The sequence below is a fragment of the Micromonospora olivasterospora genome (assembly GCF_007830265.1).
Taxonomy (GTDB): Bacteria; Actinomycetota; Actinomycetes; order Mycobacteriales; family Micromonosporaceae; genus Micromonospora; species Micromonospora olivasterospora.
Map to the genome: position 1 here is coordinate 57,672 of NZ_VLKE01000002.1, position 57,535 is coordinate 115,206.

A 57,535-nucleotide genomic window follows, 5' to 3' on the forward strand; every position below is an offset into this window, starting at 1 on the left:
AACAGCGAAAAATCAACGACAACGCTGGTCAGAGCAGGTGGCAGGAGGACAGCAGTGCTGCTCGTGTCGAGAGCCGGTTGACCAGCGTTGCCGTTGATTTCGGGCTGGAAGCTACGGCCAGGCCTCCAGGCGATCTGTGTGGCCGGGACACCCTGGTGTCCCGGCCACACTCGTCGCCGTTGCTACTCGGTTAGTAGGAGGTTCGCCAGGGTTCGAAGATCCTCAGGCGTCATCTCCGCTCGTAGTGATTCCGCGACCTTGTCAGGGGTGCCGCCGAGGCGCCTGATGGCAGATGCTGCTGCAGATTTGCGCGGGCGCCGCTCGCTCGTCGCGCCACTGCTCGGCAGCGTTTCAGAGGTGACGGGAGCTCGGTTAACCGCGGTTAATGGCGGCTCGGCTGGGGGCTGCTGTCGCTGTCGCAGTTCCTCAAGCTGCTCTGCGAGGGGGAGTTGGTGGAGGTCTCGGACGTCTCGGAGTGGCACCTCGCCGGATCTCAGCAGAGCCTGTAGCTCCGGCGCAAGCTTGAGCAGGTTGAGCCGTTGAGTCACCCAGGCCGGGGTGCGGGACAGCCGCTCGGCTGCGGCCTTGCCCGTCCCGCACTCCTGCACCAAGAGCTGAATCGCCCGGGCCTCCTCGATCGGATCCAAGTTCTCTCGGTCGAGATTCTCGGCTGCGGTGGCGCTGACCCAAGCCTCCCGGCTCTCCGCCAGACTGTTCTTGACGATGATGTCCAACGTCGGCTGGTTCGCCAGCAGCGCGGCGGCGCGACGCCTGCCGCCGGTGACCTGAACCCAGGTTGCCCTGCCGATGGCAGCCTCGTGCTCCGGGTAGATACGCAGGAAGGCTTCCCGGGATACCACCGCGCACGGCTGGAGCTGGCCGTGCGTGCGCATCGAGTCCGCAATGCTCCCGATTTTCGCGTGATCGGCGTCAAGGTCTCGGGTGTTCAGTGGGTTGGCCGCGACCTGCTGCACGCGAGCCGTCCGTGGCGCCGACTCGGCAAAGGCCGGAACCCGTGCCTCAGGAAGCGCCGGCTCGGTGGCGAGGTCCGACAGGTTGACTCGCTTCCCTGCCACGTCAGACCTCCTGGAGGTTTGGCACGCCGGCCTGTGACGGGATTGGCGCTGCCCCGCCGTAGCCCATCTCCAGCGCCAAGCGGAAGAAGTCCTCGCGCGCTTCCATCGCCACGCGGTTCCGCGGGTACTGCGTCACCACCATGCCCTCGGCGGACGCTCGGGAGTGCAGCTTGTACCGGCGGATGACCGTGTTGCACATGGGCCAGCCCTTGCGCTGAATAAACTGCGCGGTCTGCTGCAGGTCGGGAAGCCCGTCCCGCGGGTCCCAGCTGTTGACGACCACCCGGTACGGAATCCCGCGCGGCGCGATAACCGCTTCGATAGTTCTGGTGGTCGGGTCGTAGCAGAGCGGCTCCGGCACCATTGGCACGAGAACGTCATCGCACTCATCGAGCGCGACCTGGAGGATGCGCTCATCCTCGAGCGAGCCCGGCGTGTCAACGAAGATGTGCTCGTAGTGCAGGTTCCGCAGCTTGCGCAGGTCGCGCGGGTCGTCGACCTGGGCGAAGTCGAACGGCAGCCCTCCCTGCTGCTCCACACGCCGTGACCACCAAACTGACGAGGCTTGGGGGTCCGTGGATGCAACCATGACCGGGCTCTCCGGATCACCGATTGCCTCGGCGGTCGATTGGAGGATCGGCTCGGGGTTGACCAAGACGTCGTAGGTTACCGCTGCCAAGTTGACGGCGAGGGTGGTTTTACCAACGCCGCCCTTCTGGTTGGCGATGACATGTACCTGAGTCATGACGGGCTCCGTTCCGTTTGCTTCCCCTGGCCGTTGCGGCCGGGGTACTTCGGATGTCCCGCCATGCTAGGGCGAACTCCGGCCTGCTCAGAAGCCTGGTCCCGTCGGGAGTGTCTTGGTTAACCGCGGTTAATCACGTGTACCTAGCCTCAGTCCTGAGCGGCCTTAGTCGGACTTGGGGCTTGATCGCACTCGCGTTGTAGTCAGTTCGCGACGCAGGACTCCGCTAGCCGATGGCAAGCCGCGTAGCGGCGCGGGAGCGCGGATCCGCGAGGTCAAGGCCAGGGCGAGGGAGGTGCGCATCGGGCATCTTTCGGCCTCGCTCGCGACCTGGTCGCGTTGCCACAGGGGTCGCGGAGGGCATCCAGAATTTGGTGATCCGTGTTGGCTTCCCGAGTCTGGGTTCTTTCCGGATCTTGCCGAAACCCGCACCAGCCCCCGGCGGCCCGGGTGCGCTCTCACCAGTGGGGATGCTGCTTACCGCAACGGCGGGCTTGCATGAAAGTGCAGTGCTGTCTCGACGGTTAGTCAGGGTGGCTGCTCTACTGGGAGCCTCACACGGGCGCGCCGACGGGCGTGAAGCCTCAGGACGCCGGCGTGTAGAGCCGCCAGGATCGGCGGCTTGCCCGAGGCCGTCTGGATAGCGCTGGACCGGACCGGGGACAGTAACACCTGGTAGAGGCGTTGTGGCGACGTCGCGCCAGGCACGTGCAGGGGCCTGCCGTCGGTGGGCCCCTTCGTCGTGTCCGAACCGTGGCCGGCACTGCCATCGGCGAGCCGGCCGGTACATCGTCAACCCTGCGCGGAACTTTCACACGCCCCCTTGTCGGCCGTCCTGTCGATATGGCGGGACGTGGTGCTGATCCGCAACCATGGTCCGCGCGGGAAGACAGCTCACGCCACCCGGTCCTGTTGGGGCCGGAGAGCCCTCCCCGCACTGTCCACACAGTCCAGCGCTGTCCAGTAACGGAAGGGCACACGGCAATGAACGCTGTTGTGGGGTGCACCGCACCCGAGAAGTGGTGGGCCGACCAGCGGGCCAAGCGCCGCACGGTCGTGCTCGTGATCGTCCTGGTCTTCTTCACCTGGCTGACCGGCGTCGAGCAACTGAATGTGCTCGAGGCTGCCGGCCTTGTTGCGGTGATCGGGATTGCCGCCGGCATGGTGATCGATCGGGTAATCGACGGAAATCGCTCTAGCGGCGAGGACCTCGCCACGCTGTTGCGGCTGGTTGACGGCCCGGGACGATCCTGATGAAGGCGGCCATGCCCGGCCCGCGGCGCAGTGTCGGCCATGCCTCTAAACGGCGCGGGTGGGAGTACGGCGCTGACGGCGTCGCCAGCCGTGACTCCACCGTCTACGTCTTCAATGGCGGCGTGGAAAAGGTTCAGCTCATGGCGGCTGCGGCCGCCGAGGAGGTACTGGACCCGGAAACTGCCCGCCAGCAGTTGAGCGAGGTGCTCACCGCGGCTCGCGTCACCGCCGGTAAGCCGAAGCTGGCCAGGCTGGCGCGCGACGTCGGCTACTCCGAGTCGATGCTTTCTCGGGTGCTCAACGGCCACCTAGCGCCCAGTCGTGAGCTGCTCGATCGGCTCGCCGAGCACATGGACGTGGACACTCGTACCTTTACGTCCGTCTGGGTGCCGTTGTGGGAGGCCGCCAGCCGCAAGACCGAGCAGAAGTCCGACAACACCGGCCTGCAGGCCGGCCCGCCCGGCGCCCCGAACGGCTTCGAGTGCCCCGCGTGCGGCTCCTGGGTGACCAACCCGAAGCGTCACATCGAGTGGCACATGGCGCCCGACACAGGTTGGCAGGGCGGCTCGGTTACGCCGCTGCGTCCGGTGCAATAGCCGGCCGGATCAGCCGCCGCATGGCTGCCGGCCCCCCGCTCGTCGAGGGGCCGGCTTGCCGCTGCGAGTTGGACGCGATCGGATGGAGGGCCGTGCGCTCGAAGCCGGCTAGCTTGGTCTTGTGGTTGACGACCTCCTGCCCACCGCCTACTGCTCAAACTTCCCGGCGGCGGTCAGTCGAAGATCTGGGCCACCTCGACCGTGATACGCCGTGGGGATTGCTGTCAACGACGAGGGCAGCGGTGCGGCACCGGATGATCTCGCGCTTTAGTTCGGGAATCGCTGAAGGTGGAGCTTGATTCCAGCGTCCTTGGCCAGCTGGGAGGGCTGGCCGGTGAATGCCTGGACGGCGTTGAACAGCTCGCGTTCGTTCCGGCCGGTGAGCTTGTGCCCGATGATCTGAAGGAGCTGGCCCCACTTCTGCTGGGAGAGCGGTCGGTGCAGCTTGGCGACGACGTCGGAGTCGGTGAACGACCTCAGCGCCAGTGATGCCTGTTCAGGGGTGAACTTCTCGATCAGCTCCTGATAGATCGGGTCGGCGCTGATCGCGACGCCGTTGCCGTTGGTCAGGAAGACCTCGACGAGGTCGAGGACGTATTTCCGGTTCAGACTGGCCGGGATGTCGCTGTTCTGGCCGACGACCTCACGGAGCCTGCGGGCAATCGGCGGCTCGTTGTAGAAGTTGTTCCAGCCGTAGTGCGCGTCGCGAAGCTCGTCGAGGGTGCTGTCGATTTCCCAGGACCGCTCCTCAACCGTCAGGTAGGCGGCGCCGTCGACGAGGTCGATCAACTGCCGAGCGAGTGTTGCCTCGTTCTGGTCACCGTTGGCGCGGAACCGGCCGAGCCGAAACCCGAAGTTGTAGCGGATCTCGTCGGAGGTCCGGTTCCAGAGCGCGGGCCAGAGCCGGAGGATGTTGTCCAGAGTGTCCTGTGCGGTGGTCAGATCGGTGTATCGGCCGAAGAGACCGGAGGCGAGCGGGTCGGCCTGGGCGGGCGGGAGGTTCACGAAGAAGGCGGTGATCTCCCTGATCGTGCTGTCGTCGAGTCGCTGCTCTCGGACCTTTGCCAGGAGCCGCTTCACCTGGGCGGTGACCTGGTCGTAGGGCAGCGTGATGACGTTCTTGATGCAGACGCTCAGCCAGTTGGCCAGCTGCAGGCCGTTCAGCTCGGCCTGGTTGGGGTGTGCCGCGCTGGCCCAGTTCCGCATGTAGCGGATGAGTTCCAGCTCCTGAAAGCCGATTTCGCTGATCAGACCGATCTCGCGGCAGCCGGTGAGGAGTTTCTGGTCGTCGAGCTTGGGCAGATCGTCCTCGGTCTTGAGCTCCTGGCGCCTCTTGTCGGACTTCTCGGCTACCTCGTAGAAGTACTGCAAGTCGAAGTTTACGACGCGTTTGCGCAGTTCCAGGACGGTCTCGTCCCAGAGGTAGTTCAGGGCCGCGTCAAACAGGCCGACGGAGCCAGCGATGATCATCTTGGAGATGTAGCTGGACTGGCTCAGCTTCTCGGCCGGCAGCCCGGTAAGCGCGAACTGGGTGGTCTGCATCAGCACGTGCCGTTGGCTGAGATCGACCAGGATGCCCTCGGTTGGAAGACCGGCCTCGGCGAGACGGCCAAGGATCATGACCTCGAAGGACTTCAGCCCTTGAAGGGCAGCCTCGGGCGATCCGGTCGCGACAGCGCCGGCCGGACGGGGCACCAGTGATCCACTCATGACAGCGAGCGTAGTCCCCTCAATCGGGCATGGCGGAGGCGATTATCGCGTGCTGTGGAGGAGCAGTGCTGGGAGCGATGTGACCTTCCCGTCGGCGGCCGGCACCCCGGGCTTCCCAAGCTGTCCCCAGTGCCCGTATCGGGTCACCGGTTACGCCGCCATCTGCTGCAATGCGCGCCGGCCACCGTCCCGCCGCTGCTGGGTGCCCGATCTGCGCCCAGCAAACCGAGCAGGGGTCGTGCCGCATGCGATCTGCCGGCGTCCGCCGAACGAACGCGGCTTCGGCACCGTGCCGGCGATCTCTGTGCGCTCCTCGCCGCTGGCCGACGTGCTGTCCCGATTCAGTACGAGGGCATGTACGCCTGGAGCTGGATCTTCGGGCGGCTGGTCCTGTCGGCTGGCTGGACCGGCACGCCTGGACCGCGCGCGGCTACACCCTGGCCAACCCCTCCTTCACCGGCAGGTAGCCCCTACCAGCACGCCGAGATGATCCTGGACGCCGCCGTCACCGAAGACGTCCACCGCCGGTGGCCGATATTCTCCCGCGGCGGCCCGGGCAACAAGCTCGCGGTGCAGCGCCGCCACGTTGCCGCGCCAGTACGCCAACCGGCGCCGCAACTGCTCGTCAACCACGAATCGCGGCCGCGGCGCCGCGGTGCTGCCCGCTCGAGCGCGCCCGCTCCAGCCACCGCCACACCGTGCGTTCGGCCACCCCAACGCTCGATGCCGTCAGCTGCACCTGCACAGAACTTGAAATGGTGTGCCGTGACACCTCTACAGCGGACCTACGCCCGCGCCCCGAAGATGAGCCATAGCTGACCTGGCCTCAATCCCTTGACACGTTCCGCCGCCGGAGAGAATCGCAAGCGATGAGCAGCCTTGAGGAACTGGAACAGCGGATCGCGGCGAGGGAGGCCGAGTTGGCGATTGTGTGGCAGGATGCAGCGGCCGCCGGCGTCGACCGCGACGTCGCGGAGTACCGCGCCGAACTCCGCGGCCACACCCGCGTGCTCGGTGCGCTCCGCGAGACCCAGGTACAGCAGGGCCAGAGCCTCGACGGGAAGGTTGACGACCTCACTACCAGCCCGCCAGGGGTTCATGTGGGTCTTCAACGCCCGCCGCGCCGCCAACGGCGCTGGCCCGGTCGGCACCTGCTTTCGCCGGGACGGTGACCGATGACCACCTACGGCGATTACCAGGACCGGAAGCGGCTGACCGCCCGATACCGACGAGAGATCCGCAGCTACGGCACCCTCGGCGACCCGGAAGAAGCCATGGTCGAAGCCAACCTGACCGTCTTCGGCTGCTTCGGCGACCCCGGCCTGCCGCACCACTACGCCGGCGTGTACTTCATCGCCAGCGGCTCCTTCATCAAGATTGGTGAGGCCGCCGACCCGTACGAGCGGATGCGCCCCTTCCACACCGGCAACCCCCACGGCCTGGAGTTGCTGCACGTCATCGCCGAAGACAGCAGGTACGCCCGCAAGCGACGGGAGGGCGAGCTCCACCGGCGCTTCGACCGCCTGCTTCTGCCCGGTTATCGCGAATGGTTCCAGAACCACCCTGAGCTGACGGAGTTTATCGGCTCCATCTGCTCAGAGGAGTGCTACTCGTGACCGGCGACCACGGCGCCACCGCGCTGCTGACCGACCGGCTCGGCGGCATCCCGCTCGACGCCGACCGGCCCTGAGCAGGCCCCGCAGGAAGCCGCAGCCGCCTGCGCCCTGGGCGTGCAATGAGTGTGCGGTGGATCGCTCGGTTGCACCGTCAGCGCCTGCGCCGGCACCTCCGCTGTGTAGGGAAGGAGCCGTGGCCGCGACACGGACGGTCAGCCCCCACGACACTATGGAGGTCAGCCCATGTCTACTGAGGTACGCGCCAGTTCACCTCCGGGCAGCGATGCTCGTGCCGTCCAGCCCGTAGGGCCGGTCCCGACGAGGTGGGCGGGGCCCCCGGGACCCGGCCCCCGCCGGCCGCACCGGAACGTTCCCGGCCTCGCTGCCTGTACGGGTTCGGAAACTTTGGGGCCGAGATTTCCGGAGGGCGGGCTGGGTTTCGAGAGTTTCGAGAGCCGCCTACGCGCGGGCGCGCGAAGCCCCGATCCCATGAGTGGCCGCCAGCCCAAGAGCGCCGGCCACACAAGCGGACGCGTGAAGGTTCACAAATTCCGGGAAGAGGCCCACAAGCCGGGTGGCGAACCCCTGAAGTAGGCCCGCGGAAACGCCGCACCCCGCTCGCCGCTGGCGTGGCGGCCGGGGGTGTGCGGTGAAGCGTCGTACGGTGCGGGCGTGACGAAGTCTCGTGCCCGGCGGCAGGCCGCCGCCGACGCCACGTACCGGCGGGCGCTGAACCTGCCGACGAACGGCGAGCTGCCCAAGCAACTCGGCGCCACCGGGGCCGGCAGCACCTCCGGGGCCGGTAAGCCGTCGCGCAAGCCTCGCCCGAAGAAGACCACGGGCAAGACGGCCGCGACCGCCGGGAAGCGCCGCAGCGCGGGCGCCCAGCCGCGCGCGAAGCAGACCACCGGCGTCGCGGCCAGTTTCGCCGGCACCTGCGTGACGTGCGGACGCGGCTACCGTGCCGGAGCCCGGCTCGGGAAGGTGACCGAGGGATGGGCGCATGTGGCCTGCGCCGAGGCGGTCCGCGAGCGGGACCGGATCCTGCATGGGGAGACCTTCGCCGCGCGTAAGCCGTCGGACTGGCGGCTCGGCAAAGGCCCCTCATCGAGCCGGCTCACCCGCTGACCGAACCGGCGACGACGAGAACGGAGGCCACCCGATGGCGCGGCGCAAGATGCTCTGCGAGCGGTACGAGAGAGGCGAATCGGCGTTCGGCAACGGCCTGGACGCCGGCTGGTACCTCGCCGCCGTCGCGTGCGAGGAGCTGCCCGGGGAGGTACTGCGCGACGATCGCAGCGTCACCCGCGGGTACGCCGTCGGGTTCGGCCAGTGGTTCTTCTTCCCCGCGATCGAGCCGGCGCTGGCGTTCGGCCGGGCCGCCCGCATGTCGCTGGACTGCTCCGGCTACGGGGTATACGAAGCGGCCCGGGAACTGCAGTTCTGCCACCGCCACGAGGTCGACGAGTGGGTCCTGCTCCTGGCCGGGGAAAGCCTCGACCGGCGCCCCGACGAGGTCGAACACCTCAAGCGGTTCGTCCAGGGTGTGAAGGAGAACAACTGGTCCGCGCACTGGCATCCGCCCACCGGCTACATCACCGACCACGTCAACGGCCGGCCGGTCAAGACCCGCCAGCGGTCCCTGCCTCTCTAACCGAGCGCTACGCACCAGCCGCTGGAGTCCTTCGCGTTAGGCGGCGCAATCTCATGCTTGACCAGCGGGATCAGATGCCGGACCAACGCGGAAATGTCTCGGTGACGGGTAGCGACCGAATGAATGCGGAAAGTAGAGTGCCGCAGTACGAGTGGATGTCGGTCCCAAGTGGGGGTGATGTCCTCGTCCTCGTCCGCCGTTGGCGGCAGGGCGGTTGGTGCCCCACCGCCAAGCGGCGGACTTCGGGGGGTCTCCCGTGACAGCGGGAGACCCCCACCCCGCTCGCCTGAACCCTTGCGGACCGAGTCGGGGACATCTACACCCTGCCAGGTAACGCTAAGTAGCCTCTTGGTTGCCCTGGCTGAGCAATATGACAAGTACAACGCGTCAGGGCCCATGACCGCCACACCAGCAGCCTGATTTTGACAAATCTTGCGCTGATCTTGCGCCGATCGGCTGCCTCGGAGGCGTCGAACGAACGACCATCTCGATCAATAACAAGATCAATTGAAAAATATTTGACCATTCTGGACACGGCAACTTGCAGGAAGGTGACAGGGCGTGTGCTTAGGCTTCATGCACGCGTGCGGCTGACCGTGAGCTGATGACAGTCGGCTTCGGTTTTGCTGGATGGCCGCCGCGAGCCTGAACCCGATCGGGCGCCCCGTGGGCTCATGAGAGCCCCCGGGGCGTCCTCCCGTGAGAGGACCGTGTCTGTGCGTGACGTAACCTGTCTACCTCATCTCGACGTTCCCGTCCGGCAGAACCGCTGGCTGGTCCAGGTGTTCCTGGTCGTCGGCGTCTACGGGCTCGTGCTGACGATGCTGGCGTGGGGCTTCCCGGTCGAGGTGTGCGTCCTGGCATCGGCGGCGGTCACCGCCACGGCCGTGCAGGCGACGCGATCGGCGGCGGCGCCCGCCCGCTCGCTCCTGTCCTACCTGGCGGCTCTGCCGCCCCGCGCGTGACCGGAAGTAGTCGCAATGGGGCGACACCTGAAGCCGATCAGCGACCGGAAGCCGGCCAAGCAGCTGGCGTTAAAGCTGCGCGAGCTCAAGGGGGACATCCCCTTCGCTCGCCTGGCCAAGCAAGTCCACGTCAAGCCGAACACGCTGTCCACCATGGCGGACGGCACCTACCGCGGCTGGCAGTGCGTGGAGCAGTTCCTCGAGGCGGTCCGGCTGTGCGGGGTCATTGTCACCGAGGAGGACCTCAGCCAGTGCCGCACTTACCACAAGATCGCCGAAAAGCTGCACCGAGAAAGGGGAAACCCCAGCTTGGCGGCGTCGAGCGAGGTCCCGGTGCTGCCGTCGAAGACCGAGACGGTGGTACTCGCGCCGCGGGTCGACGAGGACGACGACAGCAGCGTCGTCACCTTCACTCGGACCGATCCGATGCTCGCGTGCCCGAGCAGCCTCGCCCAGGCACGCACCGTGCACGACGTGGTCGCGACGCTGCTGGACCTGATCACCGACAAGAACATGGACATCCGAAGCTGGCGCCAGAGCACGACCGCCTCCTGGTCGACGGGCCGGTCTGGCACGCCGGAGTGGGAACTCCTCACCGCCCGCACCGAGCCGACCCTGCCGGTGGTGCTCTCCATCGTGAGGCAGTGCGGAGGCGGCCCAGCGGACCTCGCCCGGTGGGAACAGCAGTGGAAACGCATCGTCACGCCCGGCACCCGGTTCGTCGGCACGGCCAAGCCACCCGAGGAATCCCGGTCCTCGGAGGCCACCATTGCGCTCACGACCGCCGAACCGGTCAGCGACGACGACTTGCAGCGAATCCGTGACCACTTCGGCGACCCCCCGGTCAAATCGGGGAAGAGCCGCCCGCCTCTGTGGCGCCGGCTGGCCCCGTCCCGGGTCACCCGGGTCCTGACCAGGCGATGCCCCGGGGAAACGCTGCCACCACCTGATTGACCAACCGGGCTGGCCGGGGTTGCCGTTTGCTTCAGGCACGAACGGCAACCCCGACCCCGCTCACAGCGCAGGCCAGGCCGCCTGTGACAGATTCCGGTCGGCAGGCGACTGACACTGTCTGTGTCAAGGAAGGTGGCCATAGAGGCGGACTTGGGGAGGGGTGCTCTGTCTGACCGGGCGTTCGTGCAGCGGCTGCGGACCGCTGGCGGTCCGTCGCACGAGCTGCTGGTGCTGCTCGACCAGCACCGCGTGCTGACCACCAACCAGTTGGCCCGGGTCACCGGTGCGCCGGTCGGCACGGTGTCCCGTGACAGGCATATCGGCCCGGCGCTGTGTCCCTGACCTGGGCGGGCTTTCTTCGATGGCAAATGATCAAGCGGCTGATTGTCATCGAAGTCGGCCCGCAGTCGCGTTGGACGGGGACGGTGTCGGTCATTCCAGCAGCGACGGCGGGACTGAGCCCCGGCACCCTCTACAACCACATCCCCGACCTGCGCGAGCTGCGCGCCGCCGGCCGAGCGCTAGTGCTGGCCAACGAGGCCAGAGGCCGTCGACGGTGGCGGGAGTTGACGCTGCGCGTCGCGGCGGAGCCGGATCAGTCGGTGGCGGCGGATCACGCGGACGAGGTGATCAGCCAGCGTGACGTTGCGGTGGCGTTTGATCAGGTTCTGGAGGCCGATCGGGAGGTCCTTCGGCTGGTCGCCTGGGAGCGTCTGACCGTCGCCGAGGCGGCGGTCGTTCTCGGGTGCTCGCGGGCGACGTTCGCGATGCGGCTGATGCGCGCCCGCCGCCGGCTTCGGACGCGACTGGGTGTGGTCGGTGTCGAGGCGGGGCAGGCGCCGCAGACGGCGCCGTCGATGTCGAATGGGGGGCGATGAGATGAACTCTGCCGATGAGGTACGTCAACTGTTGGGCGGCTTGGATCCCGCACGGGACAGCCGGCCCGAGGACGAGGAGCGTCGTACGCGCGACCTGGCGCGAATCCTCGCCACCGACCGCGCGGATCGTCCGGCCAGACGGGCGGTGCCACGACGCCGTCTCGTGCTGACGGCTGGCGCGGTGGTCCTGGCGCTGTTCGCTGGTGCGGTAGTGCTGGAGACGACTCGGGATCCGCAGCCGGCGTACGCGGCCACCCCCGCGATCCTCACCTACGGCCCGCCGGCGAGCACGGAACCGGCCAGAGCCCGGCTGCGGCGCCTGGCGGAGGTGGCGGCGGGACAGCCGGCACCGCAGCGGCCAGCCGGTACAGTCGAGTACCTGGAGTCGGCGAACTGGTTCCTGAACTCCTCGATCACCGGCGGGCGAACGACGTCCGCTGTCGTACCGGAGCAGTGGCGATCCTGGCGGACCGACGACAACGCCGGCCGGCAGATCTGGAAGGCACTGCCCCCGACGTTCCGTTCTGACGAGGACCGCCGGGAGTGGAAGAAGCGCGGCGGCCGGACCAACTCGTCGGAGAAGACACGCGACTACGCGGCCGGCGAGTTCCACCGCTGGCGGGGCCCGGTGCCCACGGACGCCACCACGTTGCGCGCGTGGCTCACTGCTGGCGCGCCCGCGCCGGAGGCCCCAGTGCAGTACCTGGAGGCTATCGCCGAACTCGCCGGCGTGCGGCTGCTGAACCCGGCGCAGCGCGCGGCGGCACTCAGGCTTCTCGCTGACCTGCCAGGTATCACGGTGACCGGCACTGTCACCGACCGCGCCGGGCGGTCCGGGGAGGCGTTCTCGATCACCTCTGACGCCCATGGTCTACCCGCCCAGTACACCGTGATCGTTGACCCGACCTCCGGCGCGTTGCTTGGATACGAGGCGGTGCTGACCGAGACGGCGGGCATGTTGAACGTGACGATCCCCGCAGTGATCACCTACCGGTCGTACCTGGTCGCCGAGTACGCCACCATGCCCCGCTGACGAGTCTGGGTGGGTGGCGTCCCGGAGACGCCACCCACCCAGACGAGGGTGCGATTGCTGAACCGCTCAGGGCATCAGCCGTGGATGTCCTCGGTCCGGTCGTTGTAGGTGCCCAGGTTCGCCGACGCCGTGCAGTCGGTCATCGTGAGGTTGTCACCGGCGCCGTCGCCGAGAATGCCGCTGTCGCTGCCCGAACACCCGAAGAGCCCGCCACCCTGGTTGTTCGTGAACGACGTCGTCATGTCCACGAACGCCCAAGTCGCGAGGTCGTGCCAGAACTCGTCGTTGAAACTGAGCTTGCGACCTCCGAAGTTCTGGTGCTCGTAGATGCACACCCAGCCCTCGTCGCACCCGTTCCAGTCGAGTGTGCCAATGGGCCCGGCAGTACCCCGGGACACGCCGATCGACGTGGCGCGAGAAGCCAGATCGGCCTTCTCCTCCTCGCGGGAGGCGTAACAACGCACCTCGGTGCGCGACAGGACGGCGCAGGCCTGCGCGCCCTCCCAACTCTTGGACAGGTCGATGGTGCGGCCCTGGAACGAGGCGAGCGATGTGTCGCGCGGCACGACCCGGTCGACGACGCCTGGCTGCTCCTGGGCCGCGGCCCTCGAGTTGGTCTTCACGGGTTTTGTCGCCGGTCAGGGGTAACCCCCGATCCTCCCACCCTAGGCACCCTCCCGTCTGTCACTTTCCGAACATGCATAGATACACACAGTTAACATGTGGGCCGGTCGTCGATGGCAGCCTAACCCTCAACCCACTCGCATCCCTCTATGGAGGTTTTGCTCATGCGGATGCTACGCATCGCCCTCGGGCTGGCCGCAGTCCTCGCCCTGTCCGGACTCGTCGGCGCAGGAGTCGCCACTGCGGCACCGGCGGACACGACCCGCCAGGGCGTGCCGGGGTCTTGAGCCCTGAACTGCTCAGGACCCGGCCGCATGCCACCGCGACACAGGTGGCGTGATCAATCCAGCGCTTCTGGCAGGACGAGACTGCCGGCGCTGCAGCCGCTATGAAATCAAGCCAGAAGGCTCGGAGGACAGTATGACGCTCGAACAGGGAATGGTCATCGCTGTTGCGGAATGGCTACCCAACGGCAACGAGTGGTGGGCCACCTTTAAGGTCACGTTGACCAACTACACCGATGAAGACACCATCGACCCGAAGATCGCTTTCTCCTTCACCGACGCCCACCATATTGTCAACAACTACGGACTCGTCTTCACGCCATCCGAGTCACCAGTGCGCACCATCGAAGGTGTCCTCGTCGCGGAGAAGAAGATCATCCCGGCGCACGGGTCGCAGTCGTTCACCCTCGCCATGCAGAACGGTGGCGTCGGGGCCGGCGAGGACCCCAAGCTGCTACCGCAGACCTTCACCGTTGATGGCCACAGCGCCGACCCGCCCGCCGACAACGAGCCACCCACCACACCCTGCCAGGTCCGCGCCCTCGCCGCCGCCGCGCACAGTCTGAGCCTGGAGTGGGCCCCCTCCACCGACAACATCGCCGTGGCGGGTTACGAGATCACCTTCCATCCGGCCGACGGCCCAATCGCCACGATCACGACGCCCCGGCCCAACGCCACCGTGTCCGGCCTGGCACCCTCCACCACGTACACGTTCCAGGTCCGGGCCTACGACATCTCCCGCAACTACTCCGGTTACTCCGAGGACTTCACCGCCTCCACCACGCAGCCGCTACCCGACCCCGGCGACTGGGACGCCCCCCGGGCACCCTTCGTCGACTACACGGCCTGGCCCAACCCGCAACTGACCGAGTACGCCAACGAGTCCGGCATCGACGGATTCTTCACCGGATTCCTGGTCGCTAAACCCGGCGGCGACAAGAAGGTCTACTGGGGCGGCTACGACAGCCTCGGCGACGCCACCACCAGCACCCACGGCAAGGATGACATAGCCGCGTTCGCGGCCAGGCGCGGCAAGACCATCCTGTCCTTCGGCGGGGCGTCCAACGTGCCCCTGGAAGAAGAGGAAACCGACGTCGTCAAGATCGCCGCGACCTATGAAGCGATCCTGGCCAATTACAACGTCAACCACCTCGACTTCGACTTCGAAGGCGGATTCATCCACAACGACGCCGGCCAAGACCGCCACGTCGCGGCCATCGCCCAAGTCCTGCAGGCCCACCCCAGCCTCAAGGTCTCCTACACCCTGCCCGTCGACGGGGCACCCGGAAGCCTCGTCGGCTTCAACGACGGCGGGGTACGACTCCTGCACCGCCTCGCCAATGCCGGAATCCAACCCTCCCTGATCAACGGCATGCTCATGGAATTCGGCCAGACCTCACCACCGGACGCCTACGAGTGCTGCGTCATCGCCCTCAACGGCATGTTCACCCAGATCTCCGCCGCCTGGCCGGACTGGGTCCCCGCCAAGGTATGGCGTCGCATCGGCGCCTGCCCCATGTTCGGCCGCCACATCAACGGGAAGATCTTCACCCTGCACAACATGCGTCAACTCGTCGAATTCGCCCGGGAACGCCAACTCGGCTGCCTCTCCGGCTGGGACGCCACCCGCGACCGTAACCAGGGCACCCTGCCCGAGTGCGCGGACCTCAGCGGCAACGACCTCGCCAAATGCACATACGTCGAACAACAGGCGTTCGAATTCTCCAAGATCATCGCCACGTATCGGCCCGACGACCCCGCATGACAAGCCCCAGAGAGGATCTCCAGGGCCGTGCCCCGAGCGCCCAGCTCGTCCTCGACGATCCTGCCAGGCGCACCGCTGCGGTCGCCCCTACATAGAGATGTCTCTGGTCCGGTGGCGGCTATCGACAGCCGTTCAGTCTAGGAGCGCCGAGGGCTTGATCGCTTGTGGTGAGGCTGCGCGCGGACACCGGCACGATGCAGGCCCTTGTAGCGCCGGTCAGCCCAGCGCCAAGGTGTGGCAGCCCGGCGGCGACCTGTGTACCTCGACGCCGAACTGCCCTGCACGACGACGGGGCGGGGACAATCGTTTCCAGGGAGCCCGGGGTTGACGGGAGTCAACCCCGGGCTCGGTAGGGCTACCTCTGGCCGCGATGGTTGCGAGCCACAATGGCGACCAGGTGTAGCAGGTGAGCGATGGTCCTGGCCGTCGTGGCCAGGCATCGCGACCCGGTGCGTGCAGGATCTCTGCCGCCATATCGGCCGCGGTGGCCATGGCGATGACCCTCGTGGTCCTTTCCTTCTCATCGCTGGCTGCGACGGCGCGGTGGACGGACGCTTGCCGTCTGGGGTGCATGACCGCCTCCTGCGCCGGGCCGGTGCCCCCCCCCCACGTGCCCGCACTGCGACGCGCTGGCCCACCAGGTGCGCGTGAGCCGGTCGGGGCAGCGCCAGTTCGTCGCGCTCGCTCCGGCCTCACTGTGAGGGGGCCGGAACGGCATCCGTTGACTGCGGGGCAGGTGGCCGTGGGGTGGGTTCCCATGCCCGTGCCCACCGCCGAACACGGGGGTCGGAAGGAAGAACGGGACGGAATTTGGCGCTAAAGCCGTCCTGCCGGTGGGTGTCGTGTCCGGCACGGCTAGCGCAATTGAGGTCACGGGGTGGCCCGGTCAGGCCGCCTGGTGCCGCGTAGCGCTGATGCGGAACGGGTGGGGGTACTCGGCGTTGCAGCCAGCGCACCAGGCTCGGAACAGCAGGCTGGTCGCGGTGTCGCCGAGACTTGGTTCCACCTCGTAGCGAGTGTCTTCGATATTGGCGTAGAGGCGCTGCCAGCGGATTGGGCAGAGGCAGGCCGCCGTGCTCATGCCGTTGCCTGCCCGTCCTCGGGATCGGAGGCTCGCCACTCTCGGGGCTTGGCGCCGGTGGCGTCGGCGACCTGGGCGACATCGCGGTGGCTGTAGGCGGTGCGGGTGCCGGAGATGGACATGCCGGCGGCTGCGGCCAGGTCGCCCAGCGTGTAGGGGCGGGGTTGGACGAACTCGCGGCCGTAGGCGATCAGCTCGCGGATCCGCTGCTCGGCTTCCTCCTTCGCGCGGCGGGCACCGGCCAGCGCGCCGATCAGCGGGTCCTGGTCGCCTCCGTCCCACGCGGCCCGCAGGTTCTCGACAGCACGTTCTTGGTCCTCGGCAGCTTCGTCTCGCGCCGCGAGAAAGCCGTCGTCGTGCTCCTCGCCGGGGTCGGGTTGCGGGATCGGGTAGAGGATCGCGGCCACGTCGGTGAAGATGTCTCGTCGAGTCACGCCTACATTCTGCGCACTTGTTTGCGATGATCACAAGTTATTGCGCGCGCCGCATTTGATGCCTCGTCCTTCGGGTTTCTGATCTTGTTTGAGAAACGATCGTTTTCCGGACAAGATCAAGATGCGTCGTCGGGGTGGGCAGATCGCGTCCGAAAAACCCGTCCGAGAAGTCGGCGTGTCCAACAATGCAACGACGGGTTTATTGGGCACTGTCCTGACCCGGCGAAGGTGACATGTTCCAGTCAAGTTGACCTGCTGGCCCGGCAGTCAGGCCAGCCGACCCACTGAAGCTGCTCTGCGTGTCGGAGTTGCCCAAGGCTGCAACCGCCGGAGCCGGGTCCTACGGTCCTCGGCTTCTTCCGTACGTATCAGTTCGAGTGGGTCTCCGTAGCTCCCGGCGGGTCCAGTGAAGTTGACATCTCGCTGGTCACAAGCGTGCCCACTGATCAGTTGTGTTGGGTCAGGACAGGCACGCTGGACAGCGTGACCCTCACTCCCATGCCCGCCGAGGGTGACCTGCTCGCCCCGACTCCGCTCGCGGGCGTGCTCGTCGGCTACGGGCGAGTCTCCACCCGTGAGCAGAATCTCGCCCGGCAGCAAGCCGCACTGACTGAGGCCGGCTGCGCCAAGTGCTTCTTCGACAAGGCCTCCGGTAAGAACACGGACCGGCCCGAGCTGGCCAAGGTGTTCGAGTACATCCGGCCCGGCGACGTGCTCACCGTCCTCTCGCTCGACCGGCTCGGCCGATCGCTGGAGGATCTGATTGGCATCGTCGGTCGGCTCAAGCGCCATGGCGTCGGTTTCCAGTCCCTGCACGAGAAGCTAGACACCACCACCGCAGGCGGGATGTTCGTCTTCCATGTCTTCGCTGCGTTGGCCGAGTTCCTACGAACCATCATCGTGGCCAACACCAACGAGGGCCTGGCCGCCGCTCGCGCCCGCGGGCAACGTCTCGGCCGGCCGCCGGCGATGACACCGGAGAAGGCCGCGTACGCCCTGCAGTTGCTCGCCGAGCCGAACCGCACGATGACCTCGATCGCCAAGCTTCTCGGCGTTTCGCGCAGCACCCTGTACAGCGCGCTGCCTGGCCTCATCCCGGCCCAACGCGAACAGGTCGCTCTGGGAGGCCGGTGAGCCAGCCGAATCATTCAGGATCTGTAGTGAGGTACGCCTCTACGACGTTGGTGAGGAGTCTTCGTGGCTGGTGTGAGTTCTCTGTGGGCGCACAGCCCTGCTCCTGGCCGTACCCGGTGGCATTCTCTTGCCGAGCATCTTCGTAGCACCGCGGAGTTGGCGCGACGGTTCGCCGTCCCGTTCGGTGGGGGTGACGTTGCGTACTGGCTTGGTGCGCTGCATGACGTGGGCAAGGCGGCCTGCGCCTGGCAGGACAAGCTTGCTGCTGTCGCGTCCACTGGCGGTCCAGTCGGCATCGACCATAAGTCACTCGGTACCCGGGTCGCGTACGATCGTGGACTCGGCGGGTTCGCCGGTGCGGTCTTCGGCCACCATGGCGGACTGATCGATACGCCTAGCCTGCGCGACGCGTTCCGGAAGAGACTTGCTGACGCACCCGGCAACGTGGCGTCGGCTGAGCGGGAACTGCCTGGGCTGTTGCCGGACCTGCCAGGGCGGCTCGACCATATGGTGCCGGCGCACTGGCGGGCAGATCCGCTGGTGGGGGAGATGGCACTGCGTCTGTGCTACAGCGCTCTGGTCGATGCGGACAGCCTGGACACCAGCGCACATTTTCAGGGACTGGCCAATCCACGAGTGGGTCCGGACGTCGACTTCGGCCACCTGTACAAGCTGTTCGAGCAGCGGCGGTCTGACGCACTCGCCGGGCGCGGCGGTACTCCGGTAGGCCGTCTGCGGGAGCAGGTCTACGCGGACTGCCTATCGGCGGCTGAGCGGGATCGTGGAGTGTTTCGCCTCGGTGCGCCGACCGGGGCCGGGAAGACCCTCGCGAGCGGTGGCTTCGCGCTGCGGCACGCAGAGACGCATGGCCTGCGGCGGGTGATCGTCGCGGTCCCGTTCCTCACCATCACCGAGCAGAACGCCGCCGTCTACCGCCGGTTGCTCAACGAGGACGGGGCCGAGCCGGTCGTCCTCGAACACCACAGCCAGGCTGACTTCGACGACCCGGAAGCCGGCCGGTGGGCGCGGCTGGCGGCCGAGAATTGGGACGCTCCGTTCGTCGTCACCACCTTCGTCCGGCTCTTCGAGTCGCTGTATGCCCGCAAACCGTCGGCGATGCGCCGAGTGCACCGGCTGGCCAACTCGGTGATTGTGCTGGACGAGGTGCAGGCGTTGCCGCACGCGATGCTCGCGCCGATACTCGACGGACTCCGGCTGCTCGTGCGGCACTTCGGCGCGTCCGTGCTGCTCTCCTCGGCAACACAGCCGAGCTTTTGGGCGCTCGACGAGTTCAAGGGCATGCCCTGCACCGACCTGATCCACGACACGCCGAAGCTGGTCAGTGATCTGCGACGAGTGCGGTACGAGTGGCAGCTCGACCCGAAGCCAACGCTGGCTGGCATCGCCGACCAGGCCGCGTCGGAGCCTGCGGCGCTGGTTGTGGTCAACACGACCGCGGACGCCAAGGCGGTGTTTGACCACTGGCGGGCTGCCGCGCCGGATGGTGTGGCTTGGCACCTGTCCACCCGGATGTGTCCGGACCACCGGCGGAGGGTGCTCGAGACGGTACGGGCACGCCTTGGCCGGGGCGAGCCCGTTCTGCTTGTGGCCACTCAACTGATCGAGGCTGGGGTGGATGTCGACTTCCCAGTGGTGTTCCGGGCGATGGCGCCGGCCGACTCGCTGCTTCAGGCAGCCGGGCGAGCCAACCGCGAGGGGCGGATGGCGGAGGGCGGCCGAGTGGTCGTGTTCGCGTCGGAGGACGGCGGGCAGCCGCCCACGTACAAGACACTGGTCGGCTGCACCGGGCGCCAGTTCGGACCGGACAAGGCCGACCCGGACGACCTGACGGCGCTAGGACGCTACTACCGCAACGTGTACGACCTGCTCAACATCGCCGACAGTCAACACGTTGGGCAGCGCATCCAGCAGGCCCGCCGGCGGTGGGAGTTCGAGACCGTGGCCGAGGGGCCCATGGACGCGAGCACCAAACGGCGGGATAGGAAGCTGGCGTTCCGGATGATCAACGATGACGGGATCAGCGTGGTCACGCCCCAGGGCGCTGAGACGCCTCAGCTGCGGCGTGAACTGGAGCAACTGGTTGAGGACCTGCGCCAGGCGCCGGTTCCGGATTTGGCGAAGCTGCGACGATTGCAGGCGTTCACCACGAACCTTCATCCCAGCGCGCTGCGCCGACCTGGCGTGATGGCGCTGATGCGGCCGATCCTCGGTGGCAACGAGGTGCGGCGGGGCGTGCTGGTCGAGTGGGTTGGCGAGTATGACGACGCCACCGGCATCAATATTGACCCGAATCTGGAGCAGTTTCTTCTCTGACGACTGGCCCGGGGACGCCAGGAAAGCGCAAACGCGAAGCGCGCTCCACTGGTACTTCGATCCGCCTTCGACCTGACGGGTGGGCGGGTCCTGGGCGGAACGCTTGTTGACGCAGCGGTAGTCACCTATTGCGAGAGACAGCGCCACCACTCGGAGCCGGGGGCTTGGCGAGATATACCCCGCCATGGACATACTGTCAATGACAAAATGCTGACTGGTGTTTTAACCGGCCAACACCCAAGGAAGTTAGATACATTGAGCGGCACCAAGTGAGCTTGAGTGTCTGCAGTGCCTTGTGGTGCTGAGGATCGCAACCTTGGATGGTGGCCGGAAGGCTTTCGTCGCTGCCCCGGGCATGAGCTGGGCGAGTTCCAGCGTATGCCCGGGCACTGGTTGGCGACGAGCATCATCTGGTTGATCAATCAGCCATTTTTGTCGTACCGATCGTGAATGCTCGCGCCTGTTGGTGAGGGATCTGTCGATCCCATGGTTCAGTAAATCTTCGATCGTATGTTCGATTGCCTCTGGTCTTTGAGGTGGAGGGATTTGTGCTGTGACGACGGATGTGGTCAACGGGTTAACTCTGCGGCGGAGCGCGGAGGGTGATCTGCCGGTGGTTGTGCAGGTCAGTGGTGAGGCGGCGCTGTTCTCGCGGCCGGAGCTGAAGGTGGAGCGGGTTAGCTATCCGGTGATGACTCCGTCGGCTGCCGTGGGCGTACTTGAATCGATCTTCTGGAAGCCGGAGATGCGGTACCAGGTTGTCGCGATCGAGGTCCTCAAGCCGGTGAAGCAGTTCTCGCTCCGGCGCAACGAGACCTCCGATGTTGCGCCGCTGGCCGAGGCGATCAAGGGCGTCCGCCGGGTGGACACCACCGCTCACCGCGATCAACGCAACGCCGTCTGCTTGCGGGATGTGGCGTACAGGATCCACGCCCACATCGAGTTGGCCGCGCACGCGGACAAGCCGGTCGCGGCGTACCGGGATCAGCTTCGTCGTCGGGTCCGCAAGGGAGCCTGCTTCCAGCAGCCATACCTCGGCACTCGCGAGTTCAGTGCTGCGTTCGGTTGGCCGGATGACACCCGACGTGCGGAGGTCAACGAGGAGATCGGCATCATGCTGCACTCCATCCATAGGGACGGAACGTCTGCCCAGCCGAGGATGGAGTGGTTCGCAGCTCGGGTCGTCGACGGTGTGCTCTACGTGCCCGAGCGTGGAATCGAGCTGGCGCTTCCGATGGAAGGCCAGGTGGCCTAGTGCTGCTGCAACGGCTGGTGGAGTACGCCGACACCGTCACGGACGCCGACCCCGCCCGCGCCGTTCCGGCGTTCTACGCTCGCAAACCCGTGCGGTGGAGCCTGGAGATCGACGCGAACGGCGTACCCCGGGGAGACCTTGTCGACACCGCCGACAAGGACGACCCGCAGCACCGGTTCGGCGCGCAGCGGCTGGTGCCGGCGGTGACCCGTACCGTTGGGATCTCGCCCGTGCTCGCTGTCGACAACGGTGAGTACGTCTTCGGCTGGCTGTCGGAGGGTGCCAAGCCGGAGCGGGTTGCGAAGCAATACGACGCCTTCCGCGCCCTGATCGCCGACTGGGCTGCTGCCGAACCGGACGGCCCGGGCCCGGCCGTTGCCGCCTTCTACCGGGACGGGCACGCCGGCGTGCTCCAACCGCCAGCCGACTGGAGCAGGGGTGACCTGATCGGCTTCTGGGTCGACGGGGTCTACGCGGCGGATACCGGTTCGGCGCGTCGGTTCTGGGCCGGGGTGGCTGGCGACCGGAAGGGTTCGGGGCGCTCGGGCCTGTGTCTGGTCTGCGGGCAGGTGCAGCCGTTGCTCAAGACCGTGCCGCAGCAGATTCCTCGGCGGTGGCTGCCCGGCGCTACTCAAAGCGCGTCGCTGGTGAGCATGAACGAGGCGGCGCACGGCTACGAGCTGCAGAAGCAACTCACCAACACCCCAATCTGCGCCGACTGTGGCCTGAAGTTTATGACCGCGCTGACCGGTCTGCTTTCCGATCCGCTGCACAGCACCGCCTTGTCCGGGCAGAACGCTCGGCTCGCCTGGTGGGTTCTGGGCGGTTCGACGTTCGACCCGTGGGCGACCGTGGAGCAGTTGGACCCGACCCAGATTCATAGCCTGATCGCGGGTCCTGCGGGTGGCAAGGAGGCGGCGGTCGATGATCTGTCTCGGTATTGCTCGGTGACGGTGGGCGGCAACGTCGCCCGGGTGGTTGTGCGGGACTGGGTCGAGCAGCCGGTCCGCCAGGTGAAGGACAACGTCCGGGCCTGGTTCGGCGACCACAGGATCGTCGACGCCTGGACCGGTGAGGTGGTGGAGGTCAAGGTCTCGCAGCTGGCCCGGGCGGCGGGACGGTTCGAGGCGGGACGCAACGGTGGCCCCGGGACCTGGACCAAGTTCGGAGCGTCCGGTGAGCACCGTCCGCCTGACCTGTTCCACCGGCTGCTCGGCGCCGCGCTGCTCAAGCGGCCGCTGCCGCCGAAACTGCTCAACCACGTGATCAACCGGATCCGCATCGACGGCCGGCTCGACGCTGCCCGAGCCGCACTGATCCGGCTTGCCCTGCGCCGCTACCCGAACCTGCCCCCGCATGAACGAGAGAGGCTGACACCGACCTTGAGTGTGGAACACAAGCAGCCGGCTTACGTGTCCGGTCGCATCTTCGCCGTCATGGACGATCTGCAACGGACCGTGTTCCGGGTCGCCGACCAGAAGCTGAACACCACCTTCGCCGAACGCTACTTCGGCCGGGCCATCGACAACCCGCAGGTCGTCATCGTTTCCGGCCGCCGCAACGTGCAGGCGTGGCTCAAACGACTGCGCGGGCCCCTGCGCCGACCGAACTGGTCCGACGCGTACGAACGGCGACTCGACGACCTGTTTGTCCAGCTTGGCGTCGCGATTCCCCGCGGTGCGGTGCTGACCGACAAGGCCCAGTTCATCCTCGGCTACCACCAGCAGCGGGCCGAGATGCGGGCGGAACGACTCGCGGCGGCTGCGAACAAGAAGAAGACCGACCTTCCCCCCGAGCCCGACGACGTCAAGCCAACCACCAACGACGAAGGAGACGACGCATGACCGCCGCGCACCTCGACCCCACCCGTCGCCACGACGCCGTCCTGCTGTTCGACGTCAGCGACGGAAACCCCAACGGCGACCCGGACGCCGGCAACCAGCCGCGTACCGACGACGAAACCGGACAGGGCCTGATCACCGACGTGGCGATCAAGCGCAAGATCCGCGACACGGTGTCGCTGCTGCGCGGCGACAACCCGCACTACGGCATCTTCGTCGAGGCCGGCTTCGCCCTGAACACCCGGATCGAGCAGGCGCTGAAGGCCAACCCGGGCAAGGCCGACGAGGCGCAACGGTGGATGTGCGAGCACTACTTCGACATCCGCATGTTCGGCGGCGTCCTCAGTACCGGCAAGGACGGCGGCGCCGGCCAGGTCCGCGGCCCGCTCCAGCTCACTTTCGCCCGCAGCATCGATCCGATCCTGCCCACCGACCACACCATCACTCGGGTAACGCAGACCCGACAGGAGGACATCGACAAGGGAGAACGCACGGAGATTGGCTCGAAGTGGACCGTCCCGTACGGCCTGTACCGGGCGCACGCGTTCTACTCCGCGCCCCGCGCCACGAAGACCGGCGTGACCAGCGACGACCTAGCCGCGCTATGGCAGGCCATCACGGTCATGTTCGACCACGACCGAGCCGCGACCCGGGGCGAGATGAAGCTGTGCGGCCTCTACGTGTTCAGCCACCCCGACGCCTTCGGGGTCGCCCCGTCGGCCGCCCTCACCCAACGCATCACGCTCAAGCGCAAAAACGACGACAAGGCAGCACGCGCCCACACCGACTACACCCGCACCATCGACGAGTCAGGGCTACCGGACGGTGTAGAGCTGACCAAGCTGGTCGACCTCTGGCCGTGACCGACGACCACCCGACGGACAGCGGCACCGCCCTGCGGGAGGTGCCGCTGTCCGCGCTGGAGCACTACGCCTACTGCCACCGACAGACCGCGCTGATTCACGTCGAAGGCGTCTGGTCGGAAAGCGCCGAGACGGTACGCGGTGACCTCAGCCACACCACCGTCGATCTGCCCGGCATCCAACGCCGCCGGGGCCTCACCGTGATCCGGTCACTACCGGTGTGGAGCCACACCCACGGCCTGCGCGGCATCTGCGACATCGTCGAGTTTGAGAGGGGTACGGCCACACCTGTCGAATACAAGGTCGGACGGTACAAAGCCGGCGGGCCCGCCGAGCTGCAACTCGGCGGGCAGGCGCTCTGCCTCCTCGAAGCCGGCTTCGACGTGCCAACCGGCTACATCTACTCGGTGGCCGAACGGCGCCGACACGCCGTATCCATCGACGCCGACCTGCTCGACCGGGTCGTGGCCGCGACCGCGGCCGTACGCCGGCTGCTGGACACCCCGGCATTGCCTGCGGCACGCAACGACGCCCGCTGCCGGCAATGCTCGCTGCGCGAGGACTGCCTGCCCGAGCTGACCGACGGCCGGTGGCAGGCCATACCCGATCTGTTGACCCCACGACCATTGGGACAGTGGCGTGACTGAGCTGCTCAACACCCTCTACGTGCAAACCCCCGGCACCAGCCTGCACCTCGATGGCGACACCGTCCGGGTGTACCACCCCGACCAGCCCGGACGCAGGCTGCTGCCGCTAGTCCGGCTCGACCACCTGGTCCTGTTCAGCGGTGTGACACCCAGCGACGACCTGCTGCTGCGATGCGCCGACGATGGCCGCTCGGTCAGCTGGCTCACCGGTAGCGGACGGTTCCGGGCCGGCCTGGTCGGCCCCACCCACGGCAATCCGCTGCTTCGCCAAGCCCAGCACCGGACCGCCGACTCCCCAGGCCGACAACTGCCGATCGCGGTCGCCGTCGTCGCCGGCAAGATTCACAACGCGCGACAAGTGCTGCTACGCGCGGCCCGAGACACCAGCGGACACCGACAGACCACGCTGCGGGCGAGCGCCGAACTGCTGGCCGGGCGGCTCGAACTTCTCGCCACCGCAGCCAGCACCAACGAAGTACTCGGCGTCGAGGGCATCGCCGCACGCGACTACTTCGCCGCCATGCCGTACCTGCTCAGCGAAAGCAAAGACTGGAAAGCCTCCGGACGGAACAAACGACCACCCACCGACCCGCTGAACTGCCTGCTCTCCTTCCTGTACGGCATGCTCCGCGTCGCCGTCCAAGGCGCACTCAACCAGGTCGGACTCGATCCGTACATCGGCTTCCTACACGCCGTCCGGCCAGGCAAGCCCGCCCTCGCCCTAGACATGATGGAAGAATTCCGGCCACTACTGGCCGACCGGCTCGCACTCACCATGCTCAACCGGCGCGAGCTAACCCCCACCGACTTCGAGGAACTGCCAAACAAGGCATACCGACTCACAGACAGCGGACGCAAGACCGTGTTGGCCGCCTGGCAGCAGAGCAGACAGCGAAACTGGCCCCACGCGCAGCTCGGCCGGGAGGTACCCGCCGCACTGCTGCCGCTAGTACAGGCCCGGCTGCTCGCCCGTCACCTCCGCGGAGACCTCGTTGCGTACCAGCCATGGACGGTAAACTGATCCATGGACCTGCTCGTCACGTACGACGTCGAGACCGTCACCCCGCAGGGGCAACGCCGACTACGCAAGGTCGCCAAGATCTGTGAGGCGTACGGCCACCGTGTGCAGAAATCGGTGTTCGAGGTCGTCTGCCGCGAAACCGACAAGGTACGCATGGTCGCCGCGCTCCAGGAGGCCATCGACCCGACCCAGGACAGCATCCGGATCTACCGGCTGCCAACCCACGCGCTCGACGACGTCGAACACCTCGGCAAGCCACGGCTGATCGACCCACGGGGAGCATTGGTGATCTAGGAACCCCAAGTGAACGCGGAAACCCCAGGGGGTTCGGAGTCAAGAAATCTGGAACAGATGAACAAAACGGACCGCAGATCAAGCAAATATGCATCGTCAGATCGCTATCTTTGCTGCTCGCGAGCCGCTGCGCCCGGCCTCCGCGCCGGGCGAGGATCGCAACTCGACGCGCAAGGCATCGACCCTGCGGCGGAGGGCCGGCGCTGCGCCCGGCCTCCGCGCCGGGCGAGGATCGCAACGTCGCCCTGGCGCTCATGCTCTTCAGCCAGATCGCCGGCTGCGCCCGGCCTCCGCGCCGGGCGAGGATCGCAACCGGCCGATCAGGCCGGAGTACGGCCCGGCCGGGTTGCGGCTGCGCCCGGCCTCCGCGCCGGGCGAGGATCGCAACGCCGGCGCGCTCGATCGGCGCGGCCGGCAGGTCGAACAGCTGCGCCCGGCCTCCGCGCCGGGCGAGGATCGCAACGCGTTCGCCCCCGCGACCAAGGCCCAGGCCAAGGCTCGCTGCGCCCGGCCTCCGCGCCGGGCGAGGATCGCAACCTCGGGAACTGCTCGCTTCGGGACGCGACCGCGCCAAGCTGCGCCCGGCCTCCGCGCCGGGCGAGGATCGCAACTCGACGACGATCGCCCGGTACCGGTGGTGCTCGGCGAGCTGCGCCCGGCCTCCGCGCCGGGCGAGGATCGCAACGAGGGCGTGGCGATCGGCAACGTCCTCCGCGCTCACCGCTGCGCCCGGCCTCCGCGCCGGGCGAGGATCGCAACTTCATCCTCGCTGCGGGCGTGTGGCGCCCCGACAGCTGGCTGCGCCCGGCCTCCGCGCCGGGCGAGGATCGCAACGCTGTGTGATGTTCGCGTAGGTGACGCTGCTGCCAGGGAGCTGCGCCCGGCCTCCGCGCCGGGCGAGGATCGCAACCTCTGAAGGGAGAGCCACCCCCATGGCCAAGGGAAAGCTGCGCCCGGCCTCCGCGCCGGGCGAGGATCGCAACTGGTCGCTTTCGCACCTCACTCGCTATTCGGGTATGCCGCTGCGCCCGGCCTCCGCGCCGGGCGAGGATCGCAACCCGCTCGTCGAGAGTGGTCGCGTCGCGGGCTGCGGCGGGCTGCGCCCGGCCTCCGCGCCGGGCGAGGATCGCAACTCCTGCTTTCCACTCATGGCCTGCTTCACCTGCGACAGGCTGCGCCCGGCCTCCGCGCCGGGCGAGGATCGCAACCTCGTGCACTGCGCCCCCGCCCGGCCCACCCGGCCGGGGCTGCGCCCGGCCTCCGCGCCGGGCGAGGATCGCAACGCCGACAGCGACCCGGAGGACTCCGACAGTCGGTGCATCGAGCTGCGCCCGGCCTCCGCGCCGGGCGAGGATCGCAACCCCTGGGCAGCAGGAGTGATCGTGATCTACCGCAAGGCTGCTGCGCCCGGCCTCCGCGCCGGGCGAGGATCGCAACCTCGGCGGTGTTGCCGTGGGTGCGTGGTGGCGGGCCGGGCGCTGCGCCCGGCCTCCGCGCCGGGCGAGGATCGCAACCTCCGATCCAGCCCGTATCTCGTCCACCTGGTGCCGCAGCTGCGCCCGGCCTCCGCGCCGGGCGAGGATCGCAACAACTCCGCCACCGACGCCCGGCGCGGCTCGATGTCGTGCTGCGCCCGGCCTCCGCGCCGGGCGAGGATCGCAACGGGTGTGGTCGCCGCGGGCGTCGCCGACCTTCGACGCGCTGCGCCCGGCCTCCGCGCCGGGCGAGGATCGCAACGGATCGGCGAGGGTTCGCAGGATGCGCCGGATCTCGGGGCTGCGCCCGGCCTCCGCGCCGGGCGAGGATCGCAACATGGCGTAGGTGAGCGCGGCGGCGGGGTCCATCTCGAGCTGCGCCCGGCCTCCGCGCCGGGCGAGGATCGCAACCTTCGTACCGACGCGGAGCTGCCGTTCGGTGTGCCCGTGCTGCGCCCGGCCTCCGCGCCGGGCGAGGATCGCAACAAAGACATGGCCCACGTCTAACCACCCCTTGAGGAGATGCTGCGCCCGGCCTCCGCGCCGGGCGAGGATCGCAACGTCTGGTCGATGCGGCGCAGCGCCTCGGACTCGTCGCTGCGCCCGGCCTCCGCGCCGGGCGAGGATCGCAACCTACGGCGCTGTGGTGTCGGCGCTGGTGCTCGACGTGCTGCGCCCGGCCTCCGCGCCGGGCGAGGATCGCAACCTGCTGACCACTGGTCAGACCGTCGCGCGGATGATGTCGCTGCGCCCGGCCTCCGCGCCGGGCGAGGATCGCAACGTCGGCAGGAACCGGCCCTCGGGGTCCTCGGTGAGCGGCTGCGCCCGGCCTCCGCGCCGGGCGAGGATCGCAACGCGGGCAGGCGGAGGCCGACGTGGCCGGCGGCGACGAGCTGCGCCCGGCCTCCGCGCCGGGCGAGGATCGCAACCGCGGCGTCCACGCCAGCACGGGTACGCCGTTCTCCGTGCTGCGCCCGGCCTCCGCGCCGGGCGAGGATCGCAACACCGACGCTGACCAGCTCAACCTCGTAGGCGACGACCTGCTGCGCCCGGCCTCCGCGCCGGGCGAGGATCGCAACCGTGTATTCGACGGCCACCCTGTCAACCCGCGTGGGCGCGCTGCGCCCGGCCTCCGCGCCGGGCGAGGATCGCAACTACGTCGACGGCAAGGAAGTCATCCAGTCGATCGACAGCTGCGCCCGGCCTCCGCGCCGGGCGAGGATCGCAACTGATTGCTTGCCCAGCCTTGCTGAGGCACCTTCAAGGGGGCTGCGCCCGGCCTCCGCGCCGGGCGAGGATCGCAACTTCACCGAGCCGCCCTCGGTGGTAAGCAGCGCCGACAGGCTGCGCCCGGCCTCCGCGCCGGGCGAGGATCGCAACACGGTGGGAACACCCATGCCGAACCGGCGCGACGACGGCTGCGCCCGGCCTCCGCGCCGGGCGAGGATCGCAACGCGAACTGATCGAAGACCTCACCGACCCCGACCCGTGGCTGCGCCCGGCCTCCGCGCCGGGCGAGGATCGCAACGTGCCGGAGGACCGTGTCGAGGACCTGGAGCGGCGCCGCTGCGCCCGGCCTCCGCGCCGGGCGAGGATCGCAACGGCGTTCGCCAGCGTTTGCGGGTCAGCCCGCGCAGCCGGTTGCTGCGCCCGGCCTCCGCGCCGGGCGAGGATCGCAACGATCTCGGCGAGCTGCGCGAGATGCGCGCGGCCGCCGAGGCTGCGCCCGGCCTCCGCGCCGGGCGAGGATCGCAACGATCTCGGTGGCGCGTAGTTGGGCGCTTTTCTCCACCAGCTGCGCCCGGCCTCCGCGCCGGGCGAGGATCGCAACAATGTCGCGGCGTCGTTGGGCGCGGTGGCGCAGAGCAGCTGCGCCCGGCCTCCGCGCCGGGCGAGGATCGCAACGACGTCATCGGCAAGGACGCGGGGGGCAGCGCCGCGTTGCTGCGCCCGGCCTCCGCGCCGGGCGAGGATCGCAACTCCGCCGCCGACCTGGCGAACTTCGACACCATCGTCAGCCGCTGCGCCCGGCCTCCGCGCCGGGCGAGGATCGCAACTGACTTGCTCGGGACAGCCGGGCGTCCACGATCGCCAGGCTGCGCCCGGCCTCCGCGCCGGGCGAGGATCGCAACTGCGGTGATGTCTATCTGCACGCTGTCTCCTACGCGGGGCTGCGCCCGGCCTCCGCGCCGGGCGAGGATCGCAACGTGGCGTTCGTGGCGCCGAACTTCACTGCGGTCGCGCCGCTGCGCCCGGCCTCCGCGCCGGGCGAGGATCGCAACACCACCCCCGGCGCCACCGCGATGGCCACCGGGAAACGCTGCGCCCGGCCTCCGCGCCGGGCGAGGATCGCAACACCGACCGGGTGCTCGTCGTCTGGCCGCTATAGGGCGGCTGCGCCCGGCCTCCGCGCCGGGCGAGGATCGCAACCCGTAGTCGTGGGCCTCGGACCAGACGGTCTCCTCGGTGCTGCGCCCGGCCTCCGCGCCGGGCGAGGATCGCAACGCCTACCCGGGTGGCCGGTACGAGTCGACAGTTGACGGGCTGCGCCCGGCCTCCGCGCCGGGCGAGGATCGCAACCGCCAGTCTCCGTCGGTCGTGACGTGGAACGCCGCCAGCTGCGCCCGGCCTCCGCGCCGGGCGAGGATCGCAACACCTCTTTCGCGGCGAGCTTCGCCGCTTTCATCCGGGCGCTGCGCCCGGCCTCCGCGCCGGGCGAGGATCGCAACACTGTCGCCCGGCCAGGCCAACCCGACGACGTTGGCCGCTGCGCCCGGCCTCCGCGCCGGGCGAGGATCGCAACCGGGGCCAGGTCGGCGCGCGGGGCCGGCTCGCCGCGCTGCGCCCGGCCTCCGCGCCGGGCGAGGATCGCAACCAGACGACCAGCAGGGACCTGGACCCGCAGTTGCACGTGCTGCGCCCGGCCTCCGCGCCGGGCGAGGATCGCAACGAGTCACCGTTGCCGCGCATCGCCAGGTAGCCGGCCCCGCTGCGCCCGGCCTCCGCGCCGGGCGAGGATCGCAACGCCCGCCCCGGCGACACCATCGTCGTCTACACCCTCGAGCTGCGCCCGGCCTCCGCGCCGGGCGAGGATCGCAACTCCTCGTGGAGGTCGACGGCCGCGTGGTCCGCGTCGGGCTGCGCCCGGCCTCCGCGCCGGGCGAGGATCGCAACCGCCCGGCACGCGGCTGCCTCTTCCGCCACCTTCCGGTGCTGCGCCCGGCCTCCGCGCCGGGCGAGGATCGCAACGAGATCGACGCCTACCTGGTCGACGACGAGAATCCGGGCTGCGCCCGGCCTCCGCGCCGGGCGAGGATCGCAACGACATGTGGGACGAGGACCGGCACATCGTGCGGGGGGCGCTGCGCCCGGCCTCCGCGCCGGGCGAGGATCGCAACCACGAAAACCGAGGGAATCCATCTTCGGCTGGATCAGGCTGCGCCCGGCCTCCGCGCCGGGCGAGGATCGCAACTTGAGCGTCAGCGACAGCGTGGACGTCTCCGCCTGCTCGCTGCGCCCGGCCTCCGCGCCGGGCGAGGATCGCAACTCCCCGTACGAGCGCACGTTTGCCCGCTGGTAGGAGCTGCGCCCGGCCTCCGCGCCGGGCGAGGATCGCAACTTCACCGGCGTGGCCGTGTTCGCGGGCAAGGCCGCCGGCTGCGCCCGGCCTCCGCGCCGGGCGAGGATCGCAACTCGCACCACTCGCGGCCGTCGTCGGTCAGGCCGCACAGGCTGCGCCCGGCCTCCGCGCCGGGCGAGGATCGCAACGGCCAGGCCGTGGCGGACGAGGCCAACAAGTGGCTGTGCTGCGCCCGGCCTCCGCGCCGGGCGAGGATCGCAACGTGGGTGATCCAGCGGCGGAACGTTTTCGCGCCGGGCTGCGCCCGGCCTCCGCGCCGGGCGAGGATCGCAACTTGATCGCCTGCTCGGTCTTGGAGATCTCGGCGGTCAGGCTGCGCCCGGCCTCCGCGCCGGGCGAGGATCGCAACATGAGACTCCTCCTGGTTAGCTCACTGCTCAGCCAGTGCTGCGCCCGGCCTCCGCGCCGGGCGAGGATCGCAACATGAGACTCCTCCTGGTTAGCTCACTGCTCAGCCAGTGCTGCGCCCGGCCTCCGCGCCGGGCGAGGATCGCAACCCTTCGCCATCGTCGCCGTCGCCCTTCACCAGCCCGGCTGCGCCCGGCCTCCGCGCCGGGCGAGGATCGCAACGACTACAGCCCGGACATGACCGTCCTGCGCGGCGCCTGGCTGCGCCCGGCCTCCGCGCCGGGCGAGGATCGCAACACCCGGTCCGGATCGACCTTCGGGTCCTCGGTCGGGATGCTGCGCCCGGCCTCCGCGCCGGGCGAGGATCGCAACACGATGTCGCTGCAGACCCTCGCCGAGGAGGTCGCCGAGCTGCGCCCGGCCTCCGCGCCGGGCGAGGATCGCAACGTCGTGGTCGCGCCCAGCCACGGCCGCACCCACGACGCTGCGCCCGGCCTCCGCGCCGGGCGAGGATCGCAACGGCAAGAGCCTCGACGCGACGGAGAAGGACGCCCAGGGCTGCGCCCGGCCTCCGCGCCGGGCGAGGATCGCAACAGGAACACCTGCGGCACCTTGAACCGGATCGTCTCCGCGCTGCGCCCGGCCTCCGCGCCGGGCGAGGATCGCAACACCCCGAGCGACGCGGCGCATGATGTCAATCTCCCTGGCTGCGCCCGGCCTCCGCGCCGGGCGAGGATCGCAACTTGAACTGGGTACGCAGGAAGGCGTGGACCTGGTCGAGCTGCGCCCGGCCTCCGCGCCGGGCGAGGATCGCAACCTTGCCGGCCAGCTGGATACGCAGCTGGTCCCGCTCGCTGCGCCCGTGTCAACGACATTCGAAATTTGACCCTTTAGCGGCGGCCGAAATTTGACCCCCCTGGTTGTTTATCGGTCGTCGTTGGTGGCTGCGGGGACGCGGCCGAGGTCGCGGTTTTTGAGGCGGTAGCTGTCTCCTTTCAGGCTGATGACTTCGGCGTGGTGGACGAGGCGGTCGATCATGGCGGCGGCGACGGTGTCGTCGCCGAAGACCTCGCCCCAGCGGCCGAAGGGTTTGTTAGAGGTGACGATGAGGCTGGCGCGTTCGTAGCGGGCGGAGATGAGTTGGAAGAACAGGTTCGCGGCTTCGGGTTCGAACGGGATGTAGCCGACCTCGTCGATGATGATCAGTGGGATGCGGCCGAGTTTGGTGATCTCGTCTTGTAGTCGGCCGGCGTTGTGCGCGGTGGCCAGTCGGGCGACCCATTCGGCGGCGGTGGCGAACGCGACGCGGTGGCCGGCTTGGCAGGCACGGATGCCCAGGCCGGTGGCGAGGTGGGTCTTGCCGGTGCCGGGAGGGCCGAGGAACACCACGTTGTCTCGGGCGGCGACGAAGTCGAGGGTGCCCAAGTGGGCGAGGAGGTCGCGTTTCAACGAGCGCTGGTGGTCGAAGTCGAACTCTTCCAGGGCCTTCCGGGCGGGGAAGCGGGCGGCGCGGATGCGGCCCTCACCGCCGTGGGACTCCCGGGCGGCGACCTCACGGTGGAGGCAGGCGGCCAGGAATTCCTCGTGTGTCCAGTTCTCGGTGCGGGCGCGGTCGGCCAGTCGGGTGACGGCGTCACGCAGGGTCGGCGCCTTGAGCGCGCGGGTCAGGTAGGCGATCTCGGCGGTGGTGTCCCGGCTGGTCGCCGTGCCGATACCTCCGGGGTGGGTGGTGGTCTTGGTGGGCATCAGGCCACCGCCTGTCGCGTGGCCGGTTCGCAGTCGGCGATGGTCCAGACGTGGACCGGATGGCCGGCGATGGTGCCGTGGGCCTCGATCCACGTGTGCGGGCCGCCGGCGCGGCGGTGCACCGGCGTCGACAACGCGTGGGCGTAGGCGGCCACGACCGCCGCCCGGGCCGCTTCGGTGCCGGTGCGGGCCGGGACCTGGATGTCGATGTCGACGTCGGCCACGGTCACCGACACGCGTTGCGTGCCGACGGCGTCCATCAACGCGGCGGTGGCCAGCAAGGACGCGGCGGCGGTCAGCGCACTCGCCTGCGCCGCCGTGGTGGTGGGGGTCATCAGGCCACCTCCGCCAGGTCGTCGCCGCTGGTGCCGAGGATCCGGTCGTAGTCGGCCAGGTCCCGACACGCCACCTGGGCCGCGGCGCGGCCTCGGGGCCGGTCTTGATACGCCTGCCGCATCACCGTTGCCGCCTTCGCGTGCTCGGGGTCGGTGATGGTCTGCTGCCGGGCCCAGCACCGTTCGTGCTCGCCGACCAGAACACCGGAGCGCAGGACGCGCACGGTGTGCAGATCGGCGGTGACCTCGACCCGGTGTCCCACGGCGTTTGGGTGCACCGAGTAGTCGCAACTGTCGAGCCGGACGTAGTGGTCACGTCCGAGTCGTACCGTGTGCCGCCAGCCGATCGCCGTGGCCTCGCTCGGCGGCAACGCGCCCATCGCGGCCCGGTCCGCGCCGATCCGATCGGCCGGCGCCGCCGCATCGAGTGCCCGCTTCGGCCGGGTGTTGGCCAGGGCGATCCAATCAGCCAACTGGATGTTGAAATCGGCCACGCTGGCGAACCGGCGTCCGGGCAGGAAGGAGGTCTCCAGATAGCCGTTGGCACGCTCGACCAGGCCCTTGGACTCCGGATCCCGCGGGCGCAGGATCCGCACCCTGGTGCCCACCATCCCGCGCAGCACGCTGAACTGCGCGGTGAGTTTGGGCTGCGCGCCACCGTAGCGGCCCACCCCGGACTCGTTGTCCCACACCAACTCCCGCGGCACCCCACCCAGCTGAACCAGCACCGCCCACTGCCCCAGGACCAGATCCTCCGCGGACCGCGTAGGGATCGTCGTCGCGCACAACCAGCGGGAATAGCCCGACACCATCACCAGCACCGGCGGGGAGGCCACCTGCCCGAACCCCAACGGAACCGGCGCCGGCGGGAACCACAGATCACACTGCGCCCGCTCGCCAGGCCCGTAGACAGTGCGCGAAGCCGGATCAACCGGCGCATACACCGGCCGCAACTCACGGACCCGTTCCTTGAGCACCGTCAACGACCGCGTCCAACCGATACGCTCCGCGATCACCGTCGCCGGCATGTCCGGAAACTCCTTCAACAACGCCCGGATCCGCGGCTCGGCCGCGTCCACGATCGAGCCCTTCGCCGCCCGCACGTACTTCGGCGGCTGCACCGACCGAACCGCGCTACGGACCGTGTTACGCGACAGCCCGAGCTTGCGCGCGATCGCCTTGATCGGCATCTGCTCGGCCAGGTAGAGCCGGCGGATTTCCGCCCAATCCTCCACTTTGATCACCCTCCATGTCTTAACTCAAGATCACTGAAGGGGGTCAGTTTTGACCCGTCGACACGGGGTCATCTTTCACGCGTCGTCGACAGCCCGGCCTCCGCGCCGGGCGAGGATCGCAACATCGGCGTCACCCGCAGCAACGAACCGCTCAACCTCGGGCTGCGCCCGGCCTCCGCGCCGGGCGAGGATCGCAACACCAACGGGGTCGGCGGCACCGTCGTCGAGGCCACCGGGGCTGCGCCCGGCCTCCGCGCCGGGCGAGGATCGCAACGGGGTGAGGACGATGCGGGTGATGCCGGCGGAGCACATCGCTGCGCCCGGCCTCCGCGCCGGGCGAGGATCGCAACCACCATCGGCAAGCTGTCCGTCCAGCGCGGGGGCGGCTGCTGCGCCCGGCCTCCGCGCCGGGCGAGGATCGCAACCAGCGGGTGGTGCCGAACCGGGTAGTGCCATCCCGGACGCTGCGCCCGGCCTCCGCGCCGGGCGAGGATCGCAACAGATCGACGCCAAGAAGTTCGGCCGCAAGGCTGGCGTCGCTGCGCCCGGCCTCCGCGCCGGGCGAGGATCGCAACTCCACCTCCGACTCGGCGGCGATCCCATCTTTGAGAAGGCTGCGCCCGGCCTCCGCGCCGGGCGAGGATCGCAACTCGCCAATGCGCGCCCGCGTGCGGTCCAGTAGGACGAGCTGCGCCCGGCCTCCGCGCCGGGCGAGGATCGCAACCCTGTGACCCGAAGGATGCCAAAGGACTCGCGTCAGAGCTGCGCCCGGCCTCCGCGCCGGGCGAGGATCGCAACGGGACAACGTCAGGTACGAGCCGACGTTGACGGACGTCGCTGCGCCCGGCCTCCGCGCCGGGCGAGGATCGCAACTTGACCACGACCCGGTAGTGCCAGGAGGACCGATACGCTGCGCCCGGCCTCCGCGCCGGGCGAGGATCGCAACGGTGCGGAGTTGTCTGGCCCATGCTTCGGATTCGGTGCGCGCTGCGCCCGGCCTCCGCGCCGGGCGAGGATCGCAACCATCGGACCCCCCACGGGTTCCGACCGGATCGTCTTGGCTGCGCCCGGCCTCCGCGCCGGGCGAGGATCGCAACGCCTTGTGCGCGGTGCTGACCACCACGTCGGCGTACCGGCTGCGCCCGGCCTCCGCGCCGGGCGAGGATCGCAACGCCTTGTGCGCGGTGCTGACCACCACGTCGGCGTACCGGCTGCGCCCGGCCTCCGCGCCGGGCGAGGATCGCAACGGCTCGCCCTTGCGGTCGAGTTCGCCGGTCTCCCGCTGCGCTGCGCCCGGCCTCCGCGCCGGGCGAGGATCGCAACGACGGGGGCCGGCACCGACTTGTCGACTCGCGTGAAAGCTGCGCCCGGCCTCCGCGCCGGGCGAGGATCGCAACCCCGGGGGCCTGTTTCGTGCGGGCGCAGTGACGAAGTGGCTGCGCCCGGCCTCCGCGCCGGGCGAGGATCGCAACGTCTTGGAGGCGCGAATTGCGATGTGCAACATGCTGGCGCTGCTGCGCCCGGCCTCCGCGCCGGGCGAGGATCGCAACAGGACGACCTCGGTACCGCCATTGCCTTCGTGACCTCGGCGCTGCGCCCGGCCTCCGCGCCGGGCGAGGATCGCAACACCCGCGAACGCGCCATGGCCCAACTGACCGCGAACGGCTGCGCCCGGCCTCCGCGCCGGGCGAGGATCGCAACACCTCGCCGGCGCGGCCGTACGTGTCCGCGACGTCGCGGGCTGCGCCCGGCCTCCGCGCCGGGCGAGGATCGCAACTCCAGCTCGTCAAGCTCGGTCAGAGCCTTCATCACAGCGCTGCGCCCGGCCTCCGCGCCGGGCGAGGATCGCAACATGTACTGGCGGGCCAGGTCCTCTGCGCTCTCGTCCTGCTGCGCCCGGCCTCCGCGCCGGGCGAGGATCGCAACACCGACCCGGGTGAGGCCATCCGTGGGGTCGTCAACGGGGCTGCGCCCGGCCTCCGCGCCGGGCGAGGACCGCAACGGCCAGGTCCACAGTGCGGTTGTCGTCCATGGTGCGCTGCGCCCGGCCTCCGCGCCGGGCGAGGATCGCAACAACGGTGGCGGCGGGAATTCGGTGCCGTCGCGCACGCTGCGCCCGGCCTCCGCGCCGGGCGAGGATCGCAACAGCTCGTTCCACGGCGTGATCAGCTCCTTGGTGCGGGAGCTGCGCCCGGCCTCCGCGCCGGGCGAGGATCGCAACCACCGCCCTGTTGGCCGCCGAGCTGGCCCAGCTGGGGCTGCGCCCGGCCTCCGCGCAACCGTAACGCCGCGCGGTACGTTCAGCCGCTCACGGACGGCTGCGCCCGGCCTCCGCGCCGGGCGAGGATCGCAACGACACGTCGTCAGGCCGGAACATCGCCAGGACGGTGCTGCGCCCGGCCTCCGCGCCGGGCGAGGATCGCAACCCGGGCTCGCTGCGCTTCAGCGGGGCCAGGTCGTCGCGCTGCGCCCGGCCTCCGCGCCGGGCGAGGATCGCAACATGGTCGGCAAGTACGGCGCCGAGAACGGCCAGTACGTGCTGCGCCCGGCCTCCGCGCCGGGCGAGGATCGCAACGTCGTGGTCACCGCGCCAAGCGAGATCAGCGGGACGGACGCTGCGCCCGGCCTTCGCGCCGGGCGAGGATCGCAACGCGAGGATGGAGTCGGCGACCTGGCGGGACCGCTGATCGCTGCGCCCGGCCTCCGCGCCGGGCGAGGATCGCAACAATGTTGCCGCCGGTCACGTCCGCGACGACGCCGGGCGCTGCGCCCGGCCGACATCCTCGACCAACTGCTGCAATCACCGAGGATGGCAGCGGTCGACTACCTCCGGAAACTGCTCATCGCCACCAACGTGCTGCCCGACCGGCTGGAACCTCTTGCCCGGCTCGAACCGTGGCTCGACGCTCAGCTCGCTGACCAGCCCGCCGAGCACCAACGACTCGTGCGTCCTTTCGCCCAGTGGGTCGTCCTGCGCAAGGCCCGTCGAGCCGCCAGCCGCGGTCGATACACCGGCAGCTCCGCCAACGCCGACCGCGAGGACATCCGCCAGGCGCTCGTCCTACTGTCCTGGCTCGCGGAGCGCCACCTGACGATCAATGACCTCACCCGAACCCACCTCGACGAGTTCATGACCGTCGCCGGATCCAAGCGACGTCGAGCGGTTCGGGCGTTCACCGCGTGGACCGCCGCCCGCCGGATCACCCCAGAGCTGATCATCGCTCGCCGCCGCGACGACACACCATCGCGATTCATCGCCGAGGAGCATCATCTTCACCTACTGCGACGCTGCCTAACCACCGGCGACCCCGCGCCGCTCGACGTGAAAGTCGCCGGCGGCCTCATCCTGCTATACGGCGTGCGCCTGTCGAAGATCCACGGGCTGACCACCGACCGCCTGAGCCGAGACGACCGAGGCACCTACCTGGCGATCGACTCTGTGCCGGTTCTGCTGCCACCGAACCTCGCGCAGCTCGTCGACCAACTCATCGCGGAGCCACCACGCACGTTCGGTCTGCGGCCTGCCACTCCGGCCCCGACGTCCTACCTGTTCCCCGGCCGGCCGCCGACACGGCCCATCGGTCCGGCTACCCTCGGCGCCCGACTGCGCCAGCACGGCATCCCCGCCGGCGCCGCCCGCAACACCGCTCTCATCGCTCTCGCGGCCGAGCTGCCCGCAGCCGTGATCGCGGACCTCTTCGGTCTCACCTACAAGACCGCCAGCGCCTGGAGCAGCTACGCGCAGACTGACTGGACCGCCTATCTCAACAGCCGGCCGGAGTCCGCCGATTGCGTTTAGTGCATAGAAGTCCGAGACGGGCGGTAACGTTCCTGTCGGCCCGGAAGGCACTCCGCACTTCCCAGCCCCCATGCCGGGGCGGGTGATCGGCCAGCAACGGCACCGGGAGCCGGATCCGAGAGGACGGCGGCGGCGGCCCGAACCCTAGTACGGCAGCCGCCATTGGTGGTCTGACCTCGCGGGACTCGGTGGGGGCGTGCAACGTGGACGCAGCCGCCTGTCGATCATGTGTTTGTGAGGACTACAAGATCGAAGGCGGCTGCGGTTGCCAGGGTAGCGGCTGGGCGCGCGGTGCGGGAACGGGCCGGGCTGTTGCAGCGGCTGCGGTCGTGCTTCGCCCGAACGCAGACGTGGCAGCACGCGGGAAGGTACATATCGGCGCTGGTCAGCCAGGTGCCGAAGCGCAACGGGTGGACCATCGCCGAGCAGGTCGGGGACGCCACGCCGGACCGCACGCAGCGGCTGCTGAACCGGGCGGTGTGGGACACGACGGCCGCGATGAGCCAGGTCCGGCGGTTCGCCGCTGCGGGTCTGGACGAGGCGGCGCGCCGTCGGCGGCGGCGTGGCCTGGTCGTCGGCGCGTTGGACGAGACGGGCCAGCCCAAGCAGGGCAAGGCGACGTGCGGGGTGAAGCGGCAGTACATGGGGTGCGCGGGCCGGGTCGCGAACGGGATCAACACGGTGCACCTGTCCTACGTTCGGGAGAAGACGGGGCACGCGTTGATCGGGGCGCGTCAGTGGATCCCGGCCGAGCACATCACCGACCCCCGGGCCTCGGCCGGTATGGGACTGCCGCCGGAGGTGGAGTTCCGCACCAAGGGCCAGCTGGCCATCGATATCTGTGCTGATGCGTTCGCCGACGGCCTGGTATTCGACTTCGCCTGCGGCGACGAGGTGTACGGCAACTGCACACAACTACGGGAGTTCTTCGAGCAGCACGGGCAGGCGTACGTGCTGCGGGTCGCTGCCACCTTCATGATCGACCTGCCCTCCGAAGCGAAACTGACCTGCGCACAGGCCGTCACGCTGCTGGTCAAGGACAAGCGTCGGTGGGAGGTCCGCTCGGCCGGTACCGGGTCGAAGGGACAGCGCTGGTATGCCTGGGCGTGGATCGCCACCGCCTCGCCCCGCCATCATCTGCTCATCCGCCGTCACCTGCGCAGCGGTGAACTGGCCTTCCACTACTGCCATGTGCCCGAGGGGCAGATCCTGACCAAGACGAGGCTGATCCGCGCTGCCGGGCTGCGCTGGCCGGTCGAGGAAGATTTCGAGTTCAGCAAGGACCACTTCGGCCTGGACCAGTGCCAAGCGAGGCTCTACACCGCGATCCAGCGGCACACCGTGCTGGTCATGGCCGCCCTCGCGGTCTGCGCGGTCACCGCCGCCCACCTCGCCGACCGCACCGACACCCAGGCACCGCCGCCAAGCACACCGGACCAGCCGCCGCCACCCGAGCCCGGAATGATCCCGCTGACCGTCCCCGAGGTCAAACGACTACTCGCCAACGCCCTCCAGCATCCGAAACCACCCGGCCACGCCACGCACTGGCTCAACTGGCGACGCCGTCACCAGGCCCGCGCCCGCTGGTTCCACCAACGCACACGGCTGAACCGGGACTACACCCTGGTCAGCTAGCAACTGGCGGCTGCCGTACTAGGCAACCGGGCCGCCGCCATTTTCTGCTCGCTGCCGTGGGCTCCACCGGGACGGCCATAACTGGCCCCACCACGGGTCTCGCCGAGAGTCAAGTAACGGTGCGTGAGGGCCAAGACTGCTGGTGCAGCGCGTGGCAGTGCGCGGATCTGCCGAGTTGAGTGCGCGTTACGGCTGACGGTCGAGCATTTGCCGCAGATCATCTACGAGTTGACGGGCGGAACGTGCAATCTCCGGCCGCTTCATCCATGCGACTGCTAGCGAGTGCCAAATGAGCTGTTCAGTAAGACCAAGCTCTTCGGCGAACCTCCCAATTTGGTACTGGTGTTCCAGTATAGCTGCATTTGAGACCGCAATCGTGAGATCGTCGACAGACTTCCCAAGCGTTCCGGCCAATTCGGTCAAGCCTTCGTCGGATAGGTCAAGGAGCTCATACTCGGGCGCCCTGTGGCCAGGTAGGTAGAAGATTCCTAAATCCTCAGAATCCAGCTTCCGCTGATCCCCGTCGAGTACTGCAGCCACCGCCAAACGTTTCGCCTGCCGCAGGCAGCGAAGTCCAGCTAGGGCGTTCGACTCACCACCTGCGGCCACCAATTCGAATTCACGTGCCAAAGACATGTCAAGGAGCGCGAAAATTGATCCAAGTATCGTCGCCGCCGCTTCATCCTCAACGAAAAGGACGCCCCTTATCCTAGAGCGGATACCCACCGTATCTTGGACCTGCATGATTGACGTGGGGGTGACGACTCGCACTTTGTCGACAGAACTGACGCACATGCGGATATTCCCCAACGGGATACGGGAGAGAATTTCCGAGGAGTGTGTAGCCACAACAAGCTGCAACTTTCGCGCTAAGCAATAACGCGCGATTTCATCTACGAGCGCTCGTTGACCGCGGGGAGATATAAAAGCCTCTGGCTCATCGATCAATACGAGCGATCCTTCGTTCACCGTGCGCAAGAACCAGAACAGATAGTGAACCCAGAGTTCCCCCGCGCTCATTTTGGAGCTGTTGAGTGTACGCTGGCCGCGCTCGGCGAATGCTACGGGAATCGGATAGTCCCAACCGTCCAACACATCCGTAGAAACCCGATACACGGTAACGCGGTCATACTGCCTCCCGAGCACCCCTTTCAAGCCGCGCAAGTCCTCGGCCGACAGGTCATACCGTTCATATTTGGCAAGCACGCCCTCCGAGGCAGCGTGATCACGGAGTCCATGTAGTTCTGAGAAGGCGTAAACGGGACCGCAATACTGCGGCCACCAATCATCCGTTAATGGGACACCCTCAACTAGCGCATCACTCCAGGCAGCCAGCCTCTGTTTCGCTGGGTCGCCAAGATCTATTCGACGAACGAACTGGCCATCTTTGGTCGCGACAGTGGCTTCAATTACGCCACTCACATGCTCGCGAACGTCGTCATAGCGACTATTCTCGCACTTAATAGCTGGCGGTAGACTCATCGGGACCGTATATCCGAATAGCGCTTCAATAATTAAGAGCAAGAGGGACTTCCCCGTCCCATGGTAGCCCGTCAGCACCGTTACGCGGTCGAACTTGATAGTTTGCGACACAAAAACCTGGGAGCTGGCAATGGATATGGATGACAGTTGCGTTTTCGTTTCTGTCGCAAGCAATCTCTGCCACCGCTTAAGGCGCCGATCGGAAGTCACGTTGAAACTCTCGCATCCTTGACACGCTTTACCAGTTGAACCGCACTCCCGTAAGCCTGGCATGTAGGGTGAATGCCGACAAGGGAGTTGAACCCTGCAACATGGCTTCGTGAAGCAGGCCGTTCGATAGCAGCGCGTCGGTGCACTCCCGCGAGGCGGCCATCGTATGGGGGGTGCCACGATGCCCCCTGAGCGCACTCACATGCTGCAGACAACGCGCGGGTCGGCGCCAATCGCCGCTCGGTAAGCACCAGCGCCGACTACGTTCGGTAACCGGGAGTAGGGACAGTCAGCCCGTGGTGGGGCCAGTTATGGCCGTCCCGGTGGAGCCCATCTCGTCCGTCATAGCCAGTCGGGATCTCCACTGGCACCAGGGCCCCAACCTACGGCCTGGAGCCGGGCCTTGCAGCGCCACGCCACCCTTATGATCAGGGAATAGCGCAGGAATCGAATAGGTGTACTCCACCGGTGGTGCTCACGGATTGACCCCACGATGGCCAGGATTCCGGGGAATCACCGCGTCGAGGGCTGTGGGGTGCCGGCAGCTACCGCTCGGCGGTCGGTTGCTGATGATGGGCGGTCCGATCCGCGGCGGGGGACGGCCGGGGGATAGCCGGGGATTCCGTCCGGGGTTGGAGGGCCCGTCGGGTGCTGCCGTGGATCGCCAGGGCTGTCACCTGGGCGACAGGGCTCGTAGCGCGAGTCATCAGCGGCGCTGCTGCGGCGTCGATGGCGGCCAGGGTCGCGTGCCAGCGAGGGTCGATCGCGGCGCGGAGTTGCTGGGAGTTGTTGAGATACCAGGCCTGTTCGCCGGGGGGCCAGGGGCGGTGGTGCTCGGCGGTGATCGCCGCGGCCAGCGCCGCCGGGCGTTGCCAGGTGCCATCGGCGGTGACGGCGTTGGCGTAGACCACCTCGCCGCTGCGGCGGAACGCGAACGCGGCGTGCGCCAGGGCCTGCGTGTCGACAGCCTGGGCGCCGCGGATGACGCCTCGATAGCACTCGTCGTGGATCGCGGTGTCGATGAGCCGGCCTCGGCCGACTTCTTGGACCTCTTCCCAGTAGCGGTGCAGGATTCCCAGGCGGCTGAGGGCTTCGGGGACGGCGACGATGGCGACTTCGACCCGGTAGCCGGCGTTGTGGAAGCGTCGGGCGATGTCCTCGAACTCGCTGGGGTAGCGCATCGCGGATTCCAGGACCACGTGGCAGCGGTTGTCGATGGCGTACTGCTGGGCCTTGTCCCACCAGCGTTCGCCATCGGGCCGCACCTTGGCACTGGCGGTGGTCTCGTCCTCGGCTTGCCACCGGTGAAAGCTGGGGTGCATCGGGTTGTAGAAGTCCATGTTGATGTTGATGAACCCGCTGCTCGCGCCCAAGGCGCGTTTGACCATCGCGGTCACGGCCGTCTTGCCGGCGCCGGTCTGGCCACCCACGATGACGAGGACCGGATGCTCCCGGGTGGGAGCGCCGGTGAGGAACATCGGGACGATCTGCTCGCGGAAGATCCGCTCGTTGGCCTCCTCAGAGAGCACACCGTCGTGGTGGTCGGTCAACGGCCGGCCTCCCGCAGCAGGTCGATGCACTCCTGACGCAGCCGGGCGACCTGCTGCTCGTCGGCGGGGTCCAAGGTCTGCAGTGCTTGCGCGAGCCGGTGCTGAGTGGCGATGACATGGTCCAGCAGACGGGGGGCCTCGCCGGCTTGCTCGAGCTGGTGGCGGCGGGCGGACTGCGCGGCCAGAGCCTGCGTGATCAGGTCCCGCACCACTTGGTGCTCGTGAACCTGCTCGGGGGTGGGGGCGGGGGTGTCGAGCCGACCCAGCAGGGGCGTCTCATCGGCCGAGGTGGGCATGCTGATCCTCTCCGGTCAGGTGGGGGGTGACGGCGAACTCGACCAGGCCGAGGCGGCCGTTGGCGTGGACGTAGCGGGTGAGCGAGGTGTTGGCGACCGGGGTGACGGCGAGGATCGCGTCGAGGTCGGTGAACGGCAGCCCGTCGAGGAGGTGGCGTACAGCGACGACCACGGCGTCGTGAGCCACGACCAGGACCCGCTGGCCGGGGTACCGGGTGTTCAGGTCGGCCAGGACGGCGCGAATCCGCGCGGCGACGTCGTCGAACGTCTCGCCGCCGGGCGGCCGGTAGGCGTAGAGGCCGTCCGCGGCGAGCCGGGCTGCTTCGGCAGGGAACCGGCTGGCGATCATGAGAGGGGTCAGCAGTTCCAGGTCGCCCATGAGCCGGTCGCACAGCCGGTCGTCGACACGGGCCTGCGGGAAGGGCACGCCGAGCGCGGCGGCGGTGTCCACAGCCCGCGTCCACGTCTGGCGGGCCCGCAGGTAAGGGGAACAGACGACCACCTCGGGGAGCTGGTCCGCGGGTTGGTCCGCGAGCCAGCGGCCGAGGTGGGTGGCTTGCTGCCAGCCCAGCGGTGACAGCTCGATGCCGGCGTCGCGCCCGGTGAGGCCGTGGTCGGCCAGGCCCCGGGCCTGGGCGTCGGCGAAGGCCACGTTCGCGGTGCTCTGCCCGTGGCGGACGATGGTCAGCTGCGCAACGGTGTCCATGGCCCCATTGTCCGGCGAGGGTGTGTCAGGCATCGGGGAGCTGGGCCAGTACCTCGGCCGGCGCGGGCTCGACGGGCAGGGGCTCCGGGTCGCGGTGTTTGTCGGGCCCGCAGCGGACGAATGGGCCCGCGTCTCCGGTCAGGACGGCCAGGTGCGGGTCGAGATGGTCACGCCACCAGATGCTCATGCCGGTCTGCGGGTCGTTGACGCGCAGGGCTTCCCAGGCCCGCCACAGCGCGTAGAGACGGGAGAGTGCCTCGGGGTGTGCCCACCAGCGGGGGCACCAGCTGATGCCGGGCGTCGGCCCGGAGGCGACCCGGCGCTCCAGGACGAGCACAAGGTAGCCGGCGACGAACTGGTCGACGTTGCTGAAGACCGGCTCCGGAGCGCTCGGGTCCTCCGCCGGTCCCTCGGGAGTGCCGGCGAGCTGGTCGAGCAGATTGGTCAGGTCGGCGACCGGGTCGGTGGCTGGTTCGGACGTCGGGCTGGTCATGCGATTGGCTCCGGCGGGGCGTCGGGGGACAGAGTCCAGTCGGTGCGGCTGTCGGGATCCCAGCGGGCGAGTGAGGCGCGGATCGCGGCGGCGTACGGCCCGTCCTGCCAGGGTGCGGTGCGGGCGAGCGCCGGTGGGGCGCCGGAGGCGTAGACGATCATCCGGCCGCGGGGCAGGGCGTGTAGGTCGGACACGTCGAGGATTCGTTGCCGGCGGGTGGCGTGGGAGACCGACCGTTGGCCCCATCCGGATCCGCTGCTGCTGGTCGACCTGGTGGTGACGTCGTGCTCGCCGATCAGTTTCGAGAGTTCTTCCAGCCAGTCGGGGTCGGCGACGCCGCCGCCGTAGGTGCGTACGTTCGCTGCGGACCACAGCTTGCGCATGCCTTCGCGGCCCCACACGTCGACGCCTTGGGGGTAGGACTGCAGGATCGTGATGATGGGCAGGCCGTGGGAGCCGTAGTAGGAGTAGAGGGCCGGGAGTTGGCGCAGCCGGCAGATGTTGGCGGCCTCGTCGAGGATGCTGAGCAGCGGCGGGTCCAGGCGGCGGCCGGGGCAGGTGCGGGCGCGTAGCTCGCCGGCGCGCAGGACCGCGTCGGTGAGCGCGGCGACCAGCGGGGCGGGGGAGCCGGGGCCGCCCTGGGAGAGCAGGTACAGCACGTCGGTGGAGGCCACGAATGCGGCCGGGTCGAACTCGAGGACCCCGGCGCGGGTCGGTGGGGTGACCCAGCGGGTGACGGCGGGCTCGGTCAGGCACATGAGCATCTTCTGGGCGCCGGCGTAGATGCCACCGCGGGTCTTGTCAGGCATGTTGACCACGCCGGCGACGGCGTCGCCAGGCAGGTCAAAGCCGTGGTCGCGCAGCAGCAGGGCCGGCTCGTCGTCGCGGGGGCTGACGGCCCACCGGTAGGCGGCGAGGATGTCCCGGCCGGAGACGGCGGCAGCCAGCAGCAGGTTCGCCACCAGCTCCTCGGAGCTGGGGTCGAAGAAGGCGTCGCGGCTGACGCCCGGCTCCCGTTCGGCGGCGGCGAAGTGCTCGGCCAGGCGGCGGGCGTCGGTGATGGTGGCCACGGCGCGCAGCGGGTTCCACCACATGCCCTGCTCGGCGCCGAGGATGTACTGCGGGTCGAACGCCCACACGGTGCCGCGGGCCGCGCGTACCTCGCGGGTGGCGTCAACGATGTCGCCCTTGACGCTGGTGACCAGGGTCGGCCCGGGTGCGGCGACGACGGCCGGGATGGCCCGGCTGGTGGTCTTGCCGGTGCGGGGCCCCCAGATGTCGACGGCCATGTCCTCCCAGGACTGGCGGAGCGGCATCCCGCCGGCGACGGTGTGGCCGATCAGCACGCCGAGCTGGTCGGCCTCGGGCCGGTCGACGCCGGCGAGGCTGGGCCGCAGCCGCCGGCCGCTGTCGGCGACGCCCTTGGGCCCGAGGTGCGCGAGGTCTTTGCGGGTGGCCATCCGCCGCGCGGCCGAGTCGACCCGGGTCCGCCGCCGGCGGGCCCACCGCCAGCCGGCCACGGCTGCGGTGGTCAGCAGCGCCAGGACGGTGACCTCGATGACCGCGACGACGGTGCAGGCGGTGGTCCAGGTGATGTCGCCGCGCAGCACCGCGGCGGCCACCCGGATTGGCCCACCGCCGCGGTATCCGGGTGGCCGGGTGAGCACGACCGGCAGCCACACCGCGCTGGCGGCGACCAGGACCACGGCGGCGATGCCGCCGACGATCAGGCCGGCGTCGTCGTGGCCACCGCGCGGCCCGGTGGGTCGGCTCACGTCATCGTCCAGCGGAAGTCGGTGTTGCCGAGCTGCTTCTCCACCTCGGTGGGTTCCAGGTGCACGGGGATACCCGGCCGGGAGCCGACCTTGATGAGGAAGTTCCCGCGGCCGACGGTCTCGCTACCGGCACCGGCCCAGGACGGCGGCGCCGACCAGGACAGCACCTCGCGTCGCTCGGCGTTCGACAGCGGCCGTACCCGGGCAACGGCGTCGAGTTCCTGCTCGGAGCAGGGGCCGATCATCAGCACCGCGGACCGTTCGGCGAAGCCTCTCGCTTTGGCCCGGTCGTGGGCGGTGGGCAGGGCTTCCAGGTCGGCCAACGAGTGGGTGATGAACGCGGTGCCGGTGCCCTTCTGCCGGTTGAGCCGGGTCAGGCCGTCGGCGCGGTCGACCAGGCCGTGCCCGACGCGCAGCGCCCGCCACAGCTCGTCGAGGACGGTGAAGAAGGTCCGGGCGGGGGCCAGGCCGAGGTCGGCCATCAGGTGCGCCGCCTCCACCTGGGCGAAGCCGTAGGACCAGGTCGACAGCAGAGTGGCGGCGGTGCGCAGCTCGTCGGTGTCGTCGATGCCGGAGATGTCCACGCACACGGCCGGGGTGTCGAGCCGGATCGCGGTGGTGGTCTGCCCCTCGAAGGTGCCGCCGAGCGGGCCGTGCAGCAGCGCCAGCAGCGTGCGGTGCAGGCTGGCGGTTTCCTCCCGGAACCGGGGCAGATCCTGGTCGGTCTGCCACAGGGTGACCGCCCGGACCTGCGGCGGGGCGTCGCGGATGACGTTCAGGACGTCGGAGAGCACCGGCTGGGTGTCGGTCTCGCGTTCGGCGAGGTAGCGCAGCGCGGCGGCCAGGACGGTGGTCTCGTCGGAGTTGACGGGCCCGCGGCGGATCAGGGTGGCCAGGGCGACCAGCATGTTCAGCCGCCGGTCGGTGACCGCGGCCCGCACCACGGCGCCGGTGCGCTCGTCGACCCGGTCGAGGACCTGCCGCCACGGGCCGGCGTCGAGGGGGTTGATCCGGTCCAGGCCCGGCCCGACCCGCAGCACCTGCCCGCCGAGCGCGCGGACCAGTTCGGCGTAGTCGGGCTTGAGGTCGCCGAGGATCAGCGGCGTGACGCCCTGGGCGGTCAGCCCGAGGACCATCCGGCGCACCGCCGTGGACTTGCCCATGCCGGGCTCACCCTCGATCCACACCGACGGGTTGTTGATCAGCCGGGCGCGGGTGTACCAGGAGATCGGGTCGAAGCAGACCGCCGAGCCGGTGTAGAGGTGCCGGCCGACCGGCACGCCGATCATCGGCGTCGACGCGCCGGTGCCGAACGGGAACAGCCCGCAGACCTGGACGGTGGTGCCCCGGTATTCGGTGGGCGGCTCGATGTAGGACCAGGCGCCGCCGCCGGGCCCGGTGTAGCCAAGTCGGCCGGGCCGGCGGGCTGGTCGACCCGGTGGGCGGGGGGTGTGGGGTGCGGTGGTCATGCCGGCGTCCTAGAAGGGGATCGTGGCGTGGGTGGGCAGGACCACGCCGGCGGGCAGGCCGGCGGCGAATCCGGCGGCCTGGCAGCCGTACATCGGCCGCAGCACCAGGCGTGCTTCGCCGGCGCGGGCCTCGATGATGCCGCTGGCCTCGTCGAGGTGCTTTTCGTCGGCGACGGTGGCGGTGACCAGCACGGTGAACCGGGTGACGCCGGCGCCGGCGGCCTCTTCCTCCGCGGCCTGTTCAGCGGCGGCGAGATCGGTCAGGTCTCGGGCGCTGGGCCGGTGCTTCTTGCCGGCGAGGAAGCGGGCGTCGCGCTTGTCGGACTCGACCAGCCGGGCCGCCTCGCCGGGGGAGTACGGCCGGTAGATCATGGTGACCCGTTTGCGCAGCAGTTGCGGGTCCGGGTCGGTCAGCCGGGCGAACAGCCGCGAGTACACCAGTCCTCGGGGGGCTTCGACCATGCACCAGGTGCGCGAGATCCCGGAGTCGTGCCGGTAGAAGTCCCAGCTCTCCCGGGTGGCTACCGGGCCGGCCTGCGTCCAGTCTGGGGTGAGTTGGGGGTCCCGGGCGAGGTCCAGGGCTGCGGCCGGGTCGTACGCGGCGCGGACCATGCCGGCGAGGCTGCGCGTGGCCATTGGCACGATCCCGGCGCCGGTGGCGCCGGTGAGGCCGGCGTGCAGGTGCGGCAGCCGGGCGGCGACCTCCCGGCAGACGTCCTCGTGGGACATCGACCGGCCGGGTGGGGCGGTGTAGGTCAGCGACACGCGGGTGTCCACGGTCGCCGAACCGGCGGGGTAGGACTGGACGACGTCGTCGAGGACCTGCAGGGCCAGAGCCGGCGCGTCGGGCCGGGAGGTGGCGGCCACCTCGGCGGCCAGCCGGGTGCCGGGATCCGGGGTGGTCTCGACGGTGACCTGCGCCTGGACTAGCTGCGGCTCGCGGGACAGCGCCGCCAGCCAGGACGCCAGGTGCCCGACGCGGGCGTCGATGACCGCTTGGTCGACCAGGTCCATTCCCTCTGGCGCGCACCGCAGGGTGACGGTGTAGTGCCGGCTCTGCGGCACCACGACGACGGCGACGACCCCGGAGCGGCCGGTCTCCACCTCGTACACCTCGGAGCGGGCCAGCACCCCGGGCAGTTGGTGGGCGGCGGCGACGCGGGACGCGACCCCGGAGACGTAGACGTGGTGACGGCGGGACCGGGCCAGCCACCACGCCACCCGGGCGGTGATGACCTGGAACCCGGTGCGCCCGTTGACGCGGATCGCCAGCGGCGTGAGGACTATCAGGCCGGTTATCGTGGTGATCAACGCCGCGAGGGTGGACACCGACAGCATCACGGCGGCGAGCACCATGACCAGGAACGCGGCGATGGTGCCGGCCGGGCCGAGCCCGAACAGGCCGGCACCGCGGCCGAGCCGCCAGTTGCCGTAGGTGCGCTGCTCGCTGGCCCGTTCCCGTACCCCGGTGCTCATGACCCCTCATCCGTCGCCGCTCCGGAGGCCCCGCCGACCTTGCGTACCGTCGCCGGCCCGGCCTTCGCCGCTTTGTCCATGGTGCTGGCGGCGAGCCCGACCGTCCCGCCCGCAGCAGCTCCTGCTCCCACGCCCGCACCACCGGCAGAGCTGGAAGCACCAGCTCCAACTCCCGACATGGCCGCACCTACGCCGGCCGTTCCGGACCCTGCCGTGGTGCCGGTTCCGCCCGTAGCAGGACCTGAGCCGCCGGATGGTCGCGAGGGCGGGTATGGGGGGTCTGTGCTGGTGCTCGCGCCGACCGGCCGTCCCTGACCGCCTTTGGACTGCGTGCCGCCGCTGCGGCCGCCCGATCCGGCGAGGCGCACGGCGCCGGAGGCGACCTGCCCGGCTGCGGATGCGGCCGCGAGGACGGTGCCACCCCCGCCGCTGGACAGCGTCGACACCGCCGGAGCGATGAGCCGCATCAGGGCGGGCAGCGCGACGAGTGCCATGCAGAACCCGACCAGGCCGGTCAGGATGTCGGTGAGGGTTTTCCCCTCGCCGATGAGCCAGAACACCGTGGCGTAGATCGTGGCCGCGGCCGGCTTGTACAGCAGCAGGGCGAGTAGCCAGGTGAGGTACCGGTTGCGTAACTGGCCGCCCGCCGCGCCGGCCAGCGGCAGCAACCCGGCAAGCAGCAGCAACACGACGTTGCGGGCCAGCAGCAGCACCAACTGCACCAATGACGCCAGAATGACCATCAGCGAGATGCCGATCGTCATGAGCGCCGTCAGGCTGGATGTCGCGGTGGCGGGGGCGAGTTGCATGAACCGTTTGCCGAGGTCGCGGTTGGCGGCGGCGTTGAGGATCCAGTCGGCGTAGGAGTCGCCGATGCTGAGCAGCAGTTGTACCGCTGGCACCCCGGCGACGGCGAGCACGGCCAGCAGCACCAGGTTCTTGGCGAGGGTGCCGGCCTCACGGCCGTTGCGCTCCAGCGCCAGCTTGATCGCCGCGACCAGCACCGAACCGACGGCGACTGCGGCGACCGCCCACCCGGTGTACGCGCGTAGGTGCTGCACCACCCCGGACGTTTCGGACACCTGCGGGGTGGGGATGTTCAGCCACCCGGTGACCAGGATCTGGAGCACTTCCGCTGCGGTCTTCCCCGACTGCTCGGCCAGCCCGTCGAGGTACTGCTGAATGCCGTAAGTTGCGATCGCGCCGGGGACCGTGCAGCCCACGTCAATGAGCGGGTTGCACATTAGCGAGCGCCCCATTCGACGACGCCGGTCAGGTCGGGGGCGGGGCGACTTAGTGAAGTCCATGCGCCGCCGGGCGGGGCGACGAGCCGCCAGTCGTCGTCGCGCCACAGCAGGCTAAGCGTGACGATGTGGTAGCGCGAGTTGCCGGCGGGTGCCCGGAGCGCGAGCCCGATCACGGCCGTGTCGGGGGTGTAGGACTGGTAGCTGAACCCGGCGATCTGGCTGAGTTCGCCGGGCTGGGCAGCGCTCTCCCCAGCGGCGTCGGATTCCTTTAGGGTCGACAGCAGCCGGTCGCGGTCGGCGCTGGGCACGAGCTGCCTCTCGATGGTGGGTTCCCACGATGCCCGGCCAGCGGAGTATGAGGCCCGAATGCTGATCTGCGCGGCGGCGATTAGCGCACCGACTGGCGTGTGCGCGTATCCGGAAGCGACACCACCCGAGGTAGTTCTCGGCCCGGCAGTGTCGCTGCTCGGCACCGCCACTTGGCCTACCAGATGCCAGGTCACATCGTCTGGCGCGGTGGTCGGCACGGTGGTGGGTAGCGCCTGATCCGGGCTGCTCCCCGCAGGTGCCGGGTTCACCGGGGGCGTGCTGTCGGCGGTGTCGTTGCTGTCGTCTCCCAGAGAGAGCGCGGCGATCAGCACCCCGACGATGACGATGACCAGGAGCAGAGCTGCGGAGGCGATGAAGCCGGGCCGCGTCCACGGCGGACGGTCGGCGAAGTCCGGGGGGGCAGACGAGCGCGGCATTGGCGTTCCTCCTAGATCAGTGCGGAGACGATCGCGGACGCGCTTCCGATGAGCAGGCAGGCGGCGAACACCCAGCCGAGTTGGGAGACGTTGGTGTCGTCACCGCGGCGGTGCGCCAGGGCCATCTTCGCTGCGGTGTAGAGCAGCCCGCCGACGCAGGCGGCGGTGGCCAGGTAGGCGATCCACTGCAGGATCGTGAGCACTTTGTCCGCCACCTCCGGTGGTGCCACGCCGCTTCCGGGGTCCGGCACGACCGGGCCACCGCTTGGGCTCGGCGCCGCCGCCAGGGCCTGCTGAAGCTGGTCGATATATTCGATCGGGGTCATCGTTTCCCTTCCCGGGTTGCGCCCACCTTTTTCCAGATCGTGGTGCGCAGTGCTTCGACGTCGGGGGAAGCGCCGACGTCCCGGGGGTCGTCGGCGGCGAGCAGCGCGTCGACCCAGCCGACGCGCCAGACCTCGGGTGCCCATCCGCGTAGCAGTTGCAGTCGTTCGGTGGCGATGCGCGGCGGCTTCCGGGGTGAGGCGGCGACCGCGACCACGCCGAGCACCTTCGTCAGGCTGTGCATGCCTGGGGTGCTGCGCCATTGCTCGATGGCGCCGGTCGCCGCCCAGGTGCCCGCTGCGGATGCTCGGCAGACGAGGACCACGTGGGTCGGCGGCATCGCCGGTGTCACCAGGGGCCAGCCTTTGCTGCCGAAGTCGACCCCGAAGCCGACCAGCCGTGCCAGGGTGCTCGTTCCGGCGCCGCCGTGACATCCGACCCACCACACCGGCGGCCAGTCGCCGAGATTCTGCGGAATTATCGCGAAGGGCATCGCCGGGGCGGGGCCGGGGCGCGTGCGGGAGGCTGGGACAGCTGCTGCCTTCACCCGCGGCTCCGCCGGCACGCATAGGGGCTTCTCGCCATCCGATGCCTCCCCCGCCTTTCAAGGTCACCTGACGAGCACCCGACAGTAGCACTGCGTTTCCGAATGGATCTATGGTGATTGCTCTGCCGCGATAGGACGCGAAAGGCAGCACGGGGGAGGCGTCGAATGGCACGCAGGGCGCGCACGTTGGCGCGCATCGACCACCTGGATCGGCCGGCACGGCTCGCCGCTGGCATTGTTCTCGCCATGGTGTGCACAGTCGGTTGCGCACCCACCGGCGATCCGGGCACACCGGCACCGCAGCGCAGCGGCCCGGTCTATCCGACGGCCGGTGCCGGGGACGGCGATCCGTCCCCGACGGGGGAGCTGCCGGGCGGGGACGACCACGATGACGGGGCGCCTGCAGCCCCGCCGTCGGCGGGGCAGGCGGCGCCCGTCGCTGCGGCGTTCGCTGCGGCGTGGGCGCGTCCCGACCTGCCGGCCGAGGCGTGGTGGCGGGGGATCGCGGTGGTCTGCGACGAGGGGTTCGCTCGTGCGCTGCGTACCGTCGAGCCGGCGCGGGTGCCGGCGACGCGGGTGACGGGCCGACCGGTGGCGAAGCGGGCGCCGAAGGGCGGCGCGGCGGTGTACGAGGTAGCGACCGACGCGGGGACGCTGACCGTGACGCTCGCCGGTGTTGGTGGGCGGTGGGTGGTGACGGGGAACGACTTCATCCGGTCGGTGAGCCGATGAACCGTCGATCGGTCGCGCTGGGCGTGGCGGTGCTGGCGGTGGTTTTGTTGGTGTGCGGCGGCACCGTGGGTTTGCCGTTGGTGATGTTCGGCCTGGCGCAGGCGGAAGCGGCGGCGTGCGAGGTGCCGTCCCTGCCCGGGTCGTCGCCGATTCCGGGCGCCGGTGCGTGGGGCGGCGCCGAGACGACGAACGCCGCCACCATCGTCGCCGTCGGGCGGCAGCGTCAGGTGCCGCCGCGCGGTTACGTCATCGCGCTGGCGACCGCGATGCAGGAGTCCACGCTGCGCAACCTGGCCAACGCCAACGTGCCTGAGTCGCTGACCCTGCCGCATGAGGGCGTGGGCCGCGACCACGACTCGGTCGGGCTGTTCCAGCAGCGCCCCGGGTGGGGCAGTGTGCGTGAGCGGATGACGCCCACCTACGCCGCGGGGAAGTTCTACGAGGTGCTGTTGCGCGTCGACGGCTGGGAGCGCATGCGGTTGACTGACGCGGCGCAGGCGGTGCAGCGCTCCGGCTACCCGGAGGAGTACCAGAAGTGGGAGGACGACGCCGAGCAGCTCGCCGCGAGGGTGCTCGGCCTGCCCAACATCGGCGACATCGGCGGTGGTGCGCCGAGCGCCCCGTGCGGTACCGATGACCTGGGGCCGGTGCCGGTAGGTCCGGGCGGCTGGGTGCAGCCGATCCGGGCCACTATCGTCAGTCCCTTCGGTCAGCGTGGCGGTCGGCTGCATGCCGGTGTGGACATGTCGAAGGCCGATGTGCGCGGCGACGCGATCCGCGCGGCGTCGACGGGCGTGGTGGAGCAGGTCAAGTGCGACTGGTACACCACCTGCGACCGCGACGGGAACACCAGTCAGCGCGGGTGCGGGTGGTACGTCGATATCCGCCATCCGGGCGGCATCGTCACCCGTTACTGCCACATGATCCAGCGCCCCGAGGTGTCCATTGGCCAGCGGGTCACGGCCGGTACGGTCATCGGGTTCGTGGGCAACAGCGGCGGCAGCTCCGGGCCGCACCTGCACTTCGAGGTGCACCTGAACGTTCCGCCCGGGCCGTACCACGCCAACGGCGGCAACGCGGTCGACCCGGAACCGTGGATGCGGGCCCGCGGCGTGCCGCTCGGGATCAGGTCATGACCGGCGCCCACACGATGACGGCCTCCCTCGCCGAAGCTGGGGAGGCCGTCATCGTGACGTGGGCGTGGCCGCTACGTCTGCGCCGGGACGTCGGTCGGCGTCACCAGCTCGTCCGGCCGATTCTGCACGGGTTGCGCCTGCCGAGGTGCGCGGCGCCGCCTGGACGTGCTGGACGACTCCGGTGCATCCAGGCCGAGCTTGGCCAGGTCGTCGGCGGTCCAGCCGCCGGCGACGGCGTCGGCGTAGCGGGCGGCGTAGCGGGCGTTGGCCTCACGCAGCGCGTTGACGAGCTGGTCGCGGTCGTGGCGGGCGGTAGCAGCTTCGCCGACCAGGTTCGCGCGCTCACGCAGCAGTTGCAGCGCGGCCCGCTCGGTCTCGGTACGGACGGCCTTGGCGGACTGTTCGGCCATGGGATCCTCTCCCTGGATGCTCCGGTCTGGTGGATGTGGACGCCGAGCCTAGCGGTCAAGATCGATCCTCGTGGGCCCACCCTTGCGCCCCCGCTGGTGACCGCCGAGGGCGCCGTCAGTGTCCGCCGAGGACGTCGACCAGGAGCACGGACGTGCCACCGGCACGTCGCACAGCGCCGCGCCGCGTCGTTGACGCTGGGCGCTGGCGACCGGCCGTGCCGGGCCACCACGAGGCCGTCTCGTGGTGCGCGTCGTCAGGTGCGCTCGGGTCCGCGACCACGCGGCCGGTCGCGCACACGCGACCGGCCGCCTTCGTCGGAGCAAGTTGGAGTAAAAGTCTGACTTTTGGTCAGACGGGCCGCGTTGCGGCCGGCCGATACACGGCGGGCGGCGTCCGCCGGGAGGGTGGTCGACGTGGGTGATCCGGCGCAGGTTGGGGTGGTCCGGTTCGGTGCGAGCCAGCGCCGGCGGCGTGCTCACAGCGACGACGATCCGCGCGTGCATCGGGTGACCGTGCGGCTGTCCGAGGCGGAGATGGCGGCGGTCGAGGCGAACGCGGCGGCGGCCCGGATGGCCACCTCGGCGTACCTGGCGGAGGTCGGATCGGCGCCGCTCGTGCCCGCCCCTGCCGGTCCGGACGGCGCTGCGGAGACGGGACCGTTGCTGGTCGAGCTGATGGGCGTGCACCGACAGGTGCGGGGTGCGGCGCACAACCTGAACCAGGCCGTAGCGCGGCTGCACTCCACCGGAGAGCCGGCCGGGGACCTGGCCGCCGCGGCGGCGTACCTGGCGAGAGTGGCGGCGCGCGCCGACGACCTCGTCACCGCGATCGCCGCCGCGCAGACTGGCCGCCGATGATCCCGAAGGTGACCTACGGCAGCCGGGTACGCGGTCTGCTGGAGTACCTGTGGGGTCCCGGGAAGGCCGAGGAACACGTCAATCCGCACCTGGTCGCCGGGTACGACGACGTGGCGCTGCTCGCCCCCGATCGCCGCGACCGTGAGGGTGGCGGGTGGTCGCTGGAGGAGCTGGCGGCCCGGCTGGACGCGCCGCAGATCGCCGCCGGCGAGCGCGGGGTGCAGCAGTACGTGTGGCAGTGCTCGCTGAGCCTGCCCGCACAGGAGGGGCAGCTCGACGACGCGACCTGGTCGCGGATCGCGGGCCGGTTCGTGGCCGAGATGGGCTTCACCGGCGACGCGGAGCGGGCCGGGTGCCGGTGGATCGCGGTGCGGCACGGCCTGTCGGCCAAGGGCAATGACCACGTGCACCTGGTCGTCACCCTGGCCACCGAGGACGGGGCGCCGGTGTGGCTGCGGCAGGACAAGCGGCGCAGCCAGCAGGTCGCCGATCTCCTGGAGGACGAGTTCGGGCTCGGCAAGTGGACGCCTGGCCGGAGTGGGGCGACGAAGCGCCCGGAGCTGAACCGGCCGGAGGTCGACCGGGCCCGGCGCAGCGGCCAGGCGCCGGACCGGGAACAGCTGCGCCGCCAGGTCCGTGCGGCGCTGGCCGGCGCCCGAAGTGAGGCCGAGTGGGTCGCACGAATGAAGGGCGCGGGGCTGCTGGTCGCCCCGCGGACCTCGACGAAGGACCCGAACCAGGTGGTCGGGTACGCCGTCGCACTGCGGCCGACCGGGGCGGGCACGCCGACCTGGTACGCCGGGCGCAGCCTGGACGGCGACCTCAGCCTGCCCCAGGTCCGCACGCGGTGGCCCGAGGCCGAGCGGCCCCCGGTCGGCCAGTGGAAGGCAGCGGATTCCACGGAATCGAACCTGCGTGGCGAGGACCGGATGGCGGTGTGGCGATCATCGGCCGCCGCACTGGAGGCGATCAGCGGACGGCTGGCCGGGGTGGCGCCCGACTCGCCGCAGTGGCCAGCGGTGGCGCGGGCCAGCGCCGAGCTACTGGCACGGGTGGCGGCGGCCACCGAACCATCAGGCCAGGGTCCGATGAGCCGGGCCGCCGACGCCCTGGCCCGGGCGGCGGCCCGCCGCGTCGCGCGCCGGCGCCGGCGGCGTCGTCGGTGGCTCGGGAGTTGGGTCGCGTCGCGGACGCGCTGCTGGTCGCCGGACACGCCCGCGACGGCGGTGAGGCGGCCGTCCTGCTCGCCGTGGTCGTCCAGGCGGCCCGCCTGGTCGTGGCGCTGGCCGAGCTGCGCGCCGCGCAGCAACAAGCCCACGCCGCTGGCGCCGCTGCTGCTGCCGCCGCGCACCTGATGCCCCTGCTCCAGTCCGGCGCCCAGCACGTCGACCAGGGGCATGTGCCGAACCAGGGCGGGCCGCCGCAGCCGCCGGTCCACACCGTGCCGGGCCCGGTCCGGCCCCGCGTCGACCCCACGGTCGAGCGCGATCCGCAGCGTTGAGGAGGACGAGCTAGTGCCCGACAACGAGATGGCCGAGATCCACCAGCGGGCCACCGCGGCGGTCACCGCCGCGATCCAGGCCGCTGGCCAACTGGCGCAGGCGGCCATCGAGATCCGGATTGCCCAGCTGCAACGCGCCGCCCGCGCCAGCGAGGAGCAGGCCCGCCGCATCCGCGCCCAGGTGCGCGCGGCCCAGCAGGCCGGCGCGACCGTGTGGCGGCCAGCGACCCGGCCGTCGTGGTGGCGGCAGGCGTCGGCCGAGGACATCGCGCGGGCCTGGCGCGCCAGCGCCGAGTGGGCGGCCGT

51 protein-coding genes and 3 CRISPR repeat arrays (1 of these 54 running past the window's edge) are annotated in these 57,535 nt (G+C 69.6%); of the genes, 28 read left to right on the forward strand and 23 right to left on the reverse strand.

What is annotated here, in order from left to right; translation table 11 throughout:
- Positions 1-182: 182 nt before the first annotated feature.
- Positions 183-1,076, reverse strand: a complete 894-nt coding sequence (locus JD77_RS31400; RefSeq protein ID WP_145777897.1) for a ParB/RepB/Spo0J family partition protein — start codon at positions 1,074-1,076, stop codon at positions 183-185.
- A 1-nt stretch (position 1,077) separates the two neighbouring features.
- Entirely contained in the window at positions 1,078-1,821 is a 744-nt protein-coding gene (locus tag JD77_RS31405) for a ParA family protein (RefSeq protein WP_145777898.1), read from the reverse strand.
- A gap of 984 nt (positions 1,822-2,805) precedes the next feature.
- On the opposite strand from JD77_RS31405, the gene JD77_RS31410 reads away from it, so the two are divergent.
- Positions 2,806-3,075: a hypothetical protein gene (locus tag JD77_RS31410; RefSeq protein ID WP_145777899.1), complete on the forward strand. Its 270-nt coding sequence runs from the start codon at positions 2,806-2,808 to the stop codon at positions 3,073-3,075.
- Complete coding sequence (locus JD77_RS31415) at positions 3,075-3,671, forward strand: helix-turn-helix domain-containing protein (protein WP_145777900.1); 597 nt, start codon at positions 3,075-3,077, stop codon at positions 3,669-3,671. The genes JD77_RS31410 and JD77_RS31415 overlap by 1 nt, the downstream gene beginning before the upstream one ends.
- 267 nt (positions 3,672-3,938) lie before the next feature.
- On the opposite strand, the gene JD77_RS31420 is transcribed toward JD77_RS31415, so the two are convergent.
- Together JD77_RS31420 and JD77_RS35845 are read right to left on the reverse strand one after the other, a co-directional pair.
- Positions 3,939-5,381, reverse strand: coding sequence for a hypothetical protein (locus JD77_RS31420; protein ID WP_145777901.1), 1,443 nt, complete (start codon positions 5,379-5,381; stop codon positions 3,939-3,941).
- 453 nt (positions 5,382-5,834) lie between these two features.
- Complete coding sequence (locus JD77_RS35845) at positions 5,835-6,014, reverse strand: hypothetical protein (protein WP_145777902.1); 180 nt, start codon at positions 6,012-6,014, stop codon at positions 5,835-5,837.
- Between the two features lie 236 nt (positions 6,015-6,250).
- Here JD77_RS35845 and JD77_RS31430 point away from each other — a divergent pair, with 236 nt between their 5' ends.
- From JD77_RS31430 to JD77_RS31465, 9 genes are all read left to right on the forward strand, one after another.
- A complete protein-coding gene (locus tag JD77_RS31430) occupies positions 6,251-6,553 on the forward strand; it encodes a hypothetical protein (protein WP_145777903.1) in 303 nt (100 codons plus the stop codon).
- A 3-nt stretch (positions 6,554-6,556) separates the two neighbouring features.
- Positions 6,557-6,997 (forward strand): GIY-YIG nuclease family protein, encoded by a 441-nt coding sequence (locus tag JD77_RS31435; RefSeq protein ID WP_145777904.1) that lies wholly within the window; start codon positions 6,557-6,559, stop codon positions 6,995-6,997.
- Between the two features lie 672 nt (positions 6,998-7,669).
- Positions 7,670-8,125, forward strand: a complete 456-nt coding sequence (locus tag JD77_RS31440) for a hypothetical protein (protein WP_145777905.1) — start codon at positions 7,670-7,672, stop codon at positions 8,123-8,125.
- Positions 8,126-8,159: 34 nt separating this feature from the next.
- The gene (locus JD77_RS31445) at positions 8,160-8,651 is read left to right on the forward strand and encodes a hypothetical protein (protein WP_145777906.1); all 492 of its coding nucleotides are present in this window, start codon (positions 8,160-8,162) and stop codon (positions 8,649-8,651) included.
- Positions 8,652-9,367: 716 nt separating this feature from the next.
- Positions 9,368-9,616, forward strand: a complete 249-nt coding sequence (locus JD77_RS31450) for a hypothetical protein (protein ID WP_145777907.1) — start codon at positions 9,368-9,370, stop codon at positions 9,614-9,616.
- Between the two features lie 15 nt (positions 9,617-9,631).
- Entirely contained in the window at positions 9,632-10,570 is a 939-nt protein-coding gene (locus JD77_RS31455; protein ID WP_145777908.1) for a hypothetical protein, read from the forward strand.
- Between the two features lie 183 nt (positions 10,571-10,753).
- Entirely contained in the window at positions 10,754-10,912 is a 159-nt protein-coding gene (locus JD77_RS32655) for a hypothetical protein (protein WP_170286668.1), read from the forward strand.
- Positions 10,913-10,938: 26 nt separating this feature from the next.
- Positions 10,939-11,448, forward strand: a complete 510-nt coding sequence (locus JD77_RS31460; RefSeq protein ID WP_246141389.1) for an RNA polymerase sigma factor — start codon at positions 10,939-10,941, stop codon at positions 11,446-11,448.
- A gap of 1 nt (position 11,449) precedes the next feature.
- The gene (locus JD77_RS31465) at positions 11,450-12,481 is read left to right on the forward strand and encodes a CU044_5270 family protein (RefSeq protein ID WP_145777909.1); all 1,032 of its coding nucleotides are present in this window, start codon (positions 11,450-11,452) and stop codon (positions 12,479-12,481) included.
- A gap of 74 nt (positions 12,482-12,555) precedes the next feature.
- Here JD77_RS31465 and JD77_RS31470 read toward each other — a convergent pair whose 3' ends face one another.
- Entirely contained in the window at positions 12,556-13,104 is a 549-nt protein-coding gene (locus JD77_RS31470; protein WP_145777910.1) for a peptidase inhibitor family I36 protein, read from the reverse strand.
- Between the two features lie 337 nt (positions 13,105-13,441).
- On the opposite strand from JD77_RS31470, the gene JD77_RS31475 reads away from it, so the two are divergent.
- Complete coding sequence (locus JD77_RS31475) at positions 13,442-15,154, forward strand: fibronectin type III domain-containing protein (protein WP_145777911.1); 1,713 nt, start codon at positions 13,442-13,444, stop codon at positions 15,152-15,154.
- An 886-nt stretch (positions 15,155-16,040) separates the two neighbouring features.
- Here JD77_RS31475 and JD77_RS31480 read toward each other — a convergent pair.
- Together JD77_RS31480 and JD77_RS31485 are read right to left on the reverse strand one after the other, a co-directional pair.
- Entirely contained in the window at positions 16,041-16,235 is a 195-nt protein-coding gene (locus tag JD77_RS31480) for a hypothetical protein (RefSeq protein ID WP_145777912.1), read from the reverse strand.
- Positions 16,232-16,669 carry a hypothetical protein gene (locus tag JD77_RS31485; protein ID WP_145777913.1) on the reverse strand — a complete coding sequence of 146 codons (438 nt, stop codon included), beginning with the start codon at positions 16,667-16,669 and terminating at the stop codon, positions 16,232-16,234. The genes JD77_RS31480 and JD77_RS31485 overlap by 4 nt, the downstream gene beginning before the upstream one ends.
- Before the next feature lie 483 nt (positions 16,670-17,152).
- Between JD77_RS31485 and JD77_RS31490 the strand changes: the two genes are divergently transcribed.
- From JD77_RS31490 to cas2, 8 genes are all read left to right on the forward strand, one after another.
- Complete coding sequence (locus JD77_RS31490) at positions 17,153-17,803, forward strand: recombinase family protein (protein ID WP_425463604.1); 651 nt, start codon at positions 17,153-17,155, stop codon at positions 17,801-17,803.
- 72 nt (positions 17,804-17,875) lie between these two features.
- Positions 17,876-20,137 carry a CRISPR-associated helicase Cas3' gene (cas3, locus tag JD77_RS31495; protein ID WP_145777948.1) on the forward strand — a complete coding sequence of 754 codons (2,262 nt, stop codon included), beginning with the start codon at positions 17,876-17,878 and terminating at the stop codon, positions 20,135-20,137.
- A 565-nt stretch (positions 20,138-20,702) separates the two neighbouring features.
- Positions 20,703-21,392: a type I-C CRISPR-associated protein Cas5c gene (gene cas5c, locus JD77_RS31500; protein WP_145777949.1), complete on the forward strand. Its 690-nt coding sequence runs from the start codon at positions 20,703-20,705 to the stop codon at positions 21,390-21,392.
- Entirely contained in the window at positions 21,392-23,236 is a 1,845-nt protein-coding gene (gene cas8c / locus JD77_RS31505) for a type I-C CRISPR-associated protein Cas8c/Csd1 (protein ID WP_145777914.1), read from the forward strand. The genes cas5c and cas8c overlap by 1 nt, the downstream gene beginning before the upstream one ends.
- The gene (gene cas7c / locus JD77_RS31510) at positions 23,233-24,096 is read left to right on the forward strand and encodes a type I-C CRISPR-associated protein Cas7/Csd2 (RefSeq protein ID WP_145777915.1); all 864 of its coding nucleotides are present in this window, start codon (positions 23,233-23,235) and stop codon (positions 24,094-24,096) included. Before cas8c ends, cas7c begins: the two co-directional genes overlap by 4 nt.
- Entirely contained in the window at positions 24,093-24,743 is a 651-nt protein-coding gene (gene cas4, locus JD77_RS31515) for a CRISPR-associated protein Cas4 (protein ID WP_145777916.1), read from the forward strand. Before cas7c ends, cas4 begins: the two co-directional genes overlap by 4 nt.
- Complete coding sequence (gene cas1c, locus JD77_RS31520; protein WP_145777917.1) at positions 24,736-25,764, forward strand: type I-C CRISPR-associated endonuclease Cas1c; 1,029 nt, start codon at positions 24,736-24,738, stop codon at positions 25,762-25,764. The genes cas4 and cas1c overlap by 8 nt, the downstream gene beginning before the upstream one ends.
- 3 nt (positions 25,765-25,767) lie before the next feature.
- On the forward strand, positions 25,768-26,058 hold the full coding sequence (gene cas2 / locus JD77_RS31525; protein WP_145777918.1) for a CRISPR-associated endonuclease Cas2: 291 nt from the start codon (positions 25,768-25,770) through the stop codon (positions 26,056-26,058).
- Positions 26,059-26,184: 126 nt separating this feature from the next.
- A CRISPR array of direct repeats spans positions 26,185-32,338; the repeat unit is 37 nt; unit sequence GCTGCGCCCGGCCTCCGCGCCGGGCGAGGATCGCAAC.
- A 107-nt stretch (positions 32,339-32,445) separates the two neighbouring features.
- On the opposite strand, the gene istB is transcribed toward cas2, so the two are convergent.
- From istB to istA, 3 genes are read right to left on the reverse strand one after another with little or no spacing between them, the layout of a single operon-like run.
- The gene (gene istB, locus JD77_RS31530) at positions 32,446-33,267 is read right to left on the reverse strand and encodes an IS21-like element helper ATPase IstB (protein ID WP_246141390.1); all 822 of its coding nucleotides are present in this window, start codon (positions 33,265-33,267) and stop codon (positions 32,446-32,448) included.
- Positions 33,267-33,602 (reverse strand): hypothetical protein, encoded by a 336-nt coding sequence (locus JD77_RS31535; protein WP_145777919.1) that lies wholly within the window; start codon positions 33,600-33,602, stop codon positions 33,267-33,269. The genes istB and JD77_RS31535 overlap by 1 nt, the downstream gene beginning before the upstream one ends.
- Complete coding sequence (gene istA, locus JD77_RS31540) at positions 33,602-34,846, reverse strand: IS21 family transposase (RefSeq protein WP_145777920.1); 1,245 nt, start codon at positions 34,844-34,846, stop codon at positions 33,602-33,604. Before istA ends, JD77_RS31535 begins: the two co-directional genes overlap by 1 nt.
- A gap of 77 nt (positions 34,847-34,923) precedes the next feature.
- Positions 34,924-37,059: direct repeats of the CRISPR family, unit length 37 nt; unit sequence GCTGCGCCCGGCCTCCGCGCCGGGCGAGGATCGCAAC.
- A gap of 95 nt (positions 37,060-37,154) precedes the next feature.
- Positions 37,155-37,563: a CRISPR direct-repeat array (repeat unit 37 nt; unit sequence GCTGCGCCCGGCCTCCGCGCCGGGCGAGGATCGCAAC).
- Positions 37,564-37,646: 83 nt separating this feature from the next.
- Between istA and JD77_RS31545 the strand changes: the two genes are divergently transcribed.
- Together JD77_RS31545 and JD77_RS31550 are read left to right on the forward strand one after the other, a co-directional pair.
- A complete protein-coding gene (locus JD77_RS31545) occupies positions 37,647-38,636 on the forward strand; it encodes a hypothetical protein (RefSeq protein ID WP_145777921.1) in 990 nt (329 codons plus the stop codon).
- A 291-nt stretch (positions 38,637-38,927) separates the two neighbouring features.
- The gene (locus JD77_RS31550; protein WP_246140610.1) at positions 38,928-40,271 is read left to right on the forward strand and encodes an IS701 family transposase; all 1,344 of its coding nucleotides are present in this window, start codon (positions 38,928-38,930) and stop codon (positions 40,269-40,271) included.
- A 186-nt stretch (positions 40,272-40,457) separates the two neighbouring features.
- Here the strand turns inward: JD77_RS31550 and JD77_RS31555 are convergent, their stop codons facing one another.
- The 12 genes from JD77_RS31555 to JD77_RS31610 all read right to left on the reverse strand — a co-directional run bounded on the left by JD77_RS31555 (position 40,458) and on the right by JD77_RS31610 (position 52,538).
- Positions 40,458-41,963, reverse strand: coding sequence for an ATP-dependent nuclease (locus JD77_RS31555; protein ID WP_170286669.1), 1,506 nt, complete (start codon positions 41,961-41,963; stop codon positions 40,458-40,460).
- A gap of 545 nt (positions 41,964-42,508) precedes the next feature.
- A complete protein-coding gene (locus tag JD77_RS31560) occupies positions 42,509-43,513 on the reverse strand; it encodes a zeta toxin family protein (RefSeq protein WP_145777923.1) in 1,005 nt (334 codons plus the stop codon).
- Positions 43,510-43,809 carry a hypothetical protein gene (locus JD77_RS31565; RefSeq protein WP_145777924.1) on the reverse strand — a complete coding sequence of 100 codons (300 nt, stop codon included), beginning with the start codon at positions 43,807-43,809 and terminating at the stop codon, positions 43,510-43,512. The genes JD77_RS31560 and JD77_RS31565 overlap by 4 nt, the downstream gene beginning before the upstream one ends.
- Positions 43,790-44,515 carry a histidine phosphatase family protein gene (locus JD77_RS31570; RefSeq protein WP_145777925.1) on the reverse strand — a complete coding sequence of 242 codons (726 nt, stop codon included), beginning with the start codon at positions 44,513-44,515 and terminating at the stop codon, positions 43,790-43,792. The genes JD77_RS31565 and JD77_RS31570 overlap by 20 nt, the downstream gene beginning before the upstream one ends.
- A gap of 25 nt (positions 44,516-44,540) precedes the next feature.
- Positions 44,541-45,008, reverse strand: coding sequence for a DUF4913 domain-containing protein (locus tag JD77_RS31575; RefSeq protein WP_145777926.1), 468 nt, complete (start codon positions 45,006-45,008; stop codon positions 44,541-44,543).
- On the reverse strand, positions 45,005-46,783 hold the full coding sequence (locus JD77_RS31580; protein WP_145777927.1) for a type IV secretory system conjugative DNA transfer family protein: 1,779 nt from the start codon (positions 46,781-46,783) through the stop codon (positions 45,005-45,007). The genes JD77_RS31575 and JD77_RS31580 overlap by 4 nt, the downstream gene beginning before the upstream one ends.
- Positions 46,780-48,252, reverse strand: a complete 1,473-nt coding sequence (locus JD77_RS31585; RefSeq protein WP_145777928.1) for an ATP/GTP-binding protein — start codon at positions 48,250-48,252, stop codon at positions 46,780-46,782. Before JD77_RS31585 ends, JD77_RS31580 begins: the two co-directional genes overlap by 4 nt.
- Before the next feature lie 9 nt (positions 48,253-48,261).
- Positions 48,262-49,728: an SCO6880 family protein gene (locus tag JD77_RS31590; RefSeq protein WP_145777929.1), complete on the reverse strand. Its 1,467-nt coding sequence runs from the start codon at positions 49,726-49,728 to the stop codon at positions 48,262-48,264.
- The gene (locus tag JD77_RS31595) at positions 49,725-50,951 is read right to left on the reverse strand and encodes a TrbL/VirB6 family protein (RefSeq protein ID WP_246141391.1); all 1,227 of its coding nucleotides are present in this window, start codon (positions 50,949-50,951) and stop codon (positions 49,725-49,727) included. The genes JD77_RS31590 and JD77_RS31595 overlap by 4 nt, the downstream gene beginning before the upstream one ends.
- 20 nt (positions 50,952-50,971) lie before the next feature.
- Positions 50,972-51,721, reverse strand: a complete 750-nt coding sequence (locus JD77_RS31600) for a DUF8175 domain-containg protein (RefSeq protein ID WP_145777931.1) — start codon at positions 51,719-51,721, stop codon at positions 50,972-50,974.
- An 11-nt stretch (positions 51,722-51,732) separates the two neighbouring features.
- Positions 51,733-52,047 carry a hypothetical protein gene (locus tag JD77_RS31605; protein ID WP_145777932.1) on the reverse strand — a complete coding sequence of 105 codons (315 nt, stop codon included), beginning with the start codon at positions 52,045-52,047 and terminating at the stop codon, positions 51,733-51,735.
- Positions 52,044-52,538, reverse strand: a complete 495-nt coding sequence (locus JD77_RS31610; RefSeq protein ID WP_246141392.1) for a hypothetical protein — start codon at positions 52,536-52,538, stop codon at positions 52,044-52,046. Before JD77_RS31610 ends, JD77_RS31605 begins: the two co-directional genes overlap by 4 nt.
- A gap of 219 nt (positions 52,539-52,757) precedes the next feature.
- Here JD77_RS31610 and JD77_RS34580 point away from each other — a divergent pair, with 219 nt between their 5' ends.
- A complete protein-coding gene (locus tag JD77_RS34580) occupies positions 52,758-53,324 on the forward strand; it encodes a hypothetical protein (RefSeq protein WP_246141393.1) in 567 nt (188 codons plus the stop codon).
- Positions 53,321-54,460 carry a M23 family metallopeptidase gene (locus tag JD77_RS31620; RefSeq protein ID WP_211372896.1) on the forward strand — a complete coding sequence of 380 codons (1,140 nt, stop codon included), beginning with the start codon at positions 53,321-53,323 and terminating at the stop codon, positions 54,458-54,460. The genes JD77_RS34580 and JD77_RS31620 overlap by 4 nt, the downstream gene beginning before the upstream one ends.
- A gap of 71 nt (positions 54,461-54,531) precedes the next feature.
- On the opposite strand, the gene JD77_RS31625 is transcribed toward JD77_RS31620, so the two are convergent.
- The gene (locus JD77_RS31625; protein ID WP_145777934.1) at positions 54,532-54,870 is read right to left on the reverse strand and encodes a hypothetical protein; all 339 of its coding nucleotides are present in this window, start codon (positions 54,868-54,870) and stop codon (positions 54,532-54,534) included.
- Between the two features lie 414 nt (positions 54,871-55,284).
- Here JD77_RS31625 and JD77_RS31630 point away from each other — a divergent pair, with 414 nt between their 5' ends.
- The 4 genes in view from JD77_RS31630 to JD77_RS31635 are tightly spaced (at most 13 nt apart) and all read left to right on the forward strand, a layout consistent with a single transcriptional unit that may run on beyond the window.
- A complete protein-coding gene (locus JD77_RS31630; RefSeq protein ID WP_246141394.1) occupies positions 55,285-55,728 on the forward strand; it encodes a plasmid mobilization protein in 444 nt (147 codons plus the stop codon).
- A complete protein-coding gene (locus JD77_RS32660; protein WP_170286670.1) occupies positions 55,725-57,083 on the forward strand; it encodes a relaxase/mobilization nuclease domain-containing protein in 1,359 nt (452 codons plus the stop codon). The genes JD77_RS31630 and JD77_RS32660 overlap by 4 nt, the downstream gene beginning before the upstream one ends.
- Positions 57,083-57,229, forward strand: coding sequence for a hypothetical protein (locus tag JD77_RS34585; protein WP_170286671.1), 147 nt, complete (start codon positions 57,083-57,085; stop codon positions 57,227-57,229). Before JD77_RS32660 ends, JD77_RS34585 begins: the two co-directional genes overlap by 1 nt.
- A gap of 13 nt (positions 57,230-57,242) precedes the next feature.
- On the forward strand, positions 57,243-57,535 hold the 5' portion of the coding sequence (locus tag JD77_RS31635; RefSeq protein WP_246141395.1) for a hypothetical protein. Its footprint extends 763 nt past the window's final position; 293 of the gene's 1,056 nt are visible here — the first part of the coding sequence; its start codon is at positions 57,243-57,245; the stop codon falls past the right edge of the window.

What these genes read in the sequence shown, in the direction of transcription:
- JD77_RS31620 (WP_211372896.1), top strand. Translation starts at nt 53,321, where the DNA reads ATGAACCGTCGATCGGTCGCGCTGGGCGTGGCGGTGCTGGCGGTGGTT.
- JD77_RS31420 (WP_145777901.1), bottom strand. Translation starts at nt 5,381, where the DNA reads ATGAGTGGATCACTGGTGCCCCGTCCGGCCGGCGCTGTCGCGACCGGA.
- JD77_RS31455 (WP_145777908.1), top strand. Translation starts at nt 9,632, where the DNA reads ATGGGGCGACACCTGAAGCCGATCAGCGACCGGAAGCCGGCCAAGCAG.
- JD77_RS31625 (WP_145777934.1), bottom strand. Translation starts at nt 54,870, where the DNA reads ATGGCCGAACAGTCCGCCAAGGCCGTCCGTACCGAGACCGAGCGGGCC.
- JD77_RS31545 (WP_145777921.1), top strand. Translation starts at nt 37,647, where the DNA reads ATGGCAGCGGTCGACTACCTCCGGAAACTGCTCATCGCCACCAACGTG.
- JD77_RS31465 (WP_145777909.1), top strand. Translation starts at nt 11,450, where the DNA reads ATGAACTCTGCCGATGAGGTACGTCAACTGTTGGGCGGCTTGGATCCC.
- JD77_RS31600 (WP_145777931.1), bottom strand. Translation starts at nt 51,721, where the DNA reads ATGCCGCGCTCGTCTGCCCCCCCGGACTTCGCCGACCGTCCGCCGTGG.
- JD77_RS31570 (WP_145777925.1), bottom strand. Translation starts at nt 44,515, where the DNA reads ATGGACACCGTTGCGCAGCTGACCATCGTCCGCCACGGGCAGAGCACC.
- JD77_RS34580 (WP_246141393.1), top strand. Translation starts at nt 52,758, where the DNA reads ATGGCACGCAGGGCGCGCACGTTGGCGCGCATCGACCACCTGGATCGG.
- JD77_RS31435 (WP_145777904.1), top strand. Translation starts at nt 6,557, where the DNA reads ATGACCACCTACGGCGATTACCAGGACCGGAAGCGGCTGACCGCCCGA.
- JD77_RS31585 (WP_145777928.1), bottom strand. Translation starts at nt 48,252, where the DNA reads ATGACCACCGCACCCCACACCCCCCGCCCACCGGGTCGACCAGCCCGC.
- JD77_RS31565 (WP_145777924.1), bottom strand. Translation starts at nt 43,809, where the DNA reads ATGCCCACCTCGGCCGATGAGACGCCCCTGCTGGGTCGGCTCGACACC.
- JD77_RS31445 (WP_145777906.1), top strand. Translation starts at nt 8,160, where the DNA reads ATGGCGCGGCGCAAGATGCTCTGCGAGCGGTACGAGAGAGGCGAATCG.
- JD77_RS31575 (WP_145777926.1), bottom strand. Translation starts at nt 45,008, where the DNA reads ATGACCAGCCCGACGTCCGAACCAGCCACCGACCCGGTCGCCGACCTG.
- cas7c (WP_145777915.1), top strand. Translation starts at nt 23,233, where the DNA reads ATGACCGCCGCGCACCTCGACCCCACCCGTCGCCACGACGCCGTCCTG.
- JD77_RS31415 (WP_145777900.1), top strand. Translation starts at nt 3,075, where the DNA reads ATGAAGGCGGCCATGCCCGGCCCGCGGCGCAGTGTCGGCCATGCCTCT.
- JD77_RS32660 (WP_170286670.1), top strand. Translation starts at nt 55,725, where the DNA reads ATGATCCCGAAGGTGACCTACGGCAGCCGGGTACGCGGTCTGCTGGAG.
- JD77_RS31535 (WP_145777919.1), bottom strand. Translation starts at nt 33,602, where the DNA reads ATGACCCCCACCACCACGGCGGCGCAGGCGAGTGCGCTGACCGCCGCC.
- cas2 (WP_145777918.1), top strand. Translation starts at nt 25,768, where the DNA reads ATGGACCTGCTCGTCACGTACGACGTCGAGACCGTCACCCCGCAGGGG.
- JD77_RS31605 (WP_145777932.1), bottom strand. Translation starts at nt 52,047, where the DNA reads ATGACCCCGATCGAATATATCGACCAGCTTCAGCAGGCCCTGGCGGCG.
- istB (WP_246141390.1), bottom strand. Translation starts at nt 33,267, where the DNA reads ATGCCCACCAAGACCACCACCCACCCCGGAGGTATCGGCACGGCGACC.
- JD77_RS31480 (WP_145777912.1), bottom strand. Translation starts at nt 16,235, where the DNA reads ATGAGCACGGCGGCCTGCCTCTGCCCAATCCGCTGGCAGCGCCTCTAC.
- JD77_RS31430 (WP_145777903.1), top strand. Translation starts at nt 6,251, where the DNA reads ATGAGCAGCCTTGAGGAACTGGAACAGCGGATCGCGGCGAGGGAGGCC.
- JD77_RS31410 (WP_145777899.1), top strand. Translation starts at nt 2,806, where the DNA reads ATGAACGCTGTTGTGGGGTGCACCGCACCCGAGAAGTGGTGGGCCGAC.
- JD77_RS34585 (WP_170286671.1), top strand. Translation starts at nt 57,083, where the DNA reads ATGCCCCTGCTCCAGTCCGGCGCCCAGCACGTCGACCAGGGGCATGTG.
- JD77_RS31610 (WP_246141392.1), bottom strand. Translation starts at nt 52,538, where the DNA reads ATGCCCTTCGCGATAATTCCGCAGAATCTCGGCGACTGGCCGCCGGTG.
- JD77_RS31460 (WP_246141389.1), top strand. Translation starts at nt 10,939, where the DNA reads ATGATCAAGCGGCTGATTGTCATCGAAGTCGGCCCGCAGTCGCGTTGG.
- JD77_RS31405 (WP_145777898.1), bottom strand. Translation starts at nt 1,821, where the DNA reads ATGACTCAGGTACATGTCATCGCCAACCAGAAGGGCGGCGTTGGTAAA.
- JD77_RS31590 (WP_145777929.1), bottom strand. Translation starts at nt 49,728, where the DNA reads ATGAGCACCGGGGTACGGGAACGGGCCAGCGAGCAGCGCACCTACGGC.